This is a genomic window from Paenibacillus sp. Marseille-Q9583 (assembly GCF_976954365.1).
In genome coordinates, this window is sequence record NZ_CDRJTB010000007.1 from 57672 (window position 1) to 115342 (window position 57671).

General features: G+C 43.5%; 44 protein-coding genes and 1 riboswitch (1 of these 45 only partly in view). Of the genes, 6 read left to right on the forward strand and 38 right to left on the reverse strand.

From position 1 onward, the window contains the following. Positions 1-3690 carry the 5' end (the start) of an endo-alpha-N-acetylgalactosaminidase family protein gene (locus tag ACWNM1_RS05440; RefSeq protein WP_449600212.1) on the reverse strand. Its footprint begins 3690 nt before the window's first position, so 3690 of the gene's 7380 nt are visible here — the first part of the coding sequence; the start codon lies at positions 3688-3690; its stop codon lies beyond the left edge, outside the window. Positions 3691-3958: 268 nt separating this feature from the next. Between ACWNM1_RS05440 and ACWNM1_RS05445 the strand changes: the two genes are divergently transcribed. Next, the gene (locus ACWNM1_RS05445; protein ID WP_449600213.1) at positions 3959-4819 is read left to right on the forward strand and encodes an AraC family transcriptional regulator; all 861 of its coding nucleotides are present in this window, start codon (positions 3959-3961) and stop codon (positions 4817-4819) included. A 117-nt stretch (positions 4820-4936) separates the two neighbouring features. Here the strand turns inward: ACWNM1_RS05445 and ACWNM1_RS05450 are convergent, their stop codons facing one another. Next, positions 4937-6832: a PrkA family serine protein kinase gene (locus ACWNM1_RS05450; RefSeq protein WP_449600214.1), complete on the reverse strand. Its 1896-nt coding sequence runs from the start codon at positions 6830-6832 to the stop codon at positions 4937-4939. Positions 6833-7013: 181 nt separating this feature from the next. Between ACWNM1_RS05450 and ACWNM1_RS05455 the strand changes: the two genes are divergently transcribed. Next, positions 7014-7952 (forward strand): DUF2161 family putative PD-(D/E)XK-type phosphodiesterase, encoded by a 939-nt coding sequence (locus ACWNM1_RS05455; RefSeq protein WP_449600215.1) that lies wholly within the window; start codon positions 7014-7016, stop codon positions 7950-7952. A 698-nt stretch (positions 7953-8650) separates the two neighbouring features. Here the strand turns inward: ACWNM1_RS05455 and ACWNM1_RS05460 are convergent. Together ACWNM1_RS05460 and ACWNM1_RS05465 are read right to left on the reverse strand one after the other, a co-directional pair. Next, positions 8651-9868: an aminotransferase-like domain-containing protein gene (locus tag ACWNM1_RS05460; protein WP_449600216.1), complete on the reverse strand. Its 1218-nt coding sequence runs from the start codon at positions 9866-9868 to the stop codon at positions 8651-8653. 139 nt (positions 9869-10007) lie between these two features. Further along, positions 10008-10664, reverse strand: a complete 657-nt coding sequence (locus ACWNM1_RS05465) for a DNA-binding response regulator (RefSeq protein WP_042186245.1) — start codon at positions 10662-10664, stop codon at positions 10008-10010. A 283-nt stretch (positions 10665-10947) separates the two neighbouring features. Here ACWNM1_RS05465 and ACWNM1_RS05470 point away from each other — a divergent pair, with 283 nt between their 5' ends. Beyond that, the gene (locus ACWNM1_RS05470) at positions 10948-11355 is read left to right on the forward strand and encodes a hypothetical protein (RefSeq protein ID WP_042186244.1); all 408 of its coding nucleotides are present in this window, start codon (positions 10948-10950) and stop codon (positions 11353-11355) included. Further along, positions 11352-12419, forward strand: coding sequence for a phosphodiester glycosidase family protein (locus ACWNM1_RS05475; RefSeq protein ID WP_449600217.1), 1068 nt, complete (start codon positions 11352-11354; stop codon positions 12417-12419). Before ACWNM1_RS05470 ends, ACWNM1_RS05475 begins: the two co-directional genes overlap by 4 nt. A 366-nt stretch (positions 12420-12785) precedes the next feature. Here ACWNM1_RS05475 and ACWNM1_RS05480 read toward each other — a convergent pair whose 3' ends face one another. The 8 genes from ACWNM1_RS05480 to ACWNM1_RS05515 form a co-directional block, all read right to left on the reverse strand. Next, the gene (locus tag ACWNM1_RS05480; protein ID WP_039871533.1) at positions 12786-13040 is read right to left on the reverse strand and encodes an AbrB/MazE/SpoVT family DNA-binding domain-containing protein; all 255 of its coding nucleotides are present in this window, start codon (positions 13038-13040) and stop codon (positions 12786-12788) included. A 125-nt stretch (positions 13041-13165) separates the two neighbouring features. Then, positions 13166-13630, reverse strand: coding sequence for a tRNA (uridine(34)/cytosine(34)/5-carboxymethylaminomethyluridine(34)-2'-O)-methyltransferase TrmL (gene trmL, locus ACWNM1_RS05485; protein WP_042125678.1), 465 nt, complete (start codon positions 13628-13630; stop codon positions 13166-13168). 123 nt (positions 13631-13753) lie between these two features. Beyond that, positions 13754-14842: a 3-phosphoserine/phosphohydroxythreonine transaminase gene (gene serC, locus ACWNM1_RS05490; RefSeq protein WP_042186243.1), complete on the reverse strand. Its 1089-nt coding sequence runs from the start codon at positions 14840-14842 to the stop codon at positions 13754-13756. Between the two features lie 110 nt (positions 14843-14952). Next, the gene (locus ACWNM1_RS05495) at positions 14953-15840 is read right to left on the reverse strand and encodes a hypothetical protein (RefSeq protein ID WP_449600218.1); all 888 of its coding nucleotides are present in this window, start codon (positions 15838-15840) and stop codon (positions 14953-14955) included. A 150-nt stretch (positions 15841-15990) separates the two neighbouring features. Beyond that, positions 15991-18729 carry a GH36-type glycosyl hydrolase domain-containing protein gene (locus tag ACWNM1_RS05500; RefSeq protein ID WP_449600219.1) on the reverse strand — a complete coding sequence of 913 codons (2739 nt, stop codon included), beginning with the start codon at positions 18727-18729 and terminating at the stop codon, positions 15991-15993. 29 nt (positions 18730-18758) lie between these two features. Continuing rightward, a complete protein-coding gene (locus ACWNM1_RS05505; RefSeq protein WP_449600220.1) occupies positions 18759-19595 on the reverse strand; it encodes a carbohydrate ABC transporter permease in 837 nt (278 codons plus the stop codon). Further along, positions 19595-20488 carry a carbohydrate ABC transporter permease gene (locus ACWNM1_RS05510; protein ID WP_449600250.1) on the reverse strand — a complete coding sequence of 298 codons (894 nt, stop codon included), beginning with the start codon at positions 20486-20488 and terminating at the stop codon, positions 19595-19597. The genes ACWNM1_RS05505 and ACWNM1_RS05510 overlap by 1 nt, the downstream gene beginning before the upstream one ends. 108 nt (positions 20489-20596) lie before the next feature. Then, positions 20597-21970, reverse strand: coding sequence for an ABC transporter substrate-binding protein (locus ACWNM1_RS05515; RefSeq protein WP_449600221.1), 1374 nt, complete (start codon positions 21968-21970; stop codon positions 20597-20599). A 374-nt stretch (positions 21971-22344) separates the two neighbouring features. Here ACWNM1_RS05515 and ACWNM1_RS05520 point away from each other — a divergent pair, with 374 nt between their 5' ends. Then, positions 22345-23379 carry a LacI family DNA-binding transcriptional regulator gene (locus tag ACWNM1_RS05520; protein WP_449600222.1) on the forward strand — a complete coding sequence of 345 codons (1035 nt, stop codon included), beginning with the start codon at positions 22345-22347 and terminating at the stop codon, positions 23377-23379. 207 nt (positions 23380-23586) lie between these two features. On the opposite strand, the gene glnA is transcribed toward ACWNM1_RS05520, so the two are convergent. From glnA to metA, 17 genes are all read right to left on the reverse strand, one after another. Then, the gene (gene glnA / locus ACWNM1_RS05525; RefSeq protein ID WP_042186233.1) at positions 23587-25011 is read right to left on the reverse strand and encodes a type I glutamate--ammonia ligase; all 1425 of its coding nucleotides are present in this window, start codon (positions 25009-25011) and stop codon (positions 23587-23589) included. 283 nt (positions 25012-25294) lie between these two features. Further along, positions 25295-26341: a 3-deoxy-7-phosphoheptulonate synthase gene (aroF, locus tag ACWNM1_RS05530; protein ID WP_042186231.1), complete on the reverse strand. Its 1047-nt coding sequence runs from the start codon at positions 26339-26341 to the stop codon at positions 25295-25297. 264 nt (positions 26342-26605) lie between these two features. After that, a complete protein-coding gene (locus ACWNM1_RS05535) occupies positions 26606-27562 on the reverse strand; it encodes a 4-hydroxy-3-methylbut-2-enyl diphosphate reductase (RefSeq protein ID WP_449600223.1) in 957 nt (318 codons plus the stop codon). 60 nt (positions 27563-27622) lie between these two features. Continuing rightward, positions 27623-29077, reverse strand: coding sequence for a sensor histidine kinase (locus ACWNM1_RS05540; protein ID WP_449600224.1), 1455 nt, complete (start codon positions 29075-29077; stop codon positions 27623-27625). 1 nt (position 29078) lies between these two features. Then, the gene (locus tag ACWNM1_RS05545) at positions 29079-29768 is read right to left on the reverse strand and encodes a response regulator transcription factor (RefSeq protein ID WP_042125657.1); all 690 of its coding nucleotides are present in this window, start codon (positions 29766-29768) and stop codon (positions 29079-29081) included. A 104-nt stretch (positions 29769-29872) separates the two neighbouring features. Further along, positions 29873-31540, reverse strand: coding sequence for a S1C family serine protease (locus ACWNM1_RS05550; RefSeq protein ID WP_449600225.1), 1668 nt, complete (start codon positions 31538-31540; stop codon positions 29873-29875). An 868-nt stretch (positions 31541-32408) separates the two neighbouring features. Then, positions 32409-33062 (reverse strand): response regulator, encoded by a 654-nt coding sequence (locus ACWNM1_RS05555; RefSeq protein WP_042186223.1) that lies wholly within the window; start codon positions 33060-33062, stop codon positions 32409-32411. Positions 33063-33065: 3 nt separating this feature from the next. Further along, complete coding sequence (locus ACWNM1_RS05560) at positions 33066-34142, reverse strand: HAMP domain-containing sensor histidine kinase (protein WP_339246280.1); 1077 nt, start codon at positions 34140-34142, stop codon at positions 33066-33068. After that, a complete protein-coding gene (gene liaF / locus ACWNM1_RS05565; protein ID WP_449600226.1) occupies positions 34143-35222 on the reverse strand; it encodes a cell wall-active antibiotics response protein LiaF in 1080 nt (359 codons plus the stop codon). Positions 35223-35467: 245 nt separating this feature from the next. Beyond that, a complete protein-coding gene (locus ACWNM1_RS05570) occupies positions 35468-35611 on the reverse strand; it encodes a hypothetical protein (protein WP_156113077.1) in 144 nt (47 codons plus the stop codon). A 176-nt stretch (positions 35612-35787) separates the two neighbouring features. Then, entirely contained in the window at positions 35788-36354 is a 567-nt protein-coding gene (locus ACWNM1_RS05575) for a 3D domain-containing protein (protein ID WP_449600251.1), read from the reverse strand. Positions 36355-36769: 415 nt separating this feature from the next. Further along, positions 36770-38707: a threonine--tRNA ligase gene (gene thrS / locus ACWNM1_RS05580; RefSeq protein ID WP_076300071.1), complete on the reverse strand. Its 1938-nt coding sequence runs from the start codon at positions 38705-38707 to the stop codon at positions 36770-36772. A gap of 498 nt (positions 38708-39205) precedes the next feature. Beyond that, positions 39206-39373 (reverse strand): toxin-antitoxin system HicB family antitoxin, encoded by a 168-nt coding sequence (locus ACWNM1_RS05585; protein WP_042186214.1) that lies wholly within the window; start codon positions 39371-39373, stop codon positions 39206-39208. 11 nt (positions 39374-39384) lie between these two features. Then, positions 39385-40227, reverse strand: coding sequence for an SPFH domain-containing protein (locus ACWNM1_RS05590; protein ID WP_042186213.1), 843 nt, complete (start codon positions 40225-40227; stop codon positions 39385-39387). 206 nt (positions 40228-40433) lie between these two features. Continuing rightward, positions 40434-41570 (reverse strand): cyclic dehypoxanthinyl futalosine synthase, encoded by a 1137-nt coding sequence (mqnC, locus tag ACWNM1_RS05595; RefSeq protein WP_449600227.1) that lies wholly within the window; start codon positions 41568-41570, stop codon positions 40434-40436. A 267-nt stretch (positions 41571-41837) separates the two neighbouring features. Further along, positions 41838-43010 (reverse strand): aminotransferase class I/II-fold pyridoxal phosphate-dependent enzyme, encoded by a 1173-nt coding sequence (locus ACWNM1_RS05600; RefSeq protein ID WP_076284218.1) that lies wholly within the window; start codon positions 43008-43010, stop codon positions 41838-41840. Positions 43011-43046: 36 nt separating this feature from the next. Next, positions 43047-43967 carry a homoserine O-acetyltransferase MetA gene (gene metA / locus ACWNM1_RS05605; RefSeq protein WP_076284219.1) on the reverse strand — a complete coding sequence of 307 codons (921 nt, stop codon included), beginning with the start codon at positions 43965-43967 and terminating at the stop codon, positions 43047-43049. A gap of 113 nt (positions 43968-44080) precedes the next feature. After that, positions 44081-44211: riboswitch (SAM riboswitch) on the reverse strand. 398 nt (positions 44212-44609) lie between these two features. Here metA and corA point away from each other — a divergent pair. Then, positions 44610-45545, forward strand: coding sequence for a magnesium/cobalt transporter CorA (corA, locus tag ACWNM1_RS05610; RefSeq protein ID WP_042125638.1), 936 nt, complete (start codon positions 44610-44612; stop codon positions 45543-45545). Between the two features lie 82 nt (positions 45546-45627). Here the strand turns inward: corA and ACWNM1_RS05615 are convergent, their stop codons facing one another. The 9 genes from ACWNM1_RS05615 to ACWNM1_RS05655 form a co-directional block, all read right to left on the reverse strand. Continuing rightward, on the reverse strand, positions 45628-46644 hold the full coding sequence (locus ACWNM1_RS05615; RefSeq protein ID WP_449600252.1) for an HRDC domain-containing protein: 1017 nt from the start codon (positions 46642-46644) through the stop codon (positions 45628-45630). A 211-nt stretch (positions 46645-46855) separates the two neighbouring features. Then, the gene (locus ACWNM1_RS05620; protein ID WP_340968289.1) at positions 46856-47737 is read right to left on the reverse strand and encodes an ROK family protein; all 882 of its coding nucleotides are present in this window, start codon (positions 47735-47737) and stop codon (positions 46856-46858) included. Between the two features lie 265 nt (positions 47738-48002). Then, positions 48003-48902, reverse strand: a complete 900-nt coding sequence (locus ACWNM1_RS05625) for a 5'-3' exonuclease (RefSeq protein WP_449600253.1) — start codon at positions 48900-48902, stop codon at positions 48003-48005. A 112-nt stretch (positions 48903-49014) separates the two neighbouring features. After that, positions 49015-50163: a putative bifunctional diguanylate cyclase/phosphodiesterase gene (locus ACWNM1_RS05630; RefSeq protein ID WP_449600254.1), complete on the reverse strand. Its 1149-nt coding sequence runs from the start codon at positions 50161-50163 to the stop codon at positions 49015-49017. A 22-nt stretch (positions 50164-50185) separates the two neighbouring features. Continuing rightward, on the reverse strand, positions 50186-51898 hold the full coding sequence (locus tag ACWNM1_RS05635; RefSeq protein ID WP_449600228.1) for a methyl-accepting chemotaxis protein: 1713 nt from the start codon (positions 51896-51898) through the stop codon (positions 50186-50188). Positions 51899-51985: 87 nt separating this feature from the next. Then, entirely contained in the window at positions 51986-52714 is a 729-nt protein-coding gene (locus ACWNM1_RS05640; RefSeq protein ID WP_449600229.1) for a response regulator transcription factor, read from the reverse strand. Continuing rightward, positions 52711-55992 (reverse strand): response regulator, encoded by a 3282-nt coding sequence (locus ACWNM1_RS05645; RefSeq protein ID WP_449600230.1) that lies wholly within the window; start codon positions 55990-55992, stop codon positions 52711-52713. Before ACWNM1_RS05645 ends, ACWNM1_RS05640 begins: the two co-directional genes overlap by 4 nt. Before the next feature lie 122 nt (positions 55993-56114). Continuing rightward, positions 56115-56555 carry a chemotaxis protein CheW gene (locus tag ACWNM1_RS05650; protein ID WP_449600231.1) on the reverse strand — a complete coding sequence of 147 codons (441 nt, stop codon included), beginning with the start codon at positions 56553-56555 and terminating at the stop codon, positions 56115-56117. 606 nt (positions 56556-57161) lie between these two features. Further along, entirely contained in the window at positions 57162-57527 is a 366-nt protein-coding gene (locus tag ACWNM1_RS05655) for an arsenate reductase family protein (RefSeq protein ID WP_449600232.1), read from the reverse strand. Between the last annotated feature and the right edge of the window lie 144 nt (positions 57528-57671).

A 57671-nucleotide genomic window follows, 5' to 3' on the forward strand; every position in this document is an offset into this window, starting at 1 on the left:
TGGTTTCTTTTCCGTGGTCACAATCAGTTTATTGCCACCGCTGATTACATTGTCTTCAATCGATGCTCCCAAGCCATTTCCGCTCACCATAGCCATCGTAACGCCTGAAGCGCTACTCTGTTTCATGAGATTCATGTTATCGACCAGTTCTTCTGTTAATCCATGCCATGCTCCATCCGATTTACTCCATGCATACGTTGCATTTTCCATAGCGCTATTCACATGGATTAGAGAATTGTTAATTTGAATCGAACGGACAACAAACCCATCCGGTTTTTCAGTTATTTTATCAATTTCAAAACGTACGACATGATTCGCTTTTGCCTCAATATGTGCTTCGATGACAACACCAATCTCGTCAATCATCATTGTATACTGATACTTACTATCGCTCTCTTTATTAGATATGGTGCGAGGCACATAATCCATATTGTTGATCTTCAGACTATTCGTTTGCTCCTCGCTAGCCTGTAGTTTACGTTCATCAACTTGATATTCAACAATACCCGGGAAATCTTTATATACTGTAACATTTAAACCATCTTTAGTGATCGTATCTGTCTCTGAGGCAACCTGAAGCTTAGGTAGTGACTCTAGCTCTACCATCTTTACATTGCTCACCGTCATCTTCTTACTTCCATACCAAGATCGAAGTCCAAGCCAACCTGGCTGCATAGTCATTTCCTCTTCAGATACCGATCCCATATCCGTTGTCACACCACCTGGGTCCGTAATCTTGAAGCTTATGGTAGTTCCTACTAAACGAAGTTCGATATGATAAAGTGTATCGGCTAGCATCTCAAATGAGTTTGAGAAAGTAGCCTCGTTCCCATTTGCGAATAATTTCCAAACGCCGTTAATGTCATGATTAACCGATACATATGCGCTATCCGTGGATCCTCTTAATATAAATCCATATCGCCCACCAGTTGCTCCAGCGTCTACATTTGTTTTGTAATCAAAAGTAACTTTCTGATCCATCAATTTAGGGCTATCCTTATCCACGGCTAGTGCTACACCTGGCATGTTCAATTGAATTTGACCATCTCCGTTACTCTCTACCACCGGATTACTACTATCCAGAGAGCCCCAATTCTGTGCCGAATAATTCGGTTGGTATACTCTGATTTCTTCTGCGGTTATTGCATCTACATTCACCTTAATTGCAGCATCAGTTGTATTATATAACCCAAATGCTCCTGGTGAATATGCAGATACTGGTACATTACCGACCAATACTCCATTTATATATAGGCTTAATTCCTTCTCAATGACCTGCACACGTAAAATATAATCTTTGCTTATTGCAATGCCATCAGCATTGCCAATGGCAGCTTCGCTACCTTCCAACAGATATTTCCATTTTCCCGCGCTCTCTTGATATATGGTGATATTGCCCAGTTTAACACCAACTTCACCATCACTCTTCATTTTCACTTGATAGATCCCATTAGATACTGCTGTTATATCTCTATTAAAAGCAGTTGCTCCAGCATCAATAGTCCCTGTCAAATATCCATCTATAACTTGCGGTGTCGCATGATACCCATCCCAATTAGGCTGAGAATCACCTTCATAATATTCCTCGTAAATCATTTTGTCCGTTTGTGTAGAAGTATTCATATCCATAAACTCTTCGGTAAAAAGAATATTATCGATATATATGGTATCCTGAGCAACCACCCCAAAACGTCCTTCTCCAAATTGCTGGCCTGCCGGTAAGCTTGCATACAATTCAGCCCCGTTAATGCTTAGGGTTACAGAGGAGTCAGAATATTGTAAACCTATTTTATTCCAGACGAAAGGTTTAGGATTTGAACTACTAGTACTAGTACCAGATGCAACAAAATCAATGATGCTGGTACCCTTTTTCAAAGTCCATTTCGTACCATCAAATGTAATAAGAGCATTGTTACCAATAGCAAATCCGATATTGGTGTTCGTAGGTTTCACACTAGCCATATAAGTCGCGCTCTGTAGGAGCGGAGCATCTGCATTCCATGTTTCACCGTTCAGATCAGATAACTTTAGAATTCGGTTGCTGCCTTCTGTAATAATGGTAGACGTTGCACCGTTACTCCAGTCACCTGTTATACTGTCTTGAAAATCATTACTATACTGAATAATTTGTTTGGGTTTTATGATCTGATTTGTATAGTGTATATTATCTATCTGCAATTCTACCGTACTTCGAATTCGAAGACCGAAGTACCCAGCTACTTCTGAGAATTGCGCAAAAGTAATATCACCGATCTCTTTTTTATTCAAAAATACCGTGATTGTTTTTCCTTTAAAATTGAACATGAGATTATTCCATCTGCCTTGGATCGGGTAAGGAATATTTAATTTACTTCCCCAACCCGAGTTAGACTCTGGTATCCAGATGCTAGGGTCAACCCCAATCTCATTGAATATGCTCGCCGTTTCATTCATTCTAAAACCAAACGCAAAGCCTTGACCGCTACCTAGTTTTGCTGGATTAATCAGCTTGAAATCTAACGAGAGTGTACCCTCTTGAATCTGTGGGGAATCTAGATCAACACCTCGTTCTTTTGATCCTTTTTTCAGAGAAAGAACTTTATTTCCCGTAAGATCGGTCACTACTTGAGCATTTAAACCTGACCAGTGAGGTATATAATTAGGATCTTCATAGTCTTGAACATAATCAATGACGTTTGAAGGTTTATCTTTTGTACCTACACCTGCAATACGTAACTCTTTAATAGAGACATTTCCTGTTGCAAAACGTTTATATAGACCTACCTGACCAATCCCTGTCGACTGATTCAATAAATCCGTATCCTTATTGTAGTATGTCACTCCGTCAACTATTACCACGAGCTTCGTACCATGAAAGCCGATTTGTATTCGATAATCTATATCTGTTTTCAGTTCAGGACCCTCGAATACTTCCCAATTACCTGAACCATCCGGACTTTGAATTACCCAATCTGTATTGGCATCGTAACGGATAGATACCCCTTGATTTGTATCATTTGATCCTATAACAAAACCAACATTACTTGAAACTGAACTTGTATAGCGCATCGTTGTATCAATAATTCCTGCAGATAGCCATGGAGCTTTATCCCATGTTGCAATCGCTCCACCGCCATCCACTTTAGTTATCGCAATGGTTAGTCCATTATTTACAGAAGTTGTTCCTGCTCCTTTAACGAACGTCATTGGTTCCGGTTCCATTGACTGATAATTATTCGTATACGATAGTGCCCCTTGACCCTCAGGAACATTTAATTTTATGTCATTTAAGAAGTCCTCTATGTCCGCCTCTTCAATTGTGCCCTCTTGTGTATCCGTTACCGTAATAGTCGCTTCTGCTTTGACATTTGAGGCTTTAACATTTCCCTCTACGTTAAAAGTCCCCACCTTCGCATAACTTAAAGGATCGATTTCATCCCAGCTAACCATTACTTCGCCGATGGAATCATCGCTGTAAACTGCTTGTACTACCGAAGGGAGTTCTGGTGGTTCACCAACAGAAGTTTGAACCCTGGTTGGAGAAACACTTTTAATTACTTGTTCGTGAACTGCACTTAACGAGTCACCAATTTCTCCTTCAGCAGCATAAGACATACTTCTTGGATATATGATTGATTGACTTGTAACCATCAAAAAAATCATCATCCAAATCATGAATCGAAAAATCTTATTCTTACCTTTTTTATGCATCGTACCTTTCCCCCTTATAATAGTCTATTCGATATTAATTAAAGCGCTTTCAAATTACATTTTTGATTTTAACAATTTTATTTGATTTATTCTTTCAAAATATAACCCATATTGAAAAATCTGTTTGAAATACAGAACTAAAAACAATTGTGATTCTATCCATCACCCCACTTTAGATCTGGAAAGTTAATAGTTTCAATGCTACACTGAGTTATAATAAGTGGTGAATTTTTACACAAATGTCTGAAAACTATCAGGGGAGATTATTATGAACCGAGTTGTTGATCTCTTATATCATGAGTCTGATCAGGAATTAATCTATAATGCATTAGAGCGCACCTTGAAGCCCGGTTATTTTTTTGGACCTCATTGCCATGAGAATCTGGAAATCTGTTTAATGAAAGAAGGAGAATGTGACATCATTATTAATGGTGAGAGGATTACCGTTCATAAAGGTGAAATTATGGTCATCTTCGCTCATATGATTCACTCTTTTCATGTAAACTCAGATCAAGAAGCCGTCTTTCTACAAGTTCACTTTTCTCCAGAAAACTTTATTGCGGCAGACCCCAAAGTTAATGACTATATAAGATTTTTACATTATATGTCAGATAAACATATAGCCTATACCTTCCATCCATATACGAAGCAGATTCTTTCATGTGTGGAGCGTATTTGCGAAGAAGTGAATACTGAAGTGAATATGTACCACGTATCGCTAGCAAATATTTATATCTACGAATTACTGTTTCTATTATCTCGCGAGATTGAAAAAAGTGTTCGTAAAGTATTCAGAATAAATAATCCCATAGCAATTCGAGCTATCCATTTCATTAGACAAAATGTAGAAAACAATATCACACTAGACGATATCGCTAGCAACTGTAACATAACTACCCGATACCTATCGAAAATTTTCAAACAATACGTGAATATATCGGTGAACGATTATCTTTGTATCACAAAAATTGATAAAGCCATGAATTACATATGTAATACAGAACTCTCCATCACAGAAATATCCTCAAAACTCCAATTTTCTAGTGCACAATACTTCTCAACCGTATTTAAAAAATACAGCGGCGTTACTCCAAAGGAATATAAAAATCTTCGTACGAAGGATATATAGTTAATAATTGTATCTCTATAACAAAAAAATGAGCTTGCTCAGTCATAATCGACTTAGAGCGTAGCTCATTTTCATTGTATATCTGTTATTCTTACTACCTTATGTTCATCCTGCTGCTTACCGATTCAACAGACTTCCCACATACTTCAGTAGCTCATTGGCGCAAATTGGGCAGTAGTGATGCCCATCAATCAGTCTGGCGCATACCTCGTTGATCCGTTTGAGCTGGCTTTCATCCGGCGTTTTGGACGAGGTGGTAATTTTGACGATATCTTTGAGATCTGTGAATAGCTTCTTCTCAATCGCTTCCCGCAGGCGGTCGTGGTTGTTGTACTCGAATTTCTTCCCTTTGCGTGAATACGCGGAAATACGGATCAGGATTTCTTCCCGGAACGCCTTTTTCGCATTCTCAGAGATACCGATTTGCTCTTCAATCGAACGCATTAACCGCTCATCTGGCTCCATTTCCTCATCCGTAAGCGGATCGCGGATTTTGGACCAATTGCAGAAGGCTTCGATATTATCGAGATAATTCTCAAATAATGTCTTGGCGGACTCCTCAAAAGAGTAGACGAAGGCCTTTTGCACTTCGCTTTTAGCTAAAATGTCATATTCTTTGCGGGCAATGGAGATGAAATTCAAATAACGCTCCCGCTCCTCTTTTGTAATCGATGGATGCTGATCCAGACCGTCTTTAATTGCACGCAACACATCCAGTGCGTTCATGCACTGCAGATCACCTTTGATCAAAGCGCTGGAAATCCGGTTGATAACATACCGCGGATCTATTCCGGACATGCCTTCATCCAAATACTCCGTTTGCATCTCCTTGAGATCTGCTTCTTTGTAGCCCTCGACCTCTTCACCATCATACATGCGAAGCTTTTTGATCAGATCCATACCTTGTTTTTTACTTTCTTTCAGACGGGTCAGGATCGAGAAAATAGCAGCGGCACGCAGCGCATGCGGCGCAATATGCACATGGTTCATATCACTCTGGGCGATCAGCTTCGCGTAGATTTTTTCCTCTTCCGATACTCTGAGGTTATACGGAACAGGCATAACAATCATACGGGACTGGAGCGCTTCATTCTTTTTATTAGAAATAAACGACTTATACTCGGTTTCATTGGTGTGAGCTATGATCATTTCATCCGCACTGATCAGCGCGAACCGGCCAGCCTTGAAATTGCCTTCTTGCGTCAGTGACAGCAGGTTCCATAGAAACTTTTCGTCGCATTTGAGCATTTCTTGAAATTCCATCAGCCCACGGTTAGCTTTGTTCAGCTCTCCGTCAAAACGGTAAGCGCGTGGATCGGATTCCGAACCAAACTCAGTAATGGTCGAAAAGTCGATACTTCCGGTCAAATCGGCAATATCTTGCGACTTCGGATCGGATGGACTAAAGGTACCAATCCCTACCCGCTCTTCTTCTGACAAAATAACACGAGCCACTTTAACCTGCTCAATATCTCCCGCATATTCATTTCTCAGCCGCATCTGGCAGGACGGGCACAAGTTGCCCTCAATACGCACACCGAGTTCTTTTTCAATCTCTGGACGAAGCTCCAGGGGGATCAAATGTAGTGGATCCTCATGCATCGGGCAGCCCTCAACCGCATATACCGCACCCGCATCCGTCCGCGAGTATTGTTCCAAACCTCTTTTTAACAGCGTGACTAGGGTCGATTTCCCCCCACTGACAGGTCCCATCAATAACAGAATCCGTTTACGAACATCTAGCCGGCGTGCTGCAGAATGAAAATATTCCTCCACTAACTTTTCGACTGCACGATCAAGTCCAAAAATCTCCTGTTCAAAAAACTTATAACGTTTGCGTCCGTTTATGTCCTCTACGCCATGCGACTTAATCATGTCATAAACGCGGGAGTGAGCGGTTTTTGCGGGAGAGGGGTCTTTTTTCAAAAGTTCTATATACTGCTTGAAGGTCCCGCTCCACGCCAAACGGTCGTTCTCAGCCCGATACGAAGCTATTCGCTCAAAAATATCCATTGCTCGCTGCCTCCTCTTGCGCTCCTACTTGCTCTCCTATAGCGTTAAAAAGTGTATTACATACCTATGCGGCAAGCGTGGAATAGTTGACCTCTTTTTTGCTGTGCTATAATAGAGAATCATAAAATCGCAGTAAAACCTTAATGGAAACCCGAAAATAAAGGGCTACGGGAGTGACACTATGGCGGTACGACATGAAACGGAGCTGTATGCTCCTTTGAAGTTTTTTTTTGAAAAGCAAGGATACAGCATCAAGGGTGAGGTTCGGACTTGTGATTTGGTGGGTATTCGTGAGGATTTAGAGCACCCTCTAATCGTAGAGATGAAAAAATCGTTCAACCTCGCCTTGCTCCTGCAAGGGGTAGAACGGCTAAAGCTCAGTCCTACGGTCTATCTCGCAGTAGAACGTGTCCGTGATAAAAAAGGGGCGGTGAACCAGCGCTGGGGCGAGCTTAGCGGGCTGTGCCGCCGTCTTGGTCTCGGGCTGATCACCGTTGTTTTTTATAAGACCAAGGCCCCGCTGGTCGAGGTGCTCGTCGAGCCGGACGAGACACCGCCTGTGCAGCGCAGCAACAAGCGGCGGCGCGAGCGCCTGCTCTATGAGTTCCGCGAGCGCAGCGGAGACTACAACATCGGCGGCAGCACGCGCGTCAAGCTCGTGACGGCCTACCGTGAGAAAGCGCTGCGTGTCGCGCTTTCTCTGCAGGCAGCGGAGGCGGAGGCCGCCGTCGCTGCCGAGAAGGCCGCTGCGAAGGCTTCGCTCGCAGCGGGCAAACGTGCAGCGGCGAGCACCGCTGCACAGGCTCCGGCGCTGAGCTCAGCGCCGGAGGGGCGTGCTGCCGGGGACACGGCAGCACGGGAGGCAGCGGCGGCTGGCACGCGAAGCGGTGCCCCTAGCGCTGCCTCAAGCGCCCGCTCGGCCGGGATCACTCCGGCCGAGCTGCGGAAGCGTAGCGGCGTACCGAACGCCGCCGCTATGCTGCAGCACAACTACTACGGCTGGTTCCACCGTGTCAGCCGTGGGCGCTATACCCTGACCCCAGCCGGTCAGGCCGCGCTAGTAGAATACGCCGCTATAACTGGCGGCGCCTCCAATGACAGCAATCAGCACAGTAATTAGCATGCCTGTCCTAAGCAAAAAATTCTTTCGATTTCAAATTTTTTCTGGAGCCTTTATCTTTTTCTCTGCTTTTGATCTTTCACTCTGACTTTTATCATTTTCTTCGATTTGATCTTTCACTTCGACTTTCGTCTTTTAATCAGGTTAATCATTTACTCGGACTTTAAACTTATTATTCTAATGCACACGTAACAATGTCTAGGTAACGCCAAAAAGCATCCCATTTACGGGATGCTTTTTGTGTTCCAATCCGTCAAGCCATAGAAACACATCTAACATTCGAAGAATCAATCTCAAGGTGATACATTAAATTATAGGGAAATCATCCCTATAATTTCTAAATATAAGCGCTAAAAACTGAAATATAGGGAATTCCTCCCTATAAATGCATAGATCACTCCATAAAAAGAGCTTTTTCCGAAATTTAGAGGGAGAGATTCCCTATAGTCTCCATTTCAGAATACAAATCAGCCAGTTATAGGGAGAAATACCCTATAATGACCTCCCCCGCGCTCTACTCCTTGGCTAATGCATCACTCTGACCGTATTGACTTCCTGAGTGTGTCATTCAATGATCTGCCCGTTCATCCGCCTACACATCACCCTGCGCATCTGACCGCATATCTGCCTACGCCTATGACCACTCATCAACCTGTTTGTTACTTTTATACGCCCAATCCATCAGATTACTTACCCACCTAACTCCGAGCCGTGAACTCCTTAACCGCCTCGCTCATCAGATTCATACCAAGTAGCAGCTCATCCCGGCCGGGATGGCTGAAGTTAAGACGAATGTGATTTCCGCTTCCATCCACACTACATAACGGTCCTGGCAAAAATGCCACTCCCTTACCTAGCGCACATTTTAGCAGTGCCATAACATCCATCCCCTCCGGTGGAGATACCCATAGAAACATACCTCCTGACGGCAGGTCGTAGGAGCTTCCCTTCCAAGCTGGACGTTTTAGCAGTTCAACCATTAACTTCAGTCGGGTGTTATATTCTCGGTTCAGCTGCGCAATATGCTCACGAAGATCAAAAGCGGTCACATCCAACAAATGATGCAAGAGCCGCTGATTTAATGCGCTTGATTGCCAGTCTGCCATCTGCTTTGCAGCAGCCATCATCCCGATCACTTCCCGGCTACCCGCAGCCCAGCCCGTCCGCAGCGCGGGCGCAACGGTCTTGCTGAACGAACCGATATATAATACGTGTCCGCCATCACTTTTATTTTCCAGCGCATACAAGGATGGATATCTTATTGCCCAATGTTCACCATACTTCTGGAAATGTAAATCACCATAAGAATCATCTTCTACAATCAGGATGTTATACGCGATACAAAGACCCAGCACCTCACGCCGTCTCTCTAAGCTCCATAGGATACCACTTGGATTCGTAAAGCTTGGTGTTGCGAACAGCATCTTAGGCTTATGCAGTTCAATTTGCCTCCGCAAATGATCGGGATGAAGCCCGTCCAAGTCACCCTCTACAGGAATAATGATGGCACCCTGCATGCGAAGAGTTTGCAAGAATCCTGGAGATGTCGGATTTTCTACTAATACACGATCTCCCGGATCAATATACACCCGCGACAACAAATCAATCGCTTGCTGGCTCCCCGTTGTTAGCAGAACTCCACCCTCAGTAACAGTTACCCCTTTTTCTCTGAGCCAATCCCCGGCAAGCCACTCCCGAAGTGGACCATACCCTGCAGGATCACCATATTGAAGTGCTCCTGCATCTGCAGATATCACCGTAGAGGCTGCTTCGGCAAGCAGCGATAATGGGAACAGTTCTTCCGCTGGTAATTCTTCAGCAAGCGATATCATGGAGCTTCTCCGTGTTTGGGTGCGAATACTTAGAAGCGGTGACGATAGCAGTGTGTGCGCGCGAGCAGAAAATTGGTAAAGCATGCGAAATCCCCCTTCCCTAGTACCAAGTATAAATGGCTAAGTTATCCTCTTTCGAGGACGATTATCCATTTAACGTGATACGCTTTCTTCTATTTCAAGAATATTCCACCTTTCCCCTCATTATGTCGTATAGCTTGGGTTATGCGTAGATTTGCCTGTTTTGTCTTGAAAAGAGTGCAAATTTCTCAATGGCCTGCGCTCGCGTCGAAACATCAAGCTTCACATAAATTTTGCGCAAGTAATTGTCAATCGAACGACGACTTACTGCAATTTCAAGCGCTATTTTATCATAAGTAATCCCCTGAACGATTCGCTCCATAATAAACATCTCTGTCTGCGTCAATTGAAGAACATCATCCAGTCCTTTAGAAGTCGAAATCGGCCAGGATCCTTTTTCTATCCATTCTAGCGGCATTGAAAGAAAACCTACTCTTAAACCCAAGATCAGCTGTAAAAGCTGATGAGGAGAAGCTCCTTTCGAGAAGATCCCGCTGGCTCCCAGCTCTATGAGGGGCTGTAGCAGATCCCTGCCGTCTTCATCCGTCATCACGACAAAATGTGAGTTTGGTGAGCTTTTTTTCATATTTAACAGCACACTCTCAATATTACCTTCAGGCATATGATAATCTGCCAGCACTAGCTCGGGATTCTTTTCCCTTACGATGGAAGCGCCTTCGTCCCAAGTTGAATACATTCCTAGAACTTTAAGCTCTCCTCCCTCTTCCAAAATCAATTTTGTCCCCAGCATACTTGTAGGATGACACCCCACAATAACCACCTGCCAAACCTTCATCATTAATGCCCAGACCTCCTGCTTTATATAATCATCCAGAAAGGAAAGCGCCGCAGCGTTTCCGGTTTAAACGCAAGCAAGGAAGTATGATGACTTGTTCGTTTATTCTCTCGCTGGTTACCTTGAGTACGTCTATCAGAAATTCCAATCTATAGAAATTGTATCGCAGTAGTTTAATAGGATGCAATTACTTTTTCTAGTTTTCACACTCTCTTACATTTTTGCGAAACTAGTCAAAGTCTGATAGAATGGGGACTTGAAAAAAAGACCAACCCGAGGTGATCAAATGCAACCGCTAGCGGAAACGTCCCCGGTACACTCGCGCCGTGCTGCTGTGAGAAGCGGCCCTTCCGTAAAATGGTTTTTACTGTTCTGGATCGTGATGATTGGAATTGGTGTATATGCTGTATACAGCTACACAAACCATTTGAAGCAGCAAGTGCTGAGCGAACTTAGCAATCAGAGCCAGCAGCAGCTAACCGTTCTTAAGACCGACTATGAGTCGAAAATTGCCGTTCTCACTGAAGAAGTGAAGGAATTGCAGAATACAGTGCAAAGTTTTAACGAACTATTAACCTTCACTAAAGATAATGCAAGTGCCAAGACAGACAATAGTAACAAGCTATATACGCAATTGAGCGAAGTTAGCAAACAGTTAGAAGCTTTGAAGAAAGAAATGGATCTGATTAAATGATGACGCCAGTCAAAAGAGTGAACCGTTTCTTTATGCTTCTGACCGCACCTTTTTTAGGTTTACTGATATGTATGTGGTGGTATCGACCACCGCTCGAGCTGGATCTTGATGTAGGACAATTCACACCTATCTCAGGGCCTCTAAATGAAACAGCTATCCTAAAAAAGGATTTAACCCTAGCCGAAGGCACTGCATCCTACACCATAGATGCAGTCAGCGCTAGCGCTAAGCTATATAAAGGAACCACTACTGCTATGAATAAGTTAGTCGAGACAGCGAAGACTCAAGCGAACCGTCCTGAGCTTATCTATAACCGCCGGATATCCGCCAAGCTTGGAATACCTTCGGAGGTCCTTACTAGCGACCGGATTAGAATCGAGCTGTATAAGCTGAATCCCGGTAACTATAAGGCCTATGCTTTGAAGATCAAATTGAAGGATCCAACTGCGATGCAGATGAGTCTTGCGAAGGAAGCTACTGGTGGCGCAGAAACCACTATGCACGCTGTACAAAGTCATGGTGCTATTGCAGGTATTAATGCTGGAGGTTTTGCGGATAAAGCCGGAAAACGCTATCCCTTAAGCACTACTGTGGTTGATGGAAAGTATCTCAATGGTTTCGAGCCGACATTCAAGGATCTCAGCTTCGTAGGTCTGAACAAGTCCGGACAGTTAATCGGCGGGAAATTTTACAGTCGCGCACAGTTAGATCAACTCGAACCCGTATTTGGTGCAACCTTTGTGCCTGTTCTACTTAAGAACAACGTCAAAGTACCGATCCCGGAAAAGTGGAAAACATCCCCCAATCGGGCGCCACGTACAGTAATCGGTAATTATAAGGATGATCAGCTTCTCATCTTTGTAGCGGATGGCTATAATGAGCTTGGCAGCTCTGGTGCCCGGCTAGAGGAGATTCAGAACAAGCTATATAACATGGGTGTCATGGATGCTTATAATCTGGATGGTGGAGGATCGTCATCACTCATCTTCAATGGAAGAGTAGTCAACAAGCCATCAGACGGAAATCTTAGAGCTGTACCAACAAATTTCCTGTTTTTTAAATGATTATAGTAAAATGTCTATGCAACATATCACATTTGCGTTTATTTTTATTGATTTGCAGGGTATAATCTTGATAACGAATACATTTGCTAATGGAGGTGCCAGTATGTCGTTCTCATTAACCTTTTGGATCGTAACTATCGTATTTGTGTTATTTATGGTCGGCATCCTTACCTCATCTTACAACGACGACAAAACAAAAGGTCTATAAGCAAGAAATGTCTCAGCAGCCACTTGGCTCTGAGGCATTTTTTTATAAGCCTGAAACAAAAAAACTGCCACATAAGTAGAGAAATCTACGAATGGGACAGTTTCTTTATTTAGAAAACTATTGGCTGTCAGAATTCTAAATGTGTAAATATGTACTTCCTAGGCGTGTCTTGGCAATTGCGTCATTTCTGATAGGCATGCAGCGCAAATATAACGATCTTTATATTCACTCACACCTTCCATTGATCCGCAGAAAACACATTTTGGACGGTAACGCTCCAAGATGATATGGTCACCCTGTACCAAAATTTCAACCGGGTCGCCTTCATTCATCTGATACCTTTTACGCAGGGACTTAGGCAGAACAATTCTACCCAGCTGATCCACTTTGCGAACTACACCAGCAGGTTTCATATCTAACGTACACCTCTCCTGTTCAACTAATAATTTGTAGCTACTATATATTTCGGCTCATTCATTATATTTCGTTATTAAAATGTCGAATCCTGCTGAAAAAAAACAAAAAAAATGTCTTTTTTCTAAACAAGATTGGGAAAATCCAGCTGTCGAAGGGCTTCATATACAATAATAGCTGCAGAATTCGATAGATTCAGCGATCTCACGGCATCACTCATTGGCATGCGCATTTTTGTTTCTTTACCCGCTTCCAGAATTTCAGCAGAAAGCCCCTTCGTTTCTTTACCAAAGACAAAGAAGTCTCCATCCTGAAAATCAAAATCGCTATATCTCTTCTCCGCTTTCGTCGTTGCGTAAAAGAAACGTCCCTCACTGTACTTCTCAAGTACCTCAGCAAAAGAGTCGTGGTATTCAATGTTAACAGCGTGCCAGTAATCCAATCCTGCTCTTTTCAATGTAGCATCGTCTGTACGGAATCCGAGCGGGCGAACCAGGTGAAGATGAGTGCCTGTTGCTGCGCAGGTACGCGCAATGTTTCCAGTATTGGCCGGTATTTCCGGCTCAACTAATACGATATGGAGTGCCATTATATGGTTCCTTCCTCTCTAAAGGCTTAATAGCCAGATGTTTTACTCTAGTGCATAACCATAGCTTCTCCAAACAAACTGAAAACCTTCCACCCATAGGCGGAAGGTTTACGATAGAGTTCATTAACCTTGAGTTTGCCGGAAATGGTTCATGAAATCAGAAAGTGCTTTAACACTTTCGTAAGGAACTGCATTGTAAATGGAAGCGCGCAAGCCACCCACACTACGATGTCCCTTTAAGCCGACAAAACCTTCCAGTTCAGCAGCTTTAACAAACCGTTTTTCGAGTTCTTCCGATTGCATCCGGAAGGTAACGTTCATAATGGAGCGACTGCTCTTCTCAGCAACACCACTGTAGAAGCCGTCACTTCCATCGATGTGATCATATAATAGACCCGCTTTTTCAAGGTTCTTGGAATGGATACCAGCAAGACCACCTTGCTCCTCAATCCATTTTAATACTTCGTTAACCATATATACAGAGAAAGATGGAGGTGTATTGTAAAGAGAGTTATTTTTGTAATGAGTGCTGTAACGCATGATAGTTGGAATGTTAGAAGGTGATTCTGCGAGCAATTCCTCTTTAGCAATAACTACAGTCACACCGGAAGGACCAAGGTTCTTTTGTGCTCCAGCATAGATCATTCCGAATTGGTTGACATCGATTGGCCGGCAAAGGATATCACTGGACATATCTGCGATGAGCGGAATCGAGCCAGCATCCGGATATTCTGCATATTGCGTTCCTTCAATGGTCTCATTGGAAGTAACGTGAAGGTAGGCAGCATTTTCCGCAGCTTTAATCGAACTCAATTCAGGTATAGCTAAGAATTTCTTGTCTTCGGAAGAAGCAGCAACATGAGCGCCCCCTACCAATTTAGCTTCTTTATAAGCCTTATCTGCCCAGCTACCTGTCATAACATAGCTACCTACTTGGCCTTCGGAAATCAGGTTCATAGGGATCATAGCAAACTGTGTGCTTGCTCCACCTTGTACGAACAATACCTTATAGCCCTTCGGATTGCCGAGGAGCGAAAGCAGACGTTCCTGCGCTTCATTATGCACGGATTCGTAGATTGCTCCACGGTGCGACATCTCCATGATAGACATTCCACTTTCTCGGAAATCAACAAACTCCGCTTGTGCGCGTTCCAGTACCGTAAGCGGCAATGCTGCCGGTCCGGCATTAAAATTGTATGCTCTCTTATTCAAAACTACTCCCCACCCTTTCTCTCCTATCAATATGGATATCGCTTATGATAGCAATAATCTCACACACCAGCAAGTATAATTATTCACATAAAAGCTTTGATTACTGCTTATCATGATGTGAAAAAATGATAAGTTCGGCTCCAGGACTTGCTTTCATGCGGTAAAAGACTAATGTTCACAAAAACTTCAGGTGAGACCACATGGCGTTCTCCCCATAGCGCTATTCGTGCTACTGGGAAATCTCCGCTCTCGCGTACTCCTGTTCCAGTAGGCTTATGAACCAACTCCCAATTGAACTCAGCCTCTGGACCTCCCCAGCCACTCAGCTTGCAGTAAAATGACCGGTCTGGCTCTTCTGACCAAGTAAGGGCATTACCAGCTACCTCTAGCAAATTATTCGTGTATTGAGATTCTGGCTCTTCTACTTTGAGCCCATTCGAGAGGCGCAACTCAAAATCCGAACCTATATTCAAACCATCAATTCCTACGAAATTGTGGATGTACTCCTCGGTTTGGATTGGCTTATCCCCTTTGTTATGCAATTCATATGCAATTTTCAATTGGTCGTCCTTTATAGAGATCGTTTTGGTCAAGAGCATCGCGTATCCATTACTTTCCATCGGCTGGACAGTATATGTAATCGAATCATCCCTAACCTCCATATCAACAGCAAAGGGGGTTAGTGGATATTTATTTTGAAAGCTATAGCTCTGCGAATCCAGCTTTTGTAACAATCCGATTCCGGGCTTTGGAAACCAGCCTCCGATCGGCGCTTCATCATACCCAATTGCCCGGGAAATGCCAAACTCGTTGCATAGTCCACTTCCGCCAGTACCTTCGCCTTCCTTCAAGCTCTCTGGCACACAAAACGTATGGTTACCCTTTTCTAACGTAACTTGTGTGATAAACCCCGTCCAGTCAAAACGAGTCCCTTTATAATCTTCTCCAATATCAGCGATATCCACAGATAATACGCCATTTGACAGCCTGTAACCCATCCTTCACAAACCCCTTTCAATCATTCAACAAATAAGTAAATTAGCCGCATTATATCATTTATGAAGAACCTTAGTTTTTATAATTTTCAAAAAAACGTCTGCAGCCGCTATTCATAACGGTGCAGACGTTTATAAAAATTCTAGTTAAGATTACACCAGAGTCACTTCAATCACGTGAAGCTTCTCTGTCTGCAGAGCAAGTAGCTCCTCACGTGGAATAATCGCACTTCCTGAGCCGCGCTGCAGCGTCACCTCGCTGCCATTCAACGTAACGGAGTGTATTTGGTACTCTCCATAGTTAAAGCTTCCAGTGGCTTTATAGACCACTTCAAACTCACGATCTGCAAAGATAGTCTTAATTGATGCTTTACCCTCGGAATCAAATTGTTCTTTTACTAATTTAGGTTCTAGCAATAGATCTCCCAGCTTGCCCTTCACACCAAATACTTCAGTGACCATGGTTAGCAAGAGCCAGCTTGCGGAGCCTGTTAGATACGTGTACATCCCTCTGCCGTGCTCGTTAATATATTCAGGAATACCTGGGTAGATACGGGCTTTTTCGAAATCCGTACTCAAGCTGTAAAGAGATTCAAGGACCTTATGACCTTCTTTTACATAACCACGTTTGTACAATGCATTCCCATACATGATGGTCATATGACTGAACATGGCCCCATTTTCTTTATGGCCAAAAGCAAAACCAAAAGCACGACCGAGATTTTGCTGAATCCCACCGAAACGGGAATTAAGCCTGTATCCAATCTTGTCATCAAATAGATTACGATCTACAGCTGCAATAATGTGTGGAATTTGCTCCGGAGCCGCTGCATGACCCATAAGCGGGAACACTTGGCCCGTAAGCGTCATACGAACGCCTTCAGAAAATTCACCCTCTACCTGTTCACCATCGTTATTATAATAACCATTAAACCAGCCATCGCCATTCTCACTCTGTACCCACTCATTGCTACGCAAATGGTTAAATAACCATTCTGCTTTTTGCTCCAGATCGTCAGCTACTTTATCGATATCGAGAGATACACGAACTCCACTCACCTTATTTGGTGCGGCAGTATAATATCGATCCAATCTCTCATGCTTACCTGATACAGAACCATAATCCACAGACTCGTTAAGGGTATCCAGCAGTAGCTGCATTTCTTCGGCTAATTCAACAGTTTCCTGACCTTTAGAAGTCTTAAGGTTACGCAGCACCCGGGAAATATCCAATAGATTGCTAGCATAGAAAGATGTAAATGCTACACTCTCTCCGCGATCCGCCCCCATATCGAGGCCATCATTCCAGTCCGCGCCTTCGAGAAGGATATTATTATGTTCTCCCACATTAAAGAACGGAACTAGATTTTGCAGCAAAATATGTTCCAGAATCGTACCTTTGTAGATTTCCCCAGAAACTGTTCTAAGATCACTGCCTACAGAGGTATTCCATGAAGTATCACGTTCCTTACAACGACTCATAAACGTATCCCGGAAATAAGTCTGTTCTTGCAACAAGAAATCAAGATCACCACTCTGATCCAGATAGAGCATCGTTGTTAAAAATGGCCATGCCCCATGATCCATCCATACACGAGGGATGTTGTTACGGTCAGCGATAAATTCACCTGGCTGTTGACCGATAATGGTTGCGTTACTGCCATCAATTCTCACACCAGCGTAATTGTTGAAGAGTAGGCTACGAACTTCGGCAGGCTCCATAATGAGCAGTGCCAGACAGTCTTGCCAAAGATCTCGCCAGCCACGTCCGCCTCTACCATAATCATGATACGGTAAGAAGGAGTTACCATACAGTCTTCTAAGGACCGGTTGGATGGTTACCCATTTCATCCATTGATCTGCATCCGAGTCTCCGGTATGAAATTCTACCATATTCACTTTGTCTGCCCAGAACGCTTTAGTTTCCTCTAGCAGATGATCAAAAGCTTCAGATGTACCATATTTACTCATCAACGCTTCAACGTTAATTCTATCACTATCAATTGCCATAACTACGACATAAGAATGGCTTGCACCAGAAGACAAGGTAATTGAAGCAAAACGAAGACCACCAACGGCTTCATAACCCTCTCTATCCACGCCGCCACCTTTACCAATCTCTGGCGTAGTATTCAGAATAACAGCTTCTGGCCAGTCAAGACTTCCACCTTCACCAATAAATTCTTCTTGAATCGGGAAGAAACCATCAGGCTGACTGCCATCACCTTCTGCACCAAATACACCGTAAGAAGTGTGATTAATGCGATGACCACGCTCATCGAAAGATAGTGCAGGTTGAACCTCAACACCATAAGCTGAGGTGTAAATCCGGTTCAGCAGGGAGGTTACATGTCTGTGATCGCGCAGATCATCTGCGGAACGGGCATACAAGGGAACTACAGCCGTTGGTGTAAGAGTAAGCTCCTCTGTTCCCGTATTCGTCAACGTAACTTTCATAAGTTCTACCTTATCATTACCGCTAGGTACGAAGCTGGTAATCTCAGCTTTGACACCCATCTCAGAGTTGCTGCGAGTCACACGATGCCATAGGAATCCAGCCTCAAGTACTGCATCATCAGCAGATGAGGTGTAGAACGCTGCATTTTGCTTAGCAGAGTTTCCAGCTGCAGACCAAGCACCTTTGCCTTCGACGTAAACCCAGAAATTACGTGAGGCGCGTGAATTATGCAAATCTTCAACAGATAAGGGCGGTGTTAAAAATGTATTATGACCAGTCGTCGCCTGACCATGAAGCTTCGGGGTTACAGTCGACATCATCCCCCCCTCATTTACTAGAGGGAAGTATAAGAAACTACTATGATCCGGTTGCTGAAGCTTGAACTCTCCATCCTTTCCGGTGAATTCAAAGCCTTGAATTTTTTTGCGGTCCATTGTCCCCATCCTCTCATTTACACATCTACTTAAGCTTTAACCGCACCTGCCAATGCACCGTCAACGATATACTTTTGAATGAAGGTGTACAGGACGATAAGTGGTGCAGATACGATCATGATACCGCACGCCAACATAGGCCAGTTGTTTCCGTATTGACCGCGGAATTCTTTAAGCCCGAAGGTAATTGGATAATGTTCCGGACTTGGCAAATACATGATTGGACCTACAAAGTCATTCCAAATGGTAATGGCCGTCAGGATAACACCTGTTGCGATAACAGGTTTCATCAGTGGCATAATGATCTGGAATAAATACCGCATATACCCAGCACCATCCATACCTGCAGCTTCATCCATCTCACGGCTGATCCCTTTAATATAACCTACGAACATCATGAAGACGATACCTGTTCCTCCTGTTTTTAGGAGAATATAACCCAGCTTCGTATCATAGCCCACAAATCCAAGCTCTTGTTTCAAGGTAAGCATCAATTTGAACTGTGCAACCATAGGGTTAGGCAAGAACTGTGACATCAAGAAGAACAAATAGATAAACCCGCTCCACTTTACATAATTTCTCGCTACCGGAAAAGCTCCGAATAACGAAACGATTAGTGTTAGCACTGTTGCTACGGCTGTATACAGCAGACTGTTCAGGAAATAATTTGAGAAATTACCTTTTAGCCAAGCTTCCTTGTAGTTATCCCATTGAATACTTTTCACAAGCCCGATCGGGTCTAGCAGGTAATCTGTGAAGGACTTGAATGAAATATTTATAACAAACAATAGCGGCATGATATACAAAACGAGCAATACTGCAATCAGAATATAGGAGAGAGTTTTGGCGGTTTTGGAATCTTTCATTAATACTCCACCTCTCTCTTACGCATTTGTTTAACTGCAAATACAACGAAGACCAGAATCATAAGGAACTGTACCACAGAAAGCGCGGATGGAAGTCCCATCTGTAGAGAACCACGGAACGTCTCTTTATACACGTCATAAGCCATTGTTCTTGTGTTAAAGCGACCGTCCGTAGTTGCGAGAATAATATCAAAGGTGGACATCGCACCGATAATGGACAAAATAATATTAATGGTGAACGATGGCGCAATAAGCGGGAACGTAATGTTCTTAAAAGATTGCCACTTCGTGGTTCCATCAATGTATCCAGCTTCATACAGATCCTTCGGAACGGATTGAAGTCCTGCAAGGAAAATCAGCATGGAATAACCCATGTACATCCAAATTTGCGTAAATATAATATAACCAAACGCATGGGTGAAGCTTCCAAAGAACATATCTTTATAACCGAACAATGAATCATACAGTTGATTTACGGGACCACTTAGCGGATCGAACATCAAGCCCCATACTAGTGCAACTACCGATACACCAAGCACAACCGGTAAAAAGAAAACTGCGCGATAAAAATAATCGCCTTTCAGCTTCTGATTAATCACTACGGCCATAAGGAGACCGACACCGTTTTGTACGATTGTAACAATGATCATGAAATAAATAGTCCGTATAATGGAATCCCAACGTTCGCCTGAATTTCCGGAGTTAAAAACACTATAATAATTGTCAAGGCCTACGAAATTCAACTTGCTTCCAGGAACGTTCGTAATATCTGTAAATGAATAGATGACTGTCATCATAGAGGGTCCAAAATAAAAAACAACGTACAATGATAATGGAATCATAAGCAGCAGAAGTGGTAAATATCTTTTTATACCTTTTCCGAACGGATACATTTCTCTCACCTACCCAATCCTAATTCAATAAAATGATCGGGGTCTGTACGAACAGACCCCGATGTTGTACACAGTATGTTATAGATATCTGTTTATTGGGATAACAGCTTATTTAGGAGCTGCAGCTTCCCATTCTTTTTGTTGTACATCTGCAAGCTCTTTAGCGGTTTTGAATTCGCCGCCTGGTGCCAGGTATTCAGTATGAACGCCTTCAGCAGCAATGTGCTCGCCTACATTGTCACGGTTAATCATCATGATTTCATAAGCTAGCTCAAAGTCACCTGTCATGTAAGGAGCAAGCTCTTTGTCAATAAAGTCACTGTCAGTTGCAATGTTATCTTGTGTTGGCAAGAAGCCTGCAGCTTTAACATATTCTGTGTAGTTTTCTGGTTCGGAGAAGAATTCCAACCATTTCAGAGCGCCTTCTTTGTTTTGACCTTTTTCTGCTGCATACCAAGTTACATCGTATTTACCTACAAGTGAATTGTTTTTAGCAGCGTCTTCAGTAGCTGGAATTGGGAAGTATCCGAATTTCAGATCTGGATTAGCAGCAGCAATCGTAGGAGCATCCCAAGTTCCGTCAGCGATCATAGCTGCTTTACCTGTTGCAAAGTACGAGGGTGCTGTTGCATAGTCAATCCCCAAGAAACCGTCAATGAAGTAGTTATCTTGAAGCGTCTTCATTTTTTCAAGCACTTCCACAGCCTCAGCATCGTTGAACGCCGAAGTACCTTTCCAAACGCCTTCAATCCATTTTTGTTGGTCGCCGCCACCTAGAATCTTAGACTGCAAACCGAACACTGGCAGTTTCAAAGGCCATACATCTTTACCAGCCACTACGATTGGCACGATGCTCTTGGATTTCAGAGTATCAAGAAGACTAATGAATTCTGTCCATGTAGTAGGCACAGTCAAACCGTTTTCTTCAAACATTTCTTTATTATAGAAGAAACCTGACATTGCTACTTTACCGGTTGGGATCGCATACACTTTATCGTTGTACGTACCCGCCTTGGCAATATCATTCGCATTGTAGTTTTTAACGAAAGCTTCGTTGCTCAGATCAGCAATCAAACCGGAATCAATCCATTGTTGCCAGTCTGGCACTTTCGCACCTGGTGTCCAATCTTTCGGAGACAATCTCATACCGGAAAGATCGGCAAGGACGTCTACGTCACCAGCTGTGATTCTCGCTCTTTGCGCTTGTTTGAATTCATCATCCGGACCAGTGGTTGTGTATTCCACTTTATATTCTGGATATTTCTCTTCAAACTTCTTATTAATGTCTGTAATGACTTTGTTAATGTTCTCTTGTTTCCAGTGCAAGATCTTAATCACTTTCTTGTCACCAGATGCTGGCTTGTCTGTTCCGTTCCCCGGAGCATTTGTAGCCTCACCTTTTGTGTTGTTGCCGCTTCCACATGCTGCTAATGAGAGCACTAGCGCTGAGCTCAACAATACTGCAGAAAGCTTCTTTACCATTTTTGTTACCCCCCAGATAATTTGTTACGACCTTTTAACGAAACACTATTTTAATTCCTGAAATCACGAAACTTTAACGACAATAATACAGAAAGCGGTTTCGTTGTTTTTATTATTACATCGTTATTTATCTTTGTAAAGTCTTTTTTATTCTTAGTCTTTGAACTATTTTTGATCATATATCTATAAAAATCCTTGATATCAAGGACATTCCTGCGAGAAAACTAATCACCCATTGACTATCTTCCTATATAATTATAAAATCATCTACGAAAACGTTTCGTAATTTATACTTGAAATCCATAAAAAATCCTAACTCAATTACACTTTCATCATAGATTACAGAGTGTTTCTCATTATAAGGAGGACTAAAGTTGGCCTATAACATTAAAGACATAGCGAAAATAGCTGGGGTTTCTGTTTCGACAGTATCTAAAATCATAAATAACTACAGCGATATTTCGGAAGACACCAAGACTAGGGTACAACAAATCATAAAAGAAACCGGATATACTCCCTCCAATTCAGCAAAAACATTAGCTACAAAATCATCGAATCTAATTGGTGTTATATTTGCAGGCATGCTGAATGTTGACTTTACCCATCCTTTTTTCATCGAAGTCCTAAACTCCTTCAAAAAACAAATGGGACTGCTAGGTTACGACCTGATCTTTTTCTCTAACGAAAAATTTCAAAGTGGCGATACTAATGATTATCTTGCCCGATGTCAGCATTTTAATGTAGATGGTTGCCTACTAATTTCCGGGCAAGAGTTAGAAACCTCTATTAGCGAACTAGACAATAGCTCTATCCCTTGCATCGGCGTAGATTTAAAGCTATCAGGCGACAATTCCGGTTATATCATGTCTGATAATTTCAAGATGTCCACTAAGGTAGTCGAACATTTTTACTTATTAGGCTATCGAGAACTTGGCTATATCGGCAGTTCCTCAGAATCAGAAATCTCCAATATACGTGAAAGTGGTTTCCGCAAAGCGCTTGAAGATTTAGGACTACCGATTAACGAAAACTGGTTCTTAAACGGGAGCAATTTCTTTGAAGCCAGCGGTTATAAGACCATGTGTAGAATGATTGCGAATGGCAATTTACCCAGAGCGATCTTCGCGGCCTCTGATCAGCTAGCTATCGGGGCTATGCGTGCCCTTAAAGAATCTTCTATCGCTGTTCCTGGTACTGTCGCAATTATCGGCTGTGATGATATCGAAGCCTGTAATTACACAACACCACTCTTGACTACGATTAAACAAAATAAAGATAAGATCGGTCGCCTAGCCGCGTTAATGCTGTATGATTTAATAAACAATCAATCAGGCACGAGCTCTTTCAGCGTGGAGCCAGAGCTCATCATAAGAGAATCCTGCGGCGCTTCTGAGCGGGGTTTAGTATAGATTCCTTAGTAATACCTCTACTTAATTAAAGTGGAACTACAGGGCAGAATATTAAACTATAGAAGCAAAAATGAGGATATCCTTAGCCATATCAATGGCCAAAGATATCCTCATTTTTGTTAGGATTAATACAAAAGGTGTTCCTAAGTCATTTCCATGACTTAGGAACACCTTTATTTGTTTAAGCTTTATATTATTTGAGCAATCTTACAGGTCGAAGTACAGAGAATATTCATGTGGATGAACACGAATCGCAACCTCTTGAGCCTCGGAACGTTTCAGAGCAATATAGTTATCAATGAAGTCCTTAGTAAATACGTCGCCTTCTGTAAGGAACTCGTAATCAGCTTCCAAAGAATCAAGCGCTTCGCTCAGGCTACCTGGAACGCTGCGGATCTTTTCTTTGTCTGCATCGGACAATTCGTAGATGTTCTTATCCAGAGGACCGTAACCCAGTTCTTGTGGGTTGATCTTGTTCTTGATTCCATCCAGACCTGCCATCAGCATTGCGGAGAATGCCAGGTAAGGGTTAGCGGTAGAGTCCGGTGTACGGAACTCGATACGACAGCCCTTCGGTGTCACAGCCGCTACTGGAATACGAACTGCTGCAGAACGATTTCCTTTGGAATATACCAAGTTAACCGGTGCTTCGTAACCAGGAACCAAACGTTTAAATGAGTTGGTGCTTGGGTTAGTCAAAGCGATCAAGGCTGGTGCATGGTACAAAATACCGCCAATGTAGTGAAGCGCCATTTCGCTCAAGTTAGCATAAGCGCCTTTTTCGTAAAATAAAGGAGTGTCTCCGTCAAAGATCGATTGGTGTACGTGCATTCCGCTACCATTATCGCCAAACAGTGGTTTTGGCATGAAGGTTGCCACTTTGCCGTACTGACGTGCAGTGTTTTGTACAATATATTTGTAAGTCATGAGATTATCAGCAGTTTTCTTCAAGGTATCAAAACGGAAGTTAATTTCCGCTTGGCCTGCAGTTGCTACTTCGTGGTGATGACGCTCAATGCGCAGTCCCACTTCAGCAAGCAGACGACACATTTCACTACGGATATCCTGTTGGGAATCCACAGGTGCTACAGGTACATATCCACCTTTAACGCCTACTTTAAATGCAAGATTTCCGCCCTCTTCTTTACGCCCCGTATTCCAAGCCGCTTCTTCAGAGTCTACGAAGAATGAGGAGCTGTTCATACCGCTCTCGTAACGAACATCATCAAAGATAAAGAATTCAGATTCAGGTGCGAAGAATGCCGATGTTCCAACTCCGCTCTTCTGAAGGAACTCTTCTGCTTTCACAGCAATACCGCGAGGATCGCGCTCATAGCGTTCACCATCAGGAGTGAAAATGTCGCACATAACGTTCAGCGTTGGATGAGCTGTAAACGGATCAATGAACACACTGTTCGGATCAGGCATCATAACCATGTCTGATTCTTCAATACCACGGAATCCTTTGATGGAAGAACCGTCGAATGCTACCCCATTTACAAAAGTTTCATCTTCCACTTCAGAAGCAGGCAGAGAAATGTGGTGAGCACGGCCACCTAAATCTACGAATCGAAAATCTACCCACTCGATATTGTTTTCTTTAATTGTTTGCAACACTTTTTCAACCGACATGAATTTTTCCTCCCCCAAGTTCCGAACATTAAGCCCCTCACAGTATGCAAATGTTCTTGTTTCATTTTTATTTGCTGTCGTCATTATAAATCTCATACCTAACATCGTCAATGCTTATGTCAGGTATTTCTTTCAGCAATGTAAGATATTCTAACGCTTTCGTGAAATCCATTATTTTCGCTAATATTCATGACATTTCTAACTTATCCAATAGCAAAGAAGCCCTACTATCCCGCTGTACCGCGGGTTTAGAGGACTTCCAAGGTTGTTATATTCTTAAAAATTATAGCGCCGAAACGGTTTCTGGCGAAGTTGAAAACTTACGTCCAACAATCGGAGCGAGCTTTTCTAGATCCTTAAGCAGATTATCGAACTGCTCAGGGAATAACGATTGAACACCGTCACCTGTCATAGAATTGTCCGGATCTGTGTGCATTTCAATGATTAGACCATTTGCACCAGCTGCAACCGAAGCTTTAGCCATAGGTTCAACTAACTCACGACGTCCAGTGCCGTGACTTGGGTCAGAGATTACCGGAAGGTGGCTTAAGCTTTGTAGAACCGGAATAGCTGATAGATCCAGCGTATTGCGTGTGTAAGTCTCAAATGTACGAATACCACGCTCACAGAGCATTACATCCTTATTTCCGCCTGCCAAAATGTACTCCGCTGCATTGAGCAATTCATCATAGGTTGCACTGAAGCCGCGTTTCAGAAGGACAGGTCTTCCACAAGTACCCAGCTTGCGTAATAAATCAAAGTTCTGCATGTTCCGTGTACCGACCTGGAGGATGTCAGCATGCTCTGCACAAATATCCACATACTCTGGTGTCATAACCTCTGTAATGGTTAATAGGCCATGACGCTTTCCTGCTTCAGCCATCATAGTCAAACCTTCTACACCTACGCCTTGGAAGCTGTATGGACCTGTACGGGGCTTAAACGCGCCTCCACGCAGTACCTGAGCACCTGAAGCTTTAACCAGACGGGCAATCTCATCAATCTGCTCTGGAGACTCAACGGCGCATGGTCCACCCATAATCACCAGATTCTCTCCACCAATCTTCACACCCTTGATATCGATAATGGTATCCTCTGGATGGAAATCACGGCTAGCTAGCTTATAAGACTTGGAGATCTTTACGACGTTCTCTACTCCCTTCATTTGCCGCAAATGCTCTGCAAGCTTAGGAGTGACACTTCCTACTAAACCGATAACAGTGTGATCTGCACCTTTAGAGAGATGTACCTGCAGACCCTCTTTTTCGATAACTGCAATAATATCTTTAACCTGCTCTTCTGGCGTTTGATTGGATGTAATGACGATCATTCTAATAACTTCCTCTCTACACTTAAAATTTATAATAATTTCGCTCAACACACTCGCACTACGACGCGTGTTCGCTTTTAAGCTTTTAAGCTTTTATGCTTTTAACCGATAAAGCGATTTTACTCTAAAAATCCTTTACCGTCAATCCTATTTCCTGATTTATAAGATGAAACCGCTTTTTCTAAATAGAAAAGTGCGTAACCTCGATATACGAGGTTACGCACTTTTGTCCTAACACAAATATATAAGTTCGCTTACAGCGCATTAAGTAGTGCTTGTGCTCTTATTCTTAACCGGAGGAAGTAATTTCGCCATATTCACTGTACGTTTGATCTCCCATGTCTCGGGATTCTCGGAATCGTACTGCTCCAAATAATTAATAACTTCTTTGGTAATTGGTGTAGGTGTAGACGCGCCAGAGGTAACCCCCACAATATTTACACCCTTCAGCCAGTCGGTGTTTAGTTCAGAGATATCAGAAATCCGATGAGCAGGAACACCTGCGATCTCTTCCGACACCTGTGCCAGACGATTAGAGTTGTTGCTTCGTGGATCGCCAACGACAATCACTAGATCGCATTGACCCGCCTGTTCCGCAACAGCCTCTTGACGCACCTGAGTAGCCATACATATCTCATTATGCACTTCAGCACCTGGGAAGGTCTCTAGTAGCTTTTTCATAATATTTTTAATGTCCCACTGGCTCATGGTGGTCTGATTCGTAATTACAATCCGTGAAGAAGGAATGGATAGAGTTGTAATCTCATCTTCTTTTTCAATTAGATGCACATGCTCTGGCGCAATGCCGACAGCACCTTCCGGTTCCGGATGGCCTTTCTTACCGATATAAATAACCTCATAACCATCATCGACTTTCTCCTGAATGAGATCATGCGTCTTTGTCACATCTGGACAGGTAGCATCGACCGTAGTCAATCCTTTATCCCTAGCCATCTTGCGTACCTCAGGTGAAACTCCGTGAGCAGTGAATATAACGGTTCCACTGTCTACTTTATCGAGAATATCCAGACGGTTATGACCGTCCAAGGTAATAATGCCATCGTCCTCAAACGAATTCGTAACATGACTATTATGAACAATCATGCCCAGTATATAAATCGGCCGGGGAAGATCGAGATTTTGCGCAGCCTGCCGTGCCATTACCATAGCATCGACTACTCCGTAGCAATATCCCCGGGGAGAAATTTTAATGACTTCCATGACTTCACCAACTTTCTGCTTTCGTTGACTTCTGTAATAGGACACACTTTAAATTATACCCTATTCCAGCGGCGGAGCAAAGAGAAGCGGCAACCAGATCACAAAAGTAGTTCCTTCGCCTTGACGTGTAACAACTTCCACAGACCCACCATGCTCGTCAATAATCCACTTAGCAATAGATAAACCAAGCCCAATCCCTTCCGTAATTCCACGTGATTCATCTGCACGATAGAATCGGTCGAAAATATATGGAACCTCATCTTTGTCCATACCAATCCCCGTATCGGTGATCCGAATACCAACCTGATTCTGATAGAAAATCGTATCTAAACTTACCCCGCCAGAAGGCGTGTACTTAAAAGCATTATCAATAAAAATAAATAACATTTGTTGTAAATAATCTTTATTACCCACAACATATTTTCCATTTAAGACGGACATATCCCCTGTAACCCACTCCGCTTGACGAGGCAGGAAGGATGCCCTACGCGCGATCTCAGTCATCATTGGTTCCAGTGCCACCGGCTCTATCTCGAAGGTTCGCCCTGTATCAGCACGCGCAAGAGAGAGCATATCTGCTACAAGTCGGCTCATTCGCTTAGACTCGTCCGCAATATCCTTCACCGATTCCATCGAGAGCTGGCGAATTTCAGCCTCGCTCATCTTCCCTTCGCCCGGCTCCATCTCCCATACTTTTTGCAGCAGATCGATATTCCCACGAATGGTCGTTAGAGGCGTCCGCAGTTCATGTGATGCATCGGAAACGAACCGACGCTGCGCGGCATAAGAATCCTCAAGCTCTGTATAGAATCCTTCCATACGCCCAAGCATGTTATTGACAGTCTCAATGAGGCGACCTATTTCGTCTGGAGGTCCATCATATTCAATACGGGAGCTTAGGTCAGTCCCCGTCTGAATCCCATTTGCAGCTTCAATCACTTTTCCAATGGGACTCATCGCTTTACGGGCCAGGAATAAACCAAAGGTAAATGCCGCGATCAAGGTAGCAAAAGAACCGACAAGCAATATATTCTTCAAACGCTCCAAGAGCTTATTCTGCTCACCCACATAGGCAGCGACTTGCAATACAGCAACTGGATTATTATTAAAATTCTCTATTTCTAAAGAAATAGGCATTTCATAGATCAAAAACTGATTACCATCTACAACAACATTACGATATCCCTGTACAACTTTATCTTGGGCAGGATAATCAAACTGTAGCCCAAAATTAATCATATTTGTCGACTGTGATAAGCTTTTGCTACCATAAGTATAAATCTGTGTATACATATTAGAATTTTCAGGACGTCTGACTCCTCCAAGCTTCAACTCACCATTGTAGCGATCAATACTAAACAAGGGTTTCGTCTGCTCAGCTTGTACTCTTAGTCGATCCTTCAAGTCCCCATACGTATTAAAATAGACAAAACCGTAAATTGCGGCTGATAAGGCCAGCAGCATAACGGCCAAAATCCCTGAATACCAAGCAGTCAGCCGCAATCTTATAGACATGTTAGTTGTCACCTCTTAGAATGTAACCGGCACCCCGGATCGTTTGAATGAGGCGTTTACCGCCATGCTCCTCCGTCTTTTGACGTAGCATAGCTATGTATACCTCAAGTACATTTGATTCACCGCTATAATCATAACCCCATATTTTATCCATGATCAGATCACGCGAAAGCACCCGTTTCGGATTCTGCATAAAGAGATGCAGCAGCTCAAATTCCTTCGCTGTCAGCTCCAGTCTCTTGCCGGCGCGTGTCACTTCACGTGAATCCACATCCAAGGTAATATCCTCGTAAGTAACCGCTTGCTCACTGCCGCCACTTTGCTCACTCTTACGTCGTAGTAACGCTCGTACACGTGCAAGTAATTCTTCCAGCGCAAATGGTTTAACTAGATAATCGTCCGCACCCAGATCAAGCCCTTTCACACGATGCTCAATTTCATCCTTGGCCGTAAGCATTAGAACAGGCACATTACTGCCCCCTTCACGCAAACGACGACAGACTTCAAATCCATCCACCTGAGGCATCATAACATCCAAAATCACCACGTCCGGATCGCTGCTTAGGATTGCTCGTAAACCATCCGCTCCATTCACCGCAGTCTTTACATCGTAACCTTCAAAAGCTAGTCCTCGGCGAAGCATGGAAATAATTTTTTCATCATCATCAATGATTAGAATATTCGGTCGCATCAAGCAGCCCCCATTGTTTCTGTTTATTTATTATTGTAGCAGTCACACCATGATTAGACAAAAAACGGAAGGGTTACCCCTTCCGCGTGATTCACCGTCCGGTGTTATCGTTGCTGACTTTGCCCAGTAGTCGTTGTATCAAAATCATTCTTGTTGCCGATTGTAACGGAAAGATCCAGCTTTTTACCATCACGCACCACATTCAGCGTTACTTTGTCTCCCACTTTTAACGTTTGAATGAAAGCGATCAGATCTTGGTTTGTTGCATATTTCGTTCCATTTGCACCTGTAATGATATCGTAAGGGCGCAAGTCAGCGGCATACGCTGGCGATTTAAAGATAATATCTGCAACTACAGATCCTTCTTTAATATCTGTACCCATTTGCTTAGCAACTTCATCCGTAATCGTCATAAGCGTTGCACCAATGAATGGAACGGGTTCTTTTGGAATCGCTTGGTTCGCTTCCAGTTTATCTACGACTTCTTTAATCGTATTCACAGCGATAGCAAAACCAATCCCTTGGGAATCCGTGCTAACGGCTACGTTCATACCAATTACCTGTCCATTCATATTGAGGAGCGGACCACCAGAGTTACCTGGGTTGATAGAAGCGTCAGTTTGCAGCAAGTTCTTGTAGTTGCGTGTTCCACTACCATCTTCTTCGTTAATATCAATACTGCGTCCTTTTGCACTAAGCACACCGGAAGTTACAGTATGGTCGAAGCCTTGCGGGTTACCGATAGCAACCACTTCTGAACCTACCTTTATGCTATCCGAATCTCCAAGTGCTACGGTAGGGAAATCACTATCTCCTTCAATTTTAAGCACAGCCAAATCCAGATCTTTGCTGGAGCCTAACAGCTTAGCTTCATAAGGCTTGGTTACGCCATCCACAGTGACTTGGATTACATCGGCATTGTCAATTACGTGCTGATTGGTCAAAATATAGCCGGATTTCTCATAAATGAAGCCTGTTCCAATTCCATAAGGGATAAGCTGTGATGAAGAATTCGATCCTGATTTGGAATCCTGTTCATTTTGTGAAGAACCATTTCCACTGTATTGATCCCCGAAGAAAAATTGTGAGAACGGATCACTCAAATTCGGACTGGATGAACTTCCATTACGTGAACCGGATTTCACTAGCGTCTCAATCTTGACGACTGCTGGTCCAACCGAATCAACTACGCCAGTCACATCACGAGATCCTTTCACCAATGATGTAGTAGTAGTATTAGGTGTAGTACTAGCACTCTCATTCGTCGTCTTCGCCGTTCCATTCGATCCTGAGCTTGCAATGGTTGTTGCATCCCCTGTGAACCAGTTGCCTCGATCTGCCATGAACATAGAACCTGAGAGAACGACCATACCTGCTAAGAAGGAAACAAATATTGTTTTCACTGAGCTTTTTGGCTTTTTATTAAACTGCCAGCCACCGCCACCTTCAGAACCACCTCCGCCGTTTCCACCTCGTCCACCGCCATTACCATCAAAGCCTGTACTGCGATATGAACTGTTATATGGAAGTTGTTTTACAGGTTGTGGAGGTGTAATCTCAACCCGCTCCGGCTCCATCCGGTTGTAATGCTGAGCACTTCCGTCTACGTTACTTTCATCTTTGTTCAATGATTTAAATGGTCCATAAGAATAGTAGTATGATGATCCGGATTCGGATGACTGATTATTATTGCTATTATGGTTATTATTGTCCCAATCCCGATCTGGTGCTGGTCCATTGTCTCGATTAAAGTTGTTTTTGTTATCGTCCATGTTTATTTACCTCCTGCATCCTGTCGCCTGACAAGGATTAATTTGTTTTCTTGTTTCTTATTTTGTACTTTAAACCTTAAGGTCACATTAAAAACAATTTAAGCGGAGATAAAAGATATAGGCGAATAGACGGATAGACGGGATTGAATCTCAGGACGCACACGCTGTTCGGTGGGACTGGGTTTCAGAAGGCACACCGCTCTTGTAATCATGTTCCTATGAATTTACCCTGCAGGTGGAACATGATTTCAAAGGCGGACGTAAACTTTTCGCTCTGATACCCAATCCCTAGGCAGGGAAGTAAAAAAAGAAGCTCGGGCGCGGAAAACAACGCGGCCCGAACTTCTGAACATACAACATACAACATACAACATACAACATAGAACATAGAAGATAGAAGATAGAAGAAAAACATAAAAGATAAAAGATAAAAAACAAAAGAGAAAAAATAAAAACATGATCCATAAACAACAACCTGCAAACTACAGACTACAAATTGCAAGCTACAAACTAATAAAATCTGGACAAACTAGCTTATTCCGCAATTAACTTATGGACAGTGAAGCTTGAGAAGTCAACCAACCTAATTATAGGGAATTGCTCCCTATAATTAGCCGAATATAACGAAAAATCAAGAGTTAGAGGGAAAAGCTCCCTATAATTCTGAGCAATATAGCTGTTTATGAGCAAAACAAGGGATTTATACGGAGGATTTCCCTATAATCCTGTAAACAAGCGTAAAAATCAAGTTTAAAGGGGGTTTTTCCCTATAACATCCCTTTAAACACCGCTCTCACCTAGCGTATTGCATCATACAGAATCGCATTGTACTAATAACCTACCGCAAATCTTCACAAACAACAAACCTCTACCCCTGGGCCCAACCCTTCCGATGAGCATAAATAGCCAACTGGGTTCGATCATCCAGCTCGCATTTCATCAGCAGGTTACTGACATGCGTCTTCACTGTCTTGATGCTGATATGTAGTTCCTCGCCGATATCCTTATTGGTCTTGCCCTCAGCAATGAGCAGTAGGACCTCCTTCTCACGCTCCGTCAAGCCGGAGGAATCACCTTGCACGGTACGCTGGCGAATGCCACGTGTCAGCGCTTGCGATACATCACCTGTCATAACTGGCATACCGCGAAATGCGCCTTGCAGTGCGTAGATCAGTTCCTCTGCCGATACGGTTTTGAGCACATAGCTGACTGCTCCAGCTTCTATAGCGTCCACGACGAGGTCATCCTCTAAGAAGCTGGTCAAGATAACTATTTTGAGACCAGGAAATTCCGATAGCACTGCACGAGTAGTCTCCACACCATTCATCACAGGCATCATCAGATCCATTAGCACGAGATCGGGTAAGCCTTCATGTCCACCAGCACGCAGCATCTCCAGCGCTTCCTGTCCATTTGCTGCTTCTCCTATAACCTCAAACGTCGGCTCCAGCATCAGATATGTTTTAAGACCCATCCGCACCATATCATGATCATCCACGAGCAACACTCTTATGACGCTCATGCTCTATTCCTCCTCGTCCTCTGTATCTGTTCCTAATGCTCTTTTTCCCTCTAACTCAGAGTTCCCTTGCACAAACTTAGGGATATGTACGCGTATGGTCGTTCCCGCACCTTTTCGGCTGATAATCTCCACTTGTCCACCCAGTTTCTCCGCACGTTCGCGCATGGTGGTAAGACCATATGATCCCTGTTTTTGCTGTATATGTTCAAAACCTTGACCGTCGTCGCTAATACTCAGCACAACCTGTCTTGACCCTTCACGCAGCGATAAACTGACCAGTCTAGCTTCAGCATGCTTCACAATATTCGCCATAGCCTCCTGGATAATCAAGAATAGCTGATGTTCAATAGCCTCAGATAATTCTCCTTGCAGCTCAAGCTCCTTCATTCCTTTTAAGCCGTTCTGGCGGCAATAATCAGGAAACCATTTTTCCAGTGCTTCGAAAAGATTCCTGCCTTCCAGCTCCACCGGTCGCAACTGTGCAATAAGTGCTCTCATCTGCTTTTGTGCCATCTGTGACATTGCAATTAACTGATCCATTACCAATTGACCTTGAGCTTCATTAACCTTCAGCACTTTAGGCAGCGAAGAAGCCGACATATGGATGGCAAAAAGCTGTTGGCTCACCGTATCATGCAAATCCCGGGCCATACGTCTTCTTTCCTCCAACACCGCACTCTCCGCTGCCTGTTCCTTCTCAATAACCTCTTGTTCACCCAATCGCTGCAGAAGCTGCATCTTGTTCTCAACCGTATCCATCATGACATTAAATTCATGGTACACTCTCGCAAAAGACTGGTCATCACTCTCTGGCATACGAACGGACAGATTCCCTTTTGCCACCTGCAGCATGTTTAGATCCAGATGATCAATCCGCCGCTGAATGCGTTGACCTGCCATATAGCCGATTACAACAGTGAACAACACGATCCCAAGACATAAGTACAGCCACATGCGATAATCCATTACTTCGATATACCCAAGGCAAGTGCCTGCATACATCAACCCGGCGCTTACGGCTCCAGTGAGCAAAAAGTAAAACAACAACAACCATTTGGTATTACTAAAGATTGTTCCCATCTAACCCACCGTTTTAACTTTAATGTCACCTATAAAAGCACTTACGTTAATGCGGACTTTTTTGCCCGCTTCTTTATAATAAGGCGTCTTGCATTGAACACTGCTCATAAATCCACTCCGAGACTGATCCAGAACTTCCATATCGCCGATAAAAGAACTGCTGTTCACTGAGATCCCAAGATCCATATCATTCGGAATGTACACCTTGATGTCGCCTATAAAAGCGGAAATATTAATCCTCGTCTCTCCATAAGCAATTTGCGCGTTCGTCAGATCCAGTACAGTATCACCTATAAACTGCGAGACATTTGTGTTCTTCAGTTGAAAATGCTCGCGACCCATGTGAACATCCCCGATAAAAGCAGAGCGATTGGTTGACTCCTTGTTGTTACTCTCTGTCTTATGGAACTCCTCATGCCATTCCCCATGTCTTCTAGCATGCCGCTCGTGACGTTCCTGACGTCTGCGCTCATGACGCTCCTGTTTCTCCTGCCAACGTGATTCAGCGGTGGATTTAAAAGCTCCAGTTCCATCCTCATCCTCTTCTTCATCTTTTTGCAGATTAATATTCCAGTCTCTCCCACCAGAAGATTTGCCGAATTTCTGCTCGAATTGTTCATCTAGCGTGGAATCCAGCGGTTTTGGCGGCTCCACATCTAGCGAGCTTTTTCCTGGAGGAAAGTAATCAGGTGGTGATGGTGGCGCAGGTGGCACTGGTGGTACTGAACCTCGTGGTTTAAAAATCACATAAAGACCGCCACCAATAAGCATGATTGGAATGAACATTTTGAAAAAATCCCCGGCTGAGATATCGAACCAGTCCAAATTTCGTCCGAGGAAGAACACTCCAATCGCCAGAAAGAAAAAACCGCCGATAGGTGAAGATCCACCTTTTTGATGTTCGTCTCCCGTACCCAGGAGTCGCTTCATCCCCATGAGGATCAAGATAACAGGCCAATAATTTGAGATTAAATAACCTAAGCTGAAATCGGTGTAACCCAACTGTCTAAGTAGAAACATGGCTCCAATCCCTATCAGGATCAAGCCGCCAAAAATCTGACTTGTGAACCTTCTTTTCATATTCCATTTCCCCTTTAAATTAGTGGAACGCTCTCTTCTTCAATCTTATAGCCTTAGTCTACAGGAAGGAAGCGCTCATAAACAGCGGCGAGAGAAGGAACTTCCACTCAGTCTCTAGACCGAGACGAATGGGGTAATATTCCATTTACTTCATTATATATGAAAAATGAAAAAAAGACCGTCCCTCAGTTATAAACTGATTGGGACAGTCTCTTTATTCAGCAGTCTTCTGCTTCAGAAGCACATTATTGTTGCGGTTTCTGAGCTGGCTTAGAAGTATTTCCACTTTGCTTAGTTGCGCCGTCATTCTCAACAGCAAACTCAGCATTGTATTTTTCATTCGGTGTTTTGTAGTTTTCTTGAACTTTAGATTTTTTATTATTAGCCACGGAATTCACCTCCCTTATCCCTTATGCAGCATTGATAATGCTTACTAAGAGAACATCTCGGATGAGGCTATTGCTCTGCCCCAGTCCGTATTATGGCAAGGTGATGTCACTATTATGCATGACCAAGTGAAATTAAGTTCAATCCACCAAATTCATTGAAGTATAACCGCTATATCTTAAATGGATTCTTCCAGCAGGGATTGCGGTACAGCATTGTAAGTCTCAATCGCCTGAGTAAGCTTCTTCAGCATCACTTCTGTACATGTACCGTTTCCTCGCTTAATGAGCTGGACTACAACTGATTTTTTGCCCCATTCCCTATACACCTGTTTCGTAGTAGCAAAATACAAATCAATCTTCCGCCCTTTAATGGCAGATCCTGTATCAGCGACGATGCCATATCCATAACCAGGTATATAAAGTATACTCCCTAACGGGATTACCTTAGGGTCAGCAGCAATAGTCGAGACTGTGTTCTTATCTCTACGTACTTTAACACCTGAATAGGTGATTCCGTATTCGGGATGTTTAGATGTTTTACCTGTTGATTCATAACCCGCAGTATAACCCGTCGCCATCACTTTCATTGAAGTAATAATCTGGTCAGGAGCTGGCGCAGCTACAGGAACCGAATTCGGCAATTTTGAAGAACCTGTACCCCCACTCCCTTTGGTAGTTGGAGCTTTAGTGCTCTGTGGTGACTTTGTAGCTGCTGGTTTATTTTTTGTTGTCGCAGGAACGATCGGTACGCTGGAATATGGCTCGTTTGATAACAAGGTAGCACGGCCAGTGGTGAGAATAGCTTGTTGATCTTTGGTTCTCATTGAACCTGAGTTAGCCTGAGTATGTTGCAATTCGTTCGAAAGCGTTTTGCTAATATCTGTGTGCTGTAATGTGTCTCCTGTCCCATTCGCCACAACTGCTTGATGCTTGGATTCAGGAATGATACCTGCAGCAGTCAACAGTAGGACTATTGTGACGAAAAGACACCAAAACCTCTGAAATATGCCCATTTTGTTCATGTGATAAACCTCCCCCTTATTAGCGAAGGTTTCCCGATTCACAAAATTTTATACATAAAGATCAATTTTCGATCCTTACGGGCATATGACAGAGGTCGTTATTAGACGTACTTTTGGTGTTGATTATTTCAAGTAATTAGGAGATTACACGGTCAGCAATTTCCTGAGCCAGCAGCTCGATCACTTCTTGAAGTGGCTTAGCTCCCATATCGCCTTCTCCACGCTTACGGATGGAAACTGTCTCGGCATTCATCTCATTCTCGCCAACTACGAACATGTATGGTAGCTTCTCCAGCTGAGCTTCACGGATCTTATAGCCAAGTTTCTCATTACGCAAATCTGCCTCTGCAGAGATACCACGGCGACGCAGCTTGTCTGTAACTTCCTTAGCATAATCGTCGAAGGCAGTCGAAACAGGAATAACTTTAACCTGCTGTGGAGACAACCATAGCGGCAGTGATCCTGCAAAGTTCTCTAACAAGAAAGCAACAAAGCGCTCCATAGTACCTAAAATACCGCGGTGTAGAACGACTGGACGGTGTTTCTGACCATCGTCACCGATATATTCCAATTCAAAACGTTCAGGTAGCAAGAAGTCGATCTGTACAGTGGAGAGAGTTTCTTCTTTGCCTAGTACAGTCTTGATCTGCACATCCAGCTTCGGACCGTAGAAGGCAGCTTCGCCTTCTGCTTCGTAGAATGGCAGACCAGCTTCTTCTACAACTTCACGCAGCATACGCTGTGCAGTTTCCCACATTTCGTCATTAGCGTAATATTTCTCAGTATCCTTAGGATCACGATAAGACAACCGGAAACGGTAATCATTAATACCAAAGTCACTGTATACCTGTTTAATCAACTCGATTACACGAATGAACTCGCCTTTAATTTGATCCAGACGGCAGAAAATATGGGAGTCATTAAGAGTCATCGAACGCACACGGTGCAAACCAGTCAATGCTCCTGACATTTCATAACGGTGTTGGATACCCAGCTCAGCAATACGGATCGGCAGATCACGATAACTGTGCATGGAGCTCTTATAAATCATCATGTGATGCGGGCAGTTCATTGGGCGGAGAACAAATTCTTCATTGTCAATAGTCATTTTAGGGAACATATCCTCTTGATAGTGCTCCCAGTGTCCGGAAGTTTTATATAGTTCAACATTACCAAGCACCGGAGTATATACATGCTGATATCCTAAACTTGCTTCCAGATCCACAATGTAACGTTCTAGAATACTGCGCAGTTTAGCACCCTTTGGCAGCCAGATCGGCAAGCCTTGACCTACCAATTGATTAAATGTGAAGATTTCAAGCTCTTTACCCAGCTTACGGTGGTCGCGTTTCTTCGCTTCTTCAAGCAGACGAAGATGCTCATCGAGCTGCGCTTTTTTAATCCAAGCCGTACCGTATACGCGTTGAAGCATTTTATTCTTGCTATCGCCGCGCCAGTAAGCACCAGCTACATTCATCAATTTAAAGACTTTAATCTTAGAAGTCGACGGTAAGTGTGGTCCACGGCACAAGTCGAAGAATTCGCCTTGTTCATAGATCGAAATCACACTATCTTCAGGCAATGCTTCAATTAGTTCAAGTTTGTAAGGATCGCCTAGCTCACCGAATATTTGGAGCGCTTCCTTACGGCTAACTTCCTTACGTACGATTGGAAGGTTCTCAGAGATAATGCGATCCATTTCCTTTTCAATCTTTAGCAGATCCTCAGGATTAAGCGGATGTTCCAAATCCATATCATAGTAGAAGCCATCTTCGATAACAGGACCTACACCAAGCTTAACTTCCTTTGTTCCATATAAACGTCTTACAGCTTGCGCCATCAAGTGGGCAGTACTGTGACGCATAACTTCCAAGCCTTCAGGTGAATCCAAAGTTACGATTTCTATCAATGCGCCTTCCTCTAGCGGAGTGGACAGATCCACGACAATACCATTCAATTTCCCTGCCACCGCATTCTTGCGAAGTCCACTACTAATAGAAGCCGCTACATCATCAATATTACTACCTTCTGCGTATTCCCGAACGGAGCCGTCCGGAAGTTTAATACTTACCATTTTAATTTCCTCCTTCATTTCCTTAAGCCAAACAATAATTTTAATTTTTTCGAAACGGAAATATCCACGCATACAAAAAACGCCCGTCCCGCAAAGGGACGAGCGATTGCACCCGTGGTTCCACCCAAATTCGATTCTCTCAATCTGCTCTTAAAGCAGAGTCGAGTCAGAATCCTTCGTAAGCATGGAATAACGACCATGAACCGGCGGTTCTTACTATCCCATTTCAGGGAATTCATAACCGCAGCTACAAAGGGGTAAATCGATAGTAGGATACCGGAGGAAATTACAGCCTATGTTCCCTCTCTCTGATACGGTCCAGAACAATCCATTCATATCTTTGTCAAAGCTGTTAACGTGAATTATGGAGTAATTATAAATCTGTCCTCTCTGACAGTCAAGTCTGTAGAGGGGGCAAAATTTTGTAAACCGCGGAAACAGTCACCTACACGGACAGTTCTGCAGCCTGGAAATAGCGCTAGAACTGTCCTTAACAGGTTACTCTTCTCGGCGTTTCCCAGGTAAGCGGCCTGCACGTTTCAAAGACTCACGCAGCAAGTATTCGATATGTCCGTTTACACTGCGAAATTCCTCTCCCGCCCAACGTTCCAACGCCTCATGCAGATCCGGATCGATCCGCAATGGAAAGCTTTTCTTGGCCGCCATGATGCACCGCCTTAATACAACGAGCCGGCGTTAATGACCGGACTCGCTCCGCGCTCCGACACGATCGCCACCATCAGATTATTAATCATGGCAGCTTTACGTTCTTCGTCAAGCTCCACTACACCGCTCTCTTTAAGCTGTTTAATCGCCATATCGACCATGCCAACTGCACCTTCAACAATGATTTGACGAGCAGACAGAATGGCAGAAGCTTGCTGCCGCTGCAACATGGTGCTGGCGATTTCTGTTGAATAAGCCAAATGTGTAAGCCGGGCTTCAATGACTTCTACACCAGATAAGGACAAACGCTCTTGAAGCTCAGTCGCTAACTCTTTAGCAATTTCATCTGCATTAGCACGCAGGGACATCCCAGATTCATTGAAGTTATCATAAGGGTATTTGCTGGCTACATGACGCAGCGCCGTTTCACTCTGAATCTCTACAAAAGCCATGTATTTATCTACATCAAAGAGGGCTTTAGCGGAGTTAATCACCTTAAAGACGATAACTGCAGCAATTTCAATCGGATTACCTTCAACATCATTGACCTTGAGCTTCACACTATTAAAGTTACGAACGCGTAGGGAAACCGTCTTACGTACGCTGAACGGAATAACTGCGAACAGTCCACTCGTTGCAATAGTCCCTACATATTTGCCGAAAAAGGTAACTACAACCGACTTATTAGGTTGTACAACCGTAATACTCGTACATAGTATTGCTGATACAACGAACAGAATGACCGGTACTGCAATATACTCCTGAACAGCACCATAGATTCCACCAGCCAAACAAACTGCAATTAATGCGATAACCCAAAATCCGCTGACAGGACGAAGCGTCTTCTCCTTCATAAAAAGCACCCCCATAAGATATTCTTTTGATATGATTATGATATCACTTTTGGATAATAATGTGTATACAAAAATGTAATAAAATAATGAATTTATGTTCACAGGTAAAATAAACCTTCGAAATCTTAACCCTACAAAAAAACGCTTGCTGCTCAATCATCCACTAAACGGATTAACGAGCAACAAGCGTTGATTTAATTTATATATTAGTTCTGCATGATGAAATCATTATCAATCTTCGCATTAGCATCATCGAACACGCGCAGAATATCGTAGCGTGTATTTCGCTGTGCCGGGATTTTGCCTGCTTCACGGATCAGCTGAGTAATCGATTCGATATTGACCTTGTAGGTCGCACCCGCAGAAGATACTACATTTTCTTCAATCATCGTACTGCCGAAATCGTTGCAGCCATATTGAAGGGAAAGCTTGCCGACCTCTGGTCCCATTGTTACCCAAGAGGACTGGAAGTTCTTAATGTTGTCTAGAACAAGGCGACTAATGGCTACCGTCTTCAGATATTCTTCAGGCGTTTGTCTATCCAGCTTCAGGTTAGTATTGTCCGGCTGGAAGGTCCAAGAGATAAAGGCCAAGAAACCCTCTGAATCGTATTTGTTGGCAATACACTCGTCCTGAGCCTCACGCACACGAAGTAAGTGTAATGCCCGTTCTTCCATACTTTCACCAAGTCCAATGACCATCGTAGCTGTCGTATTCATACCGATCTTATGGGCTGTCTGCATTACGTCCATCCACTCGCGCCATGAGCCTTTAAGTCGGCTGATCTTGCGGCGTGTGCGATCATCGAGAATTTCCGCTCCCCCACCTGGTAGTGAATCCAGGCCAGCAGCATGGATTTCACGCACAACTTCGTCGAGCGATAATCCAGATACTTCTTTCATCTTCATAATCTCAGCAGGAGAGAAGGAATGCATTGTAATCTCAGGAAAACGTTGCTTAATTCCGCGAAGGATATCAGTATAATAGCTGAAAGGAAGATTTGGGTTCGTACCGCCTTGCATCAGTATTTCTGTACCATTTACAGCGATAGTCTCAGCGATTTTTTGGTAAATCGTCTCATCCGGCAATACATAACCCTCATCAGAGCCCGGTCTGCGATAAAATGCACAGAAACGGCAGTAGACATCACATACATTCGTATAGTTAATATTACGACCAATTACAAACGTGGCCATCGGGTCTGGATGCCAGCGTTCCATTATGGTGTTTGCAGCTGCACCCATCTTCTCAATTTCGTTGCTCTCGAACAGTCGGATGGTATCTTCCATTTGGAGACGTTCACCCCGTAGGGCTTTGTCCAAAATAAGATCTATCGCACTCATCGTTCGCATCCTCCTTCTAAACCCTTAGGGGTATGGTAGAATCACAAAATTACAGGAAGAAAAAACGTTGTCTCTTTTTCAAGGTGACAACCCTTTCTCATACAATTGAACAGTTCATTTCCTCATCGTATCACAATCTGCACAGCTTGAAAAATGCTTTTACATTCTTCGCAAATTCCTATCCAGAAGAAAAGCAGCATCGCACTAAGCGATACTGCTAGTTATACTCTATTTCTCCACTACCACTCGATTGAACATTTCTTCCTGTTACTTGGACTCAATTTCTGCCCTAGCGGCTTCTAGTGCTTGGCCAAGATCAGCAATCAAATCCTCTGCATGTTCAATACCGACGGAGAAGCGCAGCAAACGATCATCTACACCCACAGCATTTCGAATCTCCACAGGAATATCAGCATGTGTTTGTACAGCCGGATAAGTCATAAGTGACTCTACGCCGCCCAAGCTTTCTGCGAATGCAATAAGACGAATATGACGAAGAAGCGGCTCTACGTATCTGGCATCTTTTAATTTGAAAGAAAAAATACCTGTATTGCCTGAAGATTGGCGATTCTGGATTTCATGTCCTGGATGATCAGGCAATCCTGGATGGAACACTTCCGCAATCGCTGGATGCTCTAATAAGTAGTGAGCGATCGCTAGTGCATTGCTTTCGTGACGCTCCATACGCAGCGCCAATGTCTTCAAGCCTCTCATCAACTGATAACTGTCTGTTGGTCCGAGCACGGCGCCAATAGAGTTATGTAGAATAGCTAGTTCAGCTGATAATTCTACACCCTTGGATACAATCAGGCCTGCCAGTACATCATTATGACCACCCAAATACTTAGTAGCGCTATGAACTACAATATCCGCACCTAATTCTATAGGCCGTTGGAAGAATGGAGTCAGCAGCGTATTATCTACAATGCTAAGTAACCCATGGTGACGTGCCCAAGTGCACACGGCTTCAATATCCGTGATCATCATAAGTGGGTTCGTTGGCGTTTCAATAAATACAGCTTTCGTATTTGGACGACGCGAAGCTTCCAGTGCATCCAAATCATTCGTGTCTACATAAGAAGCAGTGATTCCAAACTTGGACATAATCCGTTCCAACAAACGATAGGTACCGCCGTAAAGATCCAGCGAAACGATCAGATGATCGCCTTGAGCGAACAAGGTAAGCACCGTTTGTATCGCTGCCATCCCTGAGCTACAAGCAAATCCTGCATCTCCAGATTCCAGTTCCGCAGCTGCATTCTCAAGCACTGAACGGGTCGGACTCTTGGTGCGGCTATAATCAAACCCTGTGCTCTGACCGAGTTTTGGATGACGAAATGCCGTTGCATTATAAATCGGAAAATTAATTGCTCCTGTGGCAGGATCTTCTTGAGAACCTATTTGAGCCAGTCTACTTTCAATCCTAAGTTTGTCATCCATGATTAATGCCTCCTAATTTATATTGTATTGCTATTATTAATAAACAATCGGGTCGATATCATAAGGCGTTTCTTGATATACATAGTAATTGAGCCAGTTAGAGAATAATAAATTGGCATGCGCACGCCACACTGCTGGAGGTGTACGTTCTGGATCATCTTTAGGGAAGTAATGTTTCGGCAAAGCCATCTCCATCCCTCTAGACACATCACGGTCATATTCCCATTTCAAGGATAGGGGATCATATTCGGAATGTCCGGTCACAAATATTTGTTTACCGTCGTTTGTAGCCACTAGATACATACCAGCTTCTTCGGATTCCGCCAGAATCTGCAGATCTGGGTTATTCTCAATATCTTCACGGGAGACATCGGTATGACGAGAGTGTGGTACATGGAATACCTCGTCAAAGCCGCGCAACAGTTTAATGTTATTTTGATTAATCGTATGAGCGAAGACGCCAAAGCATTTCTCAGGCAATGCCACTTTACGAACACCAAAATGATGATATAAGCCTGCCTGTGCCGCCCAACAAATATGCATGGTTGAAGTCACATTGTCCTTACTCCATTCAAAAATCTCTTTCAGTTCTTCCCAATACGATACTTCCTCGAACTCCATTTGTTCTACAGGAGCACCTGTAACGATTAAACCATCCAAACGGCGGTGGCTGATCTCGTCAAAGGTTTTGTAAAAGCTCTTCAAATGTTCAGCAGAAGTATTCTTGGAAATATGGGAACGCGGATGCAATAAAGTAACATCAACTTGTAGTGGCGAATTTCCAATTAAACGCAGCAATTGAGTCTCTGTCGTCTCTTTAGTCGGCATGAGGTTCAGAATAGCAATCCGTAGTGGACGGATATCCTGATGGAAAGCCTGACTTTCGTCCATCACAAAAATATTTTCTCCGGATAGTACTTCTTTCGCCGGTAAACTGTCGGGAATTTTAATTGGCATTGTCTTTCCACTCCTTAGCTGAATTTAGTTATTTTGCCGCACTGCGGCTTGCTGAACATAAAAAGACCTTCCTCGGAAATCGAGAAAGGTCATATCTACAGTCATATGCGCCTCTCTCATCTGCCAGAATGTTCCTGAAAACGATTAGACGTCTGCAGAAATTCCGCAAGAATTAGCACCGTGCGTTTACACGCCGGTTGCCGGGTTTCATAGGGCTAGTCCCTCCACCTGCTCTTGATAAGATTTAGCTGTATTCAATTAAATTACTTTAAAATTCACTTTAAATCATGAACCTCCTTTTCGTCAAGTCCATACAATGCTGAAGAAGCCTCAAAATCACAATAAATTTGCTTGAAAGAGGCATACTCCGTTGTTATACTAGACAAGTATTTCATACCTGAACGAAAAGAAGAGGTGAGAAGAAGGATGGAAGGCGACCCGAGCTCGCAAATATGTGTACAAAATGAGCAACCACACAGGATAATCATCAGCTTGCCGGCGGCGGGAGCAGTTCTTCTTCATGCCCTCGAAACGTCATTTGGCCCTATGTATTGATTGTACCGCCGGCCAAGCTGATTTTTTTCTCTGTGCTTAATTTAGCAGTCCCTAGTGAAGACCTGGGGATAGGAGGAGTGAAATCAGATGAAAATCCGGCTGGTAAATGCAGGGGTTTTTACACCTATTGATGAAATTGATGAAACACTAACACCCCCAACGGAAGGGTTCTATTGGATTGACGCCGATGTTGAGGATTTGGAGCTGCTTCAGCCCTTGTTCAACCTACATGATCTTGCTGTTGAGGATTGCCTTAGCGAAGAGGATCAGCGTCCAAAGATCGAAATATACGAAAGTCACTACTTTATAGTTGTAAATAGCATTCGCTTTGACGATGAAGAAATTTTCCTACGGGCACTCAATGTATTCCTTGGAAGACATTACATCATCACTGTCACGAAACAAAAGATCAATGAACTACGAATCCTGAAGCCTATGCTCTGGGAGCAAGAAGTAAGTGAACCGGATATGTTCCTTTACTTGCTAATTGACCTTGTCGTTGATAACTATTTCTCCGTCGGCGACCGAATTGAAGCTCGGATTGAGAAGTTGGAAGAAGATATCCTCATGCATACCAAAAAGTCACATCTCAGTGAGATTATCGGTCTGCGAAGTGAAATTCTATGGTTGAAGAAAATGCTGGGGCCACAAAAAGAAGTGATCAATACCCTAAATAAAAAAGACCTCCGTCTGATTGATGATCAGCTGCAGAAATATTTTAGCGACATTTATGAAAATGCGGTTAAAATATCTGAAACCTTTGAGACGTATCGCGATCTCATGGGCAACTTACGAGAGGCATACCAATCCAGTATCGCCAACCGAGCGAATGAGATTATGAGAGTGTTTACTGCGATCACAACCATATTCATGCCCCTGACCGTAATTACCGGAATCTACGGTATGAACTTTGACCATATGCCCGAGCTTCATACGAAATACGGCTATTATGGCGTTATAGGCGTCATGCTGACCTTAGGCTGTGGGATGCTGTATGTTTTCCGCAAGAAGGAATGGCTATGAAACGAATCGGACGAATAAGCAAGACGAAGGCCCTGTAACCGTAAGGTATAAGGAAGCCTTCGTCTTTTTGGTATGCGCAAATTTAAAAGCTGGTCGCCATGCCCACTTTACTCGTCTGCTCTCGACGGAAACGGATGCGTATCAATCTCAGACGCTCATAATAAATATCCAATCCTTCAGCAGCGGAAAAATCGTCACCATACACCTTATGTAATACCGGTTTTAGGAAAAGATCCCCGAGCTCCACATAGGCATTCCATATCGCATCCTGCTCATTCTGCGGCATATTGCCAAGCTCTACATGGATCAGCTTCTCGACAGAATAACCTTCTCTTTCTAGCTCCTCTACCGCTTCAATCAGTTCACGCCGGTTCACTCCACTATTCACTTTAAGCTGTTCCAACCCTAGCCCATTCTCGATCCCCTGTAGTAAAATCCTCCGCAAGCGCAGTCGTTCTAGCTGCTTCTTATATTTGACTTCTTTCTGTTTATAAAGCCAAGATACGAAAGACTCCTCTTCAATTATTTCATTCACCCAATTTAGAGGGAAGGCATGTTCCCTTGCCACCGCAGTAGTTATCGCCAGCCAATCAGCCCCAAACTGCGCTATCTTGCCTTCTCCCACACCCGGAATTTGCATCAGTTCCTCTGGCGTATGCGGTAGAAATGTACTTAACAAGCGCAACAGACGATTGCTGGCAAGAATATAGGGCGCCTTCCGTTCACTTGAAGCCTTACCACGGCGCCAAGCACATAACTCTTCATAAATGGCTTCATTCCCATAATGTTCGCTGTAATATTGAAGCTTCAGCTGCTCCTGATTACGTCCAGTAAGACTATCCTCCTCGTGGAATATCCCATCGATTAAGGGTCGATAGCCATCTCCCATCTTCACTGCTAGCTCATGCCTGTATACACAGAGCATCTCATTCCATGAACCACCTTCATACCACAAATTCTCAATGTAATTCTCCTCACCTGAAAAATCACGCCAGCCCAAACTCCAGATCCCCTCTTCCTCTCCAATCCACAGCTGGGCGTACACCTCTTGATCCACTCCAGATATTCTGGATAAACGGTTCATAAACACAATTTGCATATTCATCCCTACCTTTCTCAACATTACAGCAAGCACAATAATCTTCAAGGAAGAGCCTCCTTCGGAGCGAACAAATCCTTTCTCAATCAGACCCCGAACGCAAAAAAGCACCTCTCTCACGATAAACGCGAAAGAGGTGCTCCCTCATTAAATGCTATACTGTTAGATCCTAGAATACCATATATTACCGAACAGTCAATGTCTTTTTATACTAGTTTCTAGCTAGAGCTAATGTAGCCAATCCAATCGCTCCAGCAAGCCCTGCATTGTCTCCAAGACCTGGTGAGACAACATAATTATCGATGTCAACATTAAGCGATGGATGCTGAACATATCCGCTCAATAACTCTTGCAGCTTAGTGCGAATTAACGGGAACAGGTGGCTTTGCTTCATAACACCACCGCCCATTACGATTTTTTGAGGAGACAGAATCAGCACATAGTTCATGAGTGCATGTGCAAGATAGTGAGCTTCCATTTCCCATGCCGGATGGTCCACTGGTAGCTCTCCTGCCGGTTGTCCCCAGCGTTTGCCGATCCCCGGACCTGCGGCTAATCCTTCAAGACAATCGCCATGATAAGGACAGTAACCCTCAAACGTATCCTCTGGATGTCTACGAACTAGAATATGTCCCATCTCAGGATGTGACAATCCATGGACCATCTGGCCGCCAACAACCGCTCCTGCTCCAATGCCTGTCCCAACCGTAATATAAAGACAGCTGTCCAGACCTTTAGCTGCTCCCCATTTACTCTCCGCAAGCGCTGCACCATTCACATCCGTGTCAAAGCCGATCGGAACGTTAAATTGCTCAGCCATTGTGCCTACCAGATTATATTGTCCCCAGTGAGGTTTTGGTGTCGTTGTTATGTAACCATAAGTAGGGCTGTCCAGTACGGGATCAATCGGTCCAAAAGATCCGATTCCGAATGCTTCTACATTCTTCTCTTTAAAATAGTCTATTACTAGTCCCATTGTTTCTTCCGGTGTTGTTGTCGGAAAGCTAACTCGGTCAACAATGGTACCGTCCTCATAACCAATCCCACATACAAACTTTGTTCCACCTGCTTCAATCGCTCCCAATAGCTTCACAGCAATTATCTCCCTTTCTCTAGTTAGAAGTTGAAACGCTACCCATACACTAATGAATAATAGCATTAAAAAAAGCAATCACCAGCCCTAATTATACGTCGAATGAAGCGCTATCACAACAAATATAAACGCCTTTTGCGTCCTTATAAGGACGCAAAAGGCGTTTAAGAGAGAAAGATAAGGATAATGTATAGTGTGAAACTTATACGTTCTTATAGTTTAACAAAACACCCTCCATGCATCTTTGCATGAAGGGTGTCTGATCTTAACCCAAATCGCCTAACTCAATCTGTACAATTCCCCGTTCGTCCTGCACCTCAGCAATCAAATGCATCAAGCTGCCGAACTCTAGCTCCTGAAATTTGCGCGCAGCTGTTTCCCGCTGTAGTTGCCACAAGGCTTCCGTCAGCTCACAGACCACTGGTACATCGCAACGGATCTCCGCTAGCTCTCGCGATAAATGCAGCATATCCAGATCTGCTTCGATTTTGGTACGCACACCTTTAGGGAGCAGATGCAGATTCTCAATTACACCTTCAACTGTTCTGTATTCGGTCAGCAGTTTCAGCGCAGTCTTCTCACCAATCCCTTTTACGCCGGGATAATTATCACTGGTATCGCCCATAAAGCCTTTCAGGTCAATCACCTGTCTAGGGGTTAGACCCTTTTCCTCCAGCAATTCTGCAAGGTCATACACTTTATAGTTAGAGCGTCCCTTTTTCATAATGACGACCTTCACATTCTCATCAATGAGCTGAAGCATATCATGGTCACCCGTCAAAATATATACCTCGGAGTTTTCACTGTAACAAGAAGCCAGCGTACCAATGCAATCATCCGCTTCATAGCCTGCAAGTCCAATATTCGGCACCCCAAGCTCAGCTACTACATCTTTTACTAGATCGAACTGTGGAATCAGCTCTAACGGGGCTTCAATCCGATTCGATTTGTATCCATCGTATTTCTCGGTGCGGAACGTTCCTTTGCCCATATCCCAGCAGCATACGACGTGAGAAGGCTCAAATGTACTTACTGCATCGAAAAAATACTGCAAAAAACCATACACCGCATTCGTCGGCAATCCAGCTTTTGTCTTGCGAATATATCCTCCATAAGAGGTCGCATAAAAGGCCCGGAACAGCAGAGCCATTCCATCTACAAGCATTACACGGCCCGTTGTTTCTGCTCTCACTTATAAATCTCTCCTTGTTAATGCATTTAGCTTCTAGGAGTATTCTATCAGAAAACCTGCAATCTTATAAGAGTGTACGAGGTTTCTACCTGCTCCAATCTTTGGAATGCTGGGTTGGAGTTGGCCGCAGCCCATCCGTATTACAGACATAGATTCCTTCTGACGCCATCAGATCTTCAAAATCTCTCGCTGTTAATGGTCTGCTGAAGAGGAATCCCTGTACTTCATCGCATTGATAGCCTGATAGAATATCAAACTCTCTCATATGTTCAACGCCTTCAGCAATGACCTTCATTTGCAGACTGTGCGCTAAAAGAATCAACGAAAATACGATCGCCCGGTCATAATGGTTGCTTGCAATTTCGCCTATGAAAATCCGGTCAATTTTGAGTGTCTGAATGGGGAAATACTTAAAGTAACTTAAAGAAGACTGCCCTGTGCCAAAATCATCTATCGCGATGCTTACACCTGTCTCTCTAATTTGCTGTAATGTTGAAATCATGCTCTCCGTATGCTCAAGAAATATGCTCTCTGTAATCTCTAGTTCCAGCATTCGCGGATCCAAGTCAGTTTCCCGTAAAATTCGGGATAGAATACCCGGAATATCATCTTTCAGCAATTGCTTAACAGACAAATTTACGGATATTCGGATAGCTGAAGTTAAATGCTTTTCCCAATTTTTCATCTGCTCGCAGGCGGAGCGAAGTACCCATTCTCCAACCGGAGAGATCATTCCCGACTCCTCTAGCATAGGAATAAAAATTTCAGGTGAAATCCTTCCGAATTCAGGATGATCCCAGCGCAGCAGAACCTCAGTTCCAACTATTTGCCACGTCCGTACATCAATTTGGGGCTGATAGACGAGTACGAATTCGTCGTTTGCCAGTGCGTTGTGCAAGTCCTTCTCAAGCAACTGCAGACGTCCTCCTGATCCATGAACCATTGGATCGGAGGGATCATAGCAGTCCTGCCCAAACGCTCTAAACGCGAATTGCTGAATTCTGTGCTTCCCGCGCACAAGGAATGCCTGCCACCGTTTAGCGTTCATTCGACAGTACAGCGCCCTTGTACGTTCAGCGATATACCCAGATAACTTAATATTCTTACACGAGCCATCACCTGGTTCTTCGGGAACTGTTGGAAGGGTTCGTTCGACATATAAGCGGGTCCTGCATATAGTTGCACCCAAATAAAGTTCTATTAATATTCCAGCTGACAACATCACTCTCAGCATCAAAATCTGCATGTCCTCCATCTTAATTCTTATAAATCTTAAATTTATTTATTTTGTCGTGAAGATCCTCAGCCATATGGGACAGTGATGCACATGATACAGATATTTCCTCCATTGATGCAAGTTGTTCTTCAGTTGCAGCCGCGATATTCTGCGTGCTTGCGGCAGTGGTTTGAGCAGCCACATTGATTTGTTCAACCGATTGAAACATCTGATCTGATCCCTGCGCAAAATCCTGAATTTCGGAGGAGATTTCCTGAATCTGATCGGCGACTCTGTCCACAGATTCTTCTATTTGAGCAAATGACTGACCTGCCGAATTAACCGTTTCTATACCGCTAGAAACCTCATTAGCCGTCCGTTCCATGTACTGTACAGCTTTGCCCGTTTCCGCCTGGATGTTGCTGATTAGAACGGATATTTTATGGGCTGAGCCTGTTGATTGTTCTGCCAGCTTGCGGACCTCATCCGCCACCACGGCAAACCCTCTGCCTTGATCACCTGCCCTTGCCGCTTCAATGGCCGCATTCAGCGCAAGCAAATTGGTTTGTGCCGCAATGCCTGTGATGGCGTCAACGATCTCGCCTATCTCTTCGGACTGCTGTTCCAAACCATGGATAATGCGGCTTAGATCCTCAATGGCCTCATGAATTGAACTCATTTGGTGTACAGCAGTAACAATCGCTTCATTTCCTTCCAAAGATTTGCCTGAGGTCTTTACAGCTGACTCGGACATTATCTGCGCGTTCTGCGACATACGCTGCACACTGTCTCTCATCTGTCTCAGTGTTATGACTGTTTCCTCAACTACATGAACCTGCTGGTCCGAGCCTCCTGCAACTTCCTCTACGTTTGCCGCAATATTCTCGCTGGCCGTGCTTGTCTGCTCTGCATTTGCTGTAAGTTCAACCGAGAATGCCGCAACCTGCTGTGAGGTCTCGGCAATCTGGCCGAATAAATCTCTTAATACCTGCAGCATGGCATTGAGAGAATGAATCAATTGGCCGAGTTCATCCTTGGAACGGTATTGTGCCTCACCAGTGAAATCTCCGTTCTCCACTTCTTTCATCAGCTTTTGTACGAGCTGTATCGGCTTTACAAGCATGCGGAGAATCACGCTTCCGATAACAACACAGATAAAAATAGCACTTATAGATAAGATGATCGTTGACCTGATACTTTGTTCGGCCTGCTTGTCTGTCGAATTATTAATTGCGGCCGCAGCATCAATGAGTTTCTTTTCCAGCTCCTCGCCTAACGATACAATTGTATTCTTAACCGCTACAACATTATTTTTATAGTAATCATATGCTTCCTCATTGCGGTTGACAGCTCCTAAAGCAAGTGCAGCCCGCATGGATTCTATGTAGGAAGAGTATTGTGCCTGGATATCGCTAACGATTTTTTTCTCCTCTGTAGCAATATCCGTAGTAAGTAAACCGTTCAGAATTTTTGTGTTTGCATCTACCAACTCCCCGAATCTAGAATTTAAGTCTTGTGCCTCCTGGTCCGATGTGGGCTGCAAGGATTGGAATAGAATCGACTCCAGCTCCCGGTTGTCTGCACGGTATAGCAGAAATTCAGCTTCTGGCACCATTCGATCAAAATACATTTTGTGTGAATTATCAGCCGTCTTCGTCAACGCAAAATATCCAATTGCAGTTTGCGTTCCCATCGCGACGATAAACACTCCGATTAACAGAAAAAGTTTTGTTGATACTCTTAGATTACGCACCAATCTATCCCCTTCTTCACCAAGTAACTTCTCTTATCCATGATAAAGGGAGGGTGTTAAATCAATTGCCGCATAAGTATGTGAAATCTATGTTTTTTCTTCATAATCTTCGAATGTTCCCGCAGAAAACTTATAACCAATTCCCCAGACCGTTTTGATAAATTTCGGATTCCTCGGATCCGCTTCAAGTTTGTTTCGGAGCTTCATTACATGTACATCTACGGAGCGCTCATTCACTAACGTGTTAATTCCGCGCAAATAAATAATTAGCTCCTCACGGGAGAACACCCGCTCCGGATGATTATACAAAAGTTTCATAATTTCAAATTCGGTAAAGGTTGTCTCCACCCGTCTTCCCTGAACTTTAATTGCGCGGAACTCATGTTCAATAACAATTCCTTTGCTTTCAGGTTTGTAAATACCGGTTTTGTCGTTACCTTCCTGTCCACGGTATCCTTGCGTGGTTCTGCGTACAATGGCATTCATCCTCGCTAATAGTTCTTTCATGCTGAAAGGCTTGCACAAATAATCATCTGCACCGGCGTTCAAAGCTTCTATGCGGCAAAGGACATCTGTATTCATAGATATAATTACAATCGGTACCAAGGAATTTTTGCGTATCTCCCTACAAACTTCCATTCCATTTAAATCCGGCAATACCAGATCAATAATTACAAGATCGGGAGGAGAACTATTAATGAGACCCAGCCCCTCAATACCCGTTCCCACTCTGTCAACGATGTTGCCTTCCTCCGTAAGATACATTTTTATCATGTCGCCGATAATACCGTCATCTTCAATTAGAATTACTTTCATGTTGAAATCCTCTCAAGATAATGTGTATCCGTGCTCCCGTTCAAAAAATAATGCAAAGTAAAAATGATCCATTGGAGCTCCCATTCCATATGATTCAATTCAGTCTGAACATCTGCATTCTTCACCAGAGCCATTTCAAGCTTCTCCGTAGCAGCTAATAGACGGTCGGCACAAATGTTGCCAGCCACGCCCTTTAAGGTATGGATCATCCTGAGAGCGCGTGAAAATTCTCGTTGAGCCAAGGCGCCACGCAGTTGTTTAGTAAAATGTCTGTAGTTTTTCAGGAACACGATAAACATATGACGCATGATATGATCTTTTCCGCCAACTCTTTGCAGAATAACCTGATAATCTATTCCTTTGAGCTGAAAAGCCCCCGTCACCGAACGCTCTTCGTCTCCACAGTACATTTCAAATCCATGTAAAGCTTGTGGTCTGTTCAATAACGAAATCAGTTGACCGATCTGAAAAGGCTTCGTTAGTACTCCGTTCATCCCGATCCGAAAATACTTCTCATGCTCCTCCTTTACTGTATTTGCGGTTAAGGCGATGATCAATAATTCATCGAACCTACGGTTCTGTCTCAGCTTCATCGTTACCTCAACACCATCAAGTTCAGGCATATGGACGTCCAATAAGAGTAAATCCCAGCGGCCATGTTCCAATAATTCGAGAACCTCATTGCCATCATTAGCAACAGTTACATGAAAACCATAAGATTTGAGAAGCTCCGTGACCACAAGCTGATTGATTTCATTATCTTCCGCAAGCATAATTTTCCACTGGCATTCGGACAAGGTATAGATCTCCGCGTCTAAAATCCTCGAAGGCGAATATGGTTCATACCGAAACAAGGAGCGCATGGTCTGATACAGGCCATTGCGGCTAACCGGCATCAGAAGGATGGCCTCAGGCTGCATTTCCTCCGGTAATTTCATAATTTCATCACGAACCGTTGCCGTTGAAATGGCTACCCAACTAACCTGCTGGGGAAAGTGCATGTCCTTAAGTCGAATCCAATCATCCCGCCCTTCCCGGTCATCCATACTCAAATCTACCAAAACCACTTCCACAGGCATTTGGGTAATAGCGATATCCGGTTTTCCACAAGCATAGACATGAAAGTTCATCGATTCCAGCATAGAGGTTAACCCATTTCTAACTACCTCATTGCTCTCAATGACAAGCACTTTTGTATGCGAGAAATCTATCATTTCCTCCCTCTGTTGAAGATCATTGGACTGCGTGTAGAGGAAGGGAATCGTAAACGAGAATTTACTGCCCTGTCCAGACTGACTGCTGATCTCGATCTCTCCTCCCATCATCTCCACAAAGTATTTGCAGATCGGAAGTCCGAGCCCTGTCCCTCCACTTATCTGTCCGGAGTGATGTCTGACCTGCATGAAGGGTTCAAACAGATGCAGAATCTGATCGCTTGTAAGTCCAATTCCTGTATCTTCGATGGAAAATTCCACATGAATAATATCTTCTTCATATCCTACGGGTATAGCTTTGACGTATACATATCCGCTGTCCGTAAATTTAATGGCATTGTTAATCATATTGATGAGAATCTGCTCAATACGCAATGAATCCCCATAAACGATATCCGGAATATCTGCAGAAGTGTCTATAATAAACTTCAGTTGCTTCTGACCGACATGCACGGCGAGAATATCCGATAATTCCTGCATCAATTGATGTAAATTGAAATTTACCTTCTGCAGCTCTATTTTCCCAGCCTCAATTTTGGAGAAATCGAGAACATCATTAATAATGCCCAGCAAGGTATGTGAAGATGAGAGGATCTTGTACAAATAATCCTTTTGCACCAAAGACATCTCCTGCCTCGTCAAAAGCTCGGTAAGTCCGATGATGCCGCTGAGGGGTGTGCGTATTTCATGGCTCATTCGGGCAAGAAACTCACTTTTAGCCTTATTGGCTGCGTCAGCCGCCCTACTCTTCTTAAGATGAGTAATATCATGAGCCGTGCAAATTACTCCAATGACCTCCTCGTTTATGTTGTAGTAAGGAGAAAAAGTGACATCATATTCATGTGCTCTCCGTTCCGATCTGAAGCTGTATTCAAATCTTTCCATTGCTCTTCCTGAGATTACCCGGTTGAAGTAATAACGCCAAGTCTCCACATGGCTTCCCGATGGAATCTTATCTGTTATCCATATCCCGACAAGACTCTCGGGCGAAGTGCGGAGCGTCTCGGCTACTTTCTTGTTTACAGACGTAATACGTCCCCGTATATCCAACCGGACAATGAAATCTTGTGAGCTTTCAACAAGGGAGCGGTATAACTCTTCACTTTCCTTCAACTTTTTCTCCGCTAGCTTACGATGAGAAATATCTGTTACTGAGCCTATGACAGAGCCTACGATATGATCATAATACACAGGTGTTAACGTTATGAGCAGAGTATGCTCCTTATATAGCATTTCAAAGGAAAAGCGTTTCCCCGCCCAAGCCTTTTTTATCTGATTATGCATGAAACGTTTTTGTTCTTCCGGAAGTGTTTCCAACTGGTCAAGGGTTAACCCAACTAGTTCCTTGTAAGAAACCCCCAGTTCTGAAAATAAAGCACCTCCGGCAATCTTGTATTTAAATCTGTCATTCTCTTTGGTCAATTTATAAATTAATCCGGGCTGAAGGTGAAGAATCTCTAATAAATCGTTTTGCATTTCATCGAAACGCTGCTTTAATTTCTGAGCGTTGCACATATAAAATAACCTTGCGGCGATAAACAAACCACTTGCTTCATAAACGGCGAAAAATTGCAGGCTTGCGCGTAAGGAAGGCGAGTTGTCAATGGAATTATATATTAGTATCAGTAAGAGGTTGGAAACGGTGACGGAAAGTACCCACTGCCTCCAATAATGCTGAAAATGCCATACCGAAATATTGCTCACAATATAAATTATGGAGGCATCAATGATTCCTAGTCTCATCATCCCGATGGAGGGCTCGTCAAAAAAACGAAAAAGAATGATCAGTATAGTGGTGATGGCTGAAGCCAAGGGACCGCCAGTATATGCCGAAATCAGTATAGGGATGGTACTCAAGTCTGCAATGAAAAAATCATGAAAATGATGCTGAACAACATAGGTTAAAATAATGCCTACAAATCCTTGGTAAATCCCTACCCTCCAGGTATACCCTGTGAAAGCTCTCCGATTTAGATTCACATTCACTCTTATCATAAAATGCTCGAAAAAAAAGGTGAAAATGGTTAGCAGACAAAAGCTGAGGATTAAATCCCGAATCATCATTCCACCACCTTTATAAAACATAATTGGATTTATTCTGCTAATTTTGAATTAAATATAATTATACGCAAAAAAAGTCGAACAATATACACCGTTCGACAAAATTCCATATATTTCGATTCGAGTCACACAGCCAGCCTTCCAGCTATTTTAACAAGATCCAGAATAACTAGGAGTTGATCTTGCATTTGGACAACACCCAGACTAGCCCCGCGCATCCCTTGGACGATCTCGTTCGTTGTCTCAATCTTTGCGCGATGGAACCGATGGATTCTTGATGCCGCTTGAACATGAAAAGCAACCTTGGCATTCTCTATTTCTGCAATGATGTATTTGTCCTGCACCTGTCGAATTTCTCCTGCAGATGGGTACCCCAAACATTTAGCCAAGTTAATAACTGAAATGACCTCATCACGAAACTGTATCAATCCTTCCATGCATGGATGCGCTAATGGAATCGGAGTGACCGGAAGTACATTAATGACCTCTCTTACAGTATGTACATAAGTTCCATACAGATCTTTACCAAGCAGGAACTCGACAATTTCGACCTCAGCAGTACTCATTTCCTCACCCCGCTCATTCAATATCATTTAGTATGTATGTTAATTAACTATATCTCCAACATGTTATCTAACTTGTTCAAATGATATTTAATTTGTGTTAGTTAAATTAATATAAAACACATACTTTTGGATTCCTATCATCAGGAACTGAAACTGGTTTAGTTTCCGCAGCAATTGTATTTGTGAAAGCGATTACAGAAATCTCTAATTATGTAGGGCAGTCTATAGCTTTGGTATTACCACTGTGACTGCTGCATTGTTTGTATGGGGTGGGGCTGGTCGATTTCTTCAATCATACTGGGGCTAAAACCATTGGCAATTGCGGAGTAATATGAAGTTTACTATCGCTTATTATGGGGGGGTCTCTCGTGTAATACTGATTTCCTATCTGGCGCTGGCATTCGACAGTGTGCTGGACAGTACTATTTTGATTATATACTCCCCTAAGCTCTTATCCCCCTTGCCTAGCTTTTATCCTATCGTGGATAAAACTAAGCAAGGGGAAGCCAAAGATTGAGGGAGCATAATATGGTTTATTCTTCTATCTGTTATCGGGATAATAACCACTAGCATCGCCGCATTCATTAATTGGATCGGACGCTAAACTCAAGCGTTGCCCCAAGCTTCGCCATATTGTTGTTCCTTAAAACCCACGGTAACCTTCTTCCCGTCAGTCACTATGGGACGCTTGATCAGCATGCCATTGCCCGATAGTAGTTCCAGCTGCTCCTGTTCGTTGAGGCCGGACAGCTTGTCCTTAAGACCCAATGCTTTATAGACTTCACCACTTGTATTAAAAAACTTTTTCAGTTCAAGTCCGCTATTGGCCAGCAATTCACGCAGCTCCTCAACGGTGGGCGGCTGTTCTGCGATGTGCTGAAGCTCTAACTCATGACCTTGAGCTTGTAGCCATTTTACTGCGCTGCGGCAGGTGCTGCATTTTGGATATTGATATATTTTTAGTTTGCTCATGTTGTACTCCTTTAATGGTAGTGATGAGTGCGCTGCGCTGGCGAATTATTCTTCGTATCGCTGTTATCCTCAAGTTTCTTGATTTAGTCCGCTTGTTGCGGATGAAATCCGAGGATAAAGGCGAACAATCCGTTTCTCCAGAAC

Coding starts and splice junctions, on each gene's coding strand:
- ACWNM1_RS05555 (WP_042186223.1), bottom strand. CDS start 33,062: ATGAGCGTCATAAGAGTGTTGCTCGTGGATGATCATGATATGGTGCGG.
- aroF (WP_042186231.1), bottom strand. CDS start 26,341: ATGATCGTCATTACATCCAATCAAACGCCAGAAGAGCAGGTTAAAGAT.
- ACWNM1_RS05515 (WP_449600221.1), bottom strand. CDS start 21,970: ATGGTAAAGAAGCTTTCTGCAGTATTGTTGAGCTCAGCGCTAGTGCTC.
- ACWNM1_RS05550 (WP_449600225.1), bottom strand. CDS start 31,540: ATGGACGATAACAAAAACAACTTTAATCGAGACAATGGACCAGCACCA.
- liaF (WP_449600226.1), bottom strand. CDS start 35,222: ATGAAAAGAAGGTTCACAAGTCAGATTTTTGGCGGCTTGATCCTGATA.
- ACWNM1_RS05655 (WP_449600232.1), bottom strand. CDS start 57,527: ATGAGCAAACTAAAAATATATCAATATCCAAAATGCAGCACCTGCCGC.
- ACWNM1_RS05500 (WP_449600219.1), bottom strand. CDS start 18,729: ATGGACCGCAAAAAAATTCAAGGCTTTGAATTCACCGGAAAGGATGGA.
- ACWNM1_RS05465 (WP_042186245.1), bottom strand. CDS start 10,664: ATGATGAAGGTTTGGCAGGTGGTTATTGTGGGGTGTCATCCTACAAGT.
- ACWNM1_RS05600 (WP_076284218.1), bottom strand. CDS start 43,010: ATGGATGACAAACTTAGGATTGAAAGTAGACTGGCTCAAATAGGTTCT.
- mqnC (WP_449600227.1), bottom strand. CDS start 41,570: ATGAGTGCGATAGATCTTATTTTGGACAAAGCCCTACGGGGTGAACGT.
- thrS (WP_076300071.1), bottom strand. CDS start 38,707: ATGGTAAGTATTAAACTTCCGGACGGCTCCGTTCGGGAATACGCAGAA.
- ACWNM1_RS05640 (WP_449600229.1), bottom strand. CDS start 52,714: ATGAAAGTAATTCTAATTGAAGATGACGGTATTATCGGCGACATGATA.
- ACWNM1_RS05585 (WP_042186214.1), bottom strand. CDS start 39,373: ATGGCGGCCAAGAAAAGCTTTCCATTGCGGATCGATCCGGATCTGCAT.
- ACWNM1_RS05590 (WP_042186213.1), bottom strand. CDS start 40,227: ATGAAGGAGAAGACGCTTCGTCCTGTCAGCGGATTTTGGGTTATCGCA.
- corA (WP_042125638.1), top strand. CDS start 44,610: ATGAAAATCCGGCTGGTAAATGCAGGGGTTTTTACACCTATTGATGAA.
- ACWNM1_RS05545 (WP_042125657.1), bottom strand. CDS start 29,768: ATGCGACCGAATATTCTAATCATTGATGATGATGAAAAAATTATTTCC.
- ACWNM1_RS05505 (WP_449600220.1), bottom strand. CDS start 19,595: ATGAAAGATTCCAAAACCGCCAAAACTCTCTCCTATATTCTGATTGCA.
- ACWNM1_RS05615 (WP_449600252.1), bottom strand. CDS start 46,644: ATGCAAATTGTGTTTATGAACCGTTTATCCAGAATATCTGGAGTGGAT.
- glnA (WP_042186233.1), bottom strand. CDS start 25,011: ATGTCGGTTGAAAAAGTGTTGCAAACAATTAAAGAAAACAATATCGAG.
- ACWNM1_RS05560 (WP_339246280.1), bottom strand. CDS start 34,142: ATGGGAACAATCTTTAGTAATACCAAATGGTTGTTGTTGTTTTACTTT.
- metA (WP_076284219.1), bottom strand. CDS start 43,967: ATGCCAATTAAAATTCCCGACAGTTTACCGGCGAAAGAAGTACTATCC.
- ACWNM1_RS05645 (WP_449600230.1), bottom strand. CDS start 55,992: ATGATGATTCGGGATTTAATCCTCAGCTTTTGTCTGCTAACCATTTTC.
- ACWNM1_RS05540 (WP_449600224.1), bottom strand. CDS start 29,077: ATGTCTATAAGATTGCGGCTGACTGCTTGGTATTCAGGGATTTTGGCC.
- ACWNM1_RS05495 (WP_449600218.1), bottom strand. CDS start 15,840: ATGGGTTACAGGCTGTCAAATGGCGTATTATCTGTGGATATCGCTGAT.
- ACWNM1_RS05455 (WP_449600215.1), top strand. CDS start 7,014: ATGGCGGTACGACATGAAACGGAGCTGTATGCTCCTTTGAAGTTTTTT.
- ACWNM1_RS05475 (WP_449600217.1), top strand. CDS start 11,352: ATGATGACGCCAGTCAAAAGAGTGAACCGTTTCTTTATGCTTCTGACC.
- ACWNM1_RS05625 (WP_449600253.1), bottom strand. CDS start 48,902: ATGCTTGTAGATGGAATGGCTCTGCTGTTCCGGGCCTTTTATGCGACC.
- ACWNM1_RS05470 (WP_042186244.1), top strand. CDS start 10,948: ATGCAACCGCTAGCGGAAACGTCCCCGGTACACTCGCGCCGTGCTGCT.
- ACWNM1_RS05445 (WP_449600213.1), top strand. CDS start 3,959: ATGAACCGAGTTGTTGATCTCTTATATCATGAGTCTGATCAGGAATTA.
- trmL (WP_042125678.1), bottom strand. CDS start 13,630: ATGGCACTCCATATCGTATTAGTTGAGCCGGAAATACCGGCCAATACT.
- ACWNM1_RS05535 (WP_449600223.1), bottom strand. CDS start 27,562: ATGGAAGTCATTAAAATTTCTCCCCGGGGATATTGCTACGGAGTAGTC.
- ACWNM1_RS05650 (WP_449600231.1), bottom strand. CDS start 56,555: ATGAGTACTGCTGAGGTCGAAATTGTCGAGTTCCTGCTTGGTAAAGAT.
- ACWNM1_RS05450 (WP_449600214.1), bottom strand. CDS start 6,832: ATGGATATTTTTGAGCGAATAGCTTCGTATCGGGCTGAGAACGACCGT.
- ACWNM1_RS05510 (WP_449600250.1), bottom strand. CDS start 20,488: ATGTATCCGTTCGGAAAAGGTATAAAAAGATATTTACCACTTCTGCTG.
- ACWNM1_RS05630 (WP_449600254.1), bottom strand. CDS start 50,163: ATGCTGAGAGTGATGTTGTCAGCTGGAATATTAATAGAACTTTATTTG.
- ACWNM1_RS05460 (WP_449600216.1), bottom strand. CDS start 9,868: ATGCTTTACCAATTTTCTGCTCGCGCGCACACACTGCTATCGTCACCG.
- ACWNM1_RS05480 (WP_039871533.1), bottom strand. CDS start 13,040: ATGAAACCTGCTGGTGTAGTTCGCAAAGTGGATCAGCTGGGTAGAATT.